The organism is Bradyrhizobium sp. (genome assembly GCF_016219575.1).
Taxonomy (GTDB): Bacteria; Pseudomonadota; Alphaproteobacteria; order Rhizobiales; family Xanthobacteraceae; genus Bradyrhizobium.
The window spans coordinates 1-47,979 of sequence record NZ_JACRMG010000011.1; the positions used below are offsets into that span (position 1 = coordinate 1).

A 47,979-nucleotide genomic window follows, 5' to 3' on the forward strand; every position below is an offset into this window, starting at 1 on the left:
ATGCGCCGATGGGCGACAATCGCAGCATAAGCTTCACCCCGAACACAGCCACCTAGCCTTCAGCCCCAATCCGAAAGACGTCCCTCTTCCCTCTCACGGCCAATAAGTCCAATTACGCAACAGGCCCACAAGGGGAGAGGGAAACAAAAAGGCCCCGGTCGAAACCGGGGCCTCTGATTTGTGACAACGCAATACCCGCGCCGCTTACTTGTCGGTGCCGCGGTTCTTCAGCGCGGTGCCGAGAATGTCGCCCAGCGTCGCACCCGAATCGGAGGAGCCGTACTGCGCGATGGCTTCCTTCTCCTCGGCCACTTCCAGCGCCTTGATCGACACCTGGACCTTGCGGGCCTTCTTGTCGAACTGGATGACGCGGGCATCGACCTTCTCGCCGACGGCGAAGCGCTCGGGGCGCTGGTCGTTGCGGTCGCGCGCCAGTTCGGAGCGCTTGATGAAGGTGGTGAAGTCGGTGCCGGCGATCTTCACGTCGATGCCGCCTTCCTTCACGTCGGTGATTTCGCAGGTCACCACCGCGCCCTTCTTGACGTCGCCGGGTTCGGCGAAGGGATCGCCTTCGAGCTGCTTGATGCCGAGCGAGATACGCTCCTTCTCGACATCCACGTCGAGCACCACGGCCTTCACCATGTCGCCCTTCTTGTAGTTGTCGATGACCTGTTCGCCCGGAAGCTTCCAGTCGAGGTCGGACAGGTGCACCATGCCGTCGACGTCGCCGTCGAGACCCAGGAACAGGCCGAACTCGGTCTTGTTCTTGACCTCGCCCTCGACGGTCGAACCGACCGGGAACTTCTCGACGAAGACCTCCCAGGGGTTGCGCATGGTCTGCTTGAGACCGAGCGAGATGCGGCGCTTGACGGAATCCACTTCCAGCACCTGCACCTCGACTTCCTGCGAGGTCGAGACGATCTTGCCGGGGTGCATGTTCTTCTTGGTCCACGACATCTCCGAGACGTGGATCAGGCCTTCGATGCCCGGCTCCAGCTCGACGAAGGCGCCGTAGTCCGTGATGTTGGTGACGCGGCCGGTGAAGCGCGCGTTCAGCGGATACTTCGCCTCGATGCCCTGCCACGGATCGTCCAGCAGCTGCTTCATGCCGAGCGAGATGCGGTGGGTCTCGTGGTTGATCTTGATGATCTTGACCTTCACCGTCTGGCCGATGGTCAGCACCTCGGTCGGGTGGTTGACGCGGCGCCAGGCGATATCGGTGACGTGCAGCAGGCCGTCGATGCCGCCGAGGTCGACGAACGCACCGTAATCGGTGATGTTCTTCACGACGCCGTCGATCACCTGGCCCTCTTCGAGGTTCTGCACCAGCTCCTGGCGCTGCTCGGCGCGGGTCTCTTCCAGAACCGTGCGGCGCGACACCACGATGTTGCCGCGGCGGCGATCCATCTTGAGGATCTGGAACGGCTGCGTGTTGTTCATCAGGGGTGCCACATCCCGGATCGGACGGATGTCGACCTGCGAGCGCGGCAGGAAGGCCACGGCGCCGTCGAGGTCCACGGTGAAGCCGCCCTTGACCTGGTTGAAGATGACGCCGTTTACCTTCTCGTTGTTCTGGAAGGCCTTCTCCAGCTTGCCCCAGCTCTCTTCGCGGCGCGCCTTGTCGCGCGACAGCACGGCTTCGCCGAGGGCATTCTCGATGCGGTCGAGGAACACCTCGACTTCGTCGCCGACCTTGAGGTCGCTTTCGCGGCCGGGGCCGGAAAATTCGCGCAGCGCCACGCGGCCTTCGGTCTTCAGGCCGACATCGATGACGGCCATGTCCTTTTCAATTGCGACGACCTTGCCCTTGATGACGGAGCTTTCCTGCAAGCCGCCGCTGAAGGATTCGTCGAGCATCGCCGCGAAATCGTCGCGGGTCGGAGTGAGGGAAGTAGCGGTATTCGAAGCCATTTGTTCTCCAGTTGCGGGGTACTTGCCGGCCGTTCGGGTTGATGGGCGCATCGGATGGACAGTGACGGGCTCCGCAAAACCCGACGGCCGCTCGTTGCGGGAGGCGCAACAGCGGGCCGGCAGCACGGCTGCCCATTCGATACCTGATGTTTCCGGGGCCCTGGACGTGCCGGCCAAACATGCCGGCGTGCAAGACGGGGAGCGGGCTTCCTCCATTTGACGGCAGGGGTCGAATTCCCTTCACCGGCCCACTCGGACGGCCCTGATCGCATCGGGGGCAGCCCGGACGGCGCTGATATAGCCCCCGGGCCTTGTGGCGGCAAGCAAAAACGGCCCGTTTAGCGGCCTTTAACGCTCGCGATCCGCGAAAACCGGGACCCCGTACTTCAACGGGTTGTTGACCGAATCCCCAAATTGCCTGTCGGCCCGACCGCGGATGGAACCCGGCCTTAAGCACGCTCCCGCACAAAGGCACCGTCACAAAACAGGGGGAGTACCGCCATGAAAAGTCTGATCGCCGTGGCCGCCATTTTCGCCTTCACCGTCGCTGTCGGCGTCGCCGGCAAGCCGTCGGCATTTGCGACCGAGCAGGCCATCGCCAACGCCAAGGTCGGCAAACAGCCCATCGTCCTGGCCGAGCGCTCGAAGAGCTAAGTCTTATGGCGCCGGCTTCCTGCCGGCGCGGACAGCCTCGACGATGGCGATGGCGGCGCGAACGCCCGCCTCGATGTCGAGATCCGAATTATCCAGCGTGTGCGCGTCCGCGGCCGGCTTCAAGGGGGCGACCGGCCGGTTTCGATCGCGCTCGTCGCGCTTGAGAATATCCGCAAGCACGGCGGCTTCGTCCGCTTCCTCGCCCCGCGCGCGGGCTTCCAGCGTCCGCCGCCGCGCCCGCACCTGCGGGTCCGCCACCACGAAGATCTTCACATCGGCATGCGGGCAGATCACCGTCCCGATGTCGCGTCCGTCGAGCACGGCGCCAGGCGGATCGGCGGCGAACTGCCGCTGGAAATTGACCAGCGCCTCGCGCACCTTCGGGATAGCCGAGACCACCGAGGCGGCTTCGCCGACCTTCTGCGTCTTCAGGACAGGATTGCCGAATTTTTCGGGATCGAGCTCCAGCGCCGCGGCAACCGCCAGCAGCTCGTCGCCGGGATCGGCACCCGCCTCCATCAGCGACCAGGCCACCGCGCGATAGATTACGCCGGTGTCGAGATGGCGGTAGCCGTAATGATGGGCAAGCCGCTTGCCCAGCGTGCCCTTGCCCGAGGCCGCCGGTCCGTCGATGGCGATGATCATGTGCGCCATCTGCGCCGGAGCGGCCATGATGGTCAAGACGTGCAACTGCTTATTTCGTTTCCCGGAATGGCAGGAGCCGCGAAGATTTCGCGAGCCGCACCGATGCGTCCAAATGTCCGCGCAAAGGCTATCAAGCCCCTCTATTCTGGCGCCATAGATCCGCAGTCAGTCGGTTCGAATTTGCAAACGGGGGAGACACGATGAGCGCCATTTCACGACGTCACTTCATCGGCAGCGCCGCGGCCGCTTCTGCGCTTCCGCTGATCGGATCGCAGGCCTCCGCGCAGCAGACCGACTGGCCCAACAGGTCGATCAAGATCATCGCCGGCTATCCGGCCGGCGGGCAGACCGACCTGTTTTCGCGGACCTATGGCGAGTACATCCGGGCCGAGACGGGCCAGAGCGTGACGGTGGAAAACAAGGCCGGCGCCTCCGGTTCGGTGGCGGCGGCCGAAGCCAAACGTGCCGCGCCCGATGGCTACACGCTGATGTTCACGATCACGACGACCATGATCATGAACCGTGTCCTGATGAAGGACATCCCATACGACCCCGAAAAGGATTTCGTGATCGTCTCGATCATGCCGGCGGGCAGCCTGCCTTTCGTGGTCGGCGAGAAGACCGGCGCCAGGACGTTTGACGAATTCATCGCCTACGCGAGGAAGGCGGAGAAAGTGAACATCGGCACCTACGGCGCAGGCTCCTACGCGCACATGGCGATCGCCGAAATGAACAAGGCCTATGGCCTGAAGATGGAGGCGGTGCACTACCGCGGCGAGGCGCCGATGTGGACGGATCTCGCCGGTGGTTTCATCGACGGCGCCCATGGCAGCTATGGCGCGGCACAGTCCGTGTTGCAGAGCGGCCGCGGCACGGCGGTCGCCGTCTCGCGCAAGCGCATGTCGACCTTGCCGGACGTTCCCTCTTTCGCGTAGGTTGGCGCCAAGCCGCGCCTGTTCCAGCTGACCGGTTTCCAGTGCTGCGCCGTGCCCGCCGGTACGACGCCGGAAATTATACAGAAACTGTCAAAGCTCCTCGTTGCCGGCGGCAAGTCCGAAAAGATCAAGCAGCTGATGAAATCATTCGGTGTCGACGACACCGCAATGACGTTCGAGGAGACGCAGAAGCTCTACAGGGAAGAAGCGCCGGTCTGGCTCGAGGCCGTGGCGAGCCTCGGGCTGACGCCGTCGTAACGCACCCGAACCGGATTATGATTGAACCGGCCGGGGACCGCGCGCCCGCCGCAGCGGCCGTTCCTCGGTAAAGATGTTGCGCGAGGCGAATTCGGCCGGGCTTGAGAACGTCAGGTATTCGCGCATCGCGTCGGTTGGCGACGTCGTCGTGAACCATGGCATGGCGAGCCGGCGCGCTGGATTGCCGGTCCACGGCGGCACGCGACCAAGTCGGCGTTGCTTTGCGAGATATTCGGCGATGGCACCCACCAGCGCGTCGAGTCGATCGTCGCCCGTCAGCCGCGGCTCATGCTCGATCGACGCATAGCGTTCCTCGCTGGTCTTGGCGAGATCGAAGGTGTCGACGAATTCTGCAAGCGCCGCATCCCGCGGCGAGCCGGCGCAAATCCGCTCGACGGCTTCAGCGAGGGTATTTGGGCGCATCCGACGCTCCCTCGAGGTTCATGTTCCTCAGCAGGAACCGCTGCTTCTCCGAGGACGCAGCACTGATCGGGAAGTATCGACCCAGCAAGACCATCGCCTCCTCTGTACTCGATATGCCGACTACCCGCATCAAATTGAGGATATCAAGGCGCTCCGCCTCTCCACGGGTCGCATCGAGGATTCGAAACGCCTTCAACTTGAGCGCCAGCAGATATTCCGCCGTTGGTACTGAAACGACAAGGCCCACCGCATCGCCATCGCGCGGAAAGGTCGCAAATTCCAGATGATCGGCCGCGTGGTCCGCAAGGGCGCTTAGATGGAAGGCCACGCCGTCGTTGAACCAATCTTCCTTCCAGCCGTTTTTCTGCGCGATTTCACCCACGATCTTCGCCAGCCACATCGGCAGGGGTTGTTCGAGCCTCGATACGTCGACATCCTCCGTGGCGAACCGGAAATTGCTCGCCAGCATCAGGGCCGAGCCGCCATAAACCGCGATCTGCAGCTTCGTTCCCGCCCCGACCGCCGCGCGTCCGATCTGGTCGAAAGCATCGAGCAGGGCCTCGCGGTCGAAGGCTGCAATCATGGCCCTGCCTCACGAAAACTCCGCGCCCAGCGAGCGCATCATCGGGATGAAGTCCGGAAAGCTCGTGGCGATGAAGGCGGTGTCGTCGACTTTGACCGGCTTGTCTGCGGCGCAGCCCATCACCAGCGCCGACATCGCGATGCGGTGATCCATGTGGGTGGCGACGAGGCCGCCGCCGGGCACATGGCCCCTGCCCTCGACAATCAGATCGTCGCCGGCAATCTCCACCTTGACGCCATTGACGCGCAGCATGTCCGCGGTCGCAGCCAGCCGATCGGACTCTTTCACGCGCAGCTCCTGCAGGCCGCGCATCACGGTGGTGCCTTCGGCGAAGGCGGCGGCGACCGCCAGCACCAGATATTCGTCGATCATCGACGGCGCGCGCTCCGGCGGCACCTCGACGCCGCGCAGTTTCGAGGCGCGCACCCGCAGGCGCGCCATCGGCTCGCCGGCATCGCCCCGCACCTCGCTTTCCTCAATCGAGGCGCCCATCTCGCGCAGCGTCGTAAACAGGCCGGTACGCAGCGGATTGGTCATGACGTCGGAGAGCACGATGTCGGAACCGGGGACGATCAGCGCCGCGACAACAGGGAATGCGGCCGAGGAGGGATCGGCGGGCACGATCACTTCGGCGCCGTGCAGTTCCGGCTCGCCGGTCAGCGAAATTCTGCGGCCGTGGCTGCCTTCCCTGGCGGAAACGATGTCGGCGCCAAAATGCTTCAGCATCAGCTCGGTATGGTCGCGGCTCGCCTCGCTCTCGATCACGGTGGTGACGCCGGGCGCGGCGAGGCCCGCCAGCAACACGGCCGATTTGATCTGAGCCGAGGCGACCGGCGTGCGGTAGGTGATCGGGACGGGATCGCGCGCGCCGTGCAGGGTCAACGGCAGCCGCCCGCCTTCGTTGGCTTTGCCGGCCTTGGCGCCCATCAGTTCCAGGGGATCGAGAATGCGCCGCATCGGCCGCGAGCGCAGCGAGGCGTCGCCGTCGAACACCGCCGTCACCGGGCAGCCGGCAACCGCGCCCATCACCAGGCGGCAGCCGGTGCCGGAATTGCCAAAATCGAGCGCCGCAGTCGGTTCCGCAAAGCCGCCGACGCCGACGCCGTTGACCTTCCAGGCAAACGGCCCGGTCCGCTCGACCTTCGCACCGAGCGCCCGCATGGATTTGGCGGTGTTGAGGACGTCCTCGCCCTCCAGGAGGCCCGAAATCCGGGTTTCCCCGACCGCCAGCGCCCCCAGGATCAGCGCCCGGTGCGAGATCGACTTGTCCCCGGGCACCCGGACCTGGCCCGCAAGGGGGCCGCTGACGCGGGCTTCAAGGGGGGTCGCGGGGCCGGAATGGGTCAAGTTTGTGTCCTTTCTCGCCGGCCCAGTAACACATGCGCCAGATGGCGTCACGCCGCCCAAAATTGCCTGCAAAGCGCTATTGACAGCGGCCCGTCAACTAGCCAAGTGAAGCACCGTTTTTCGAAAAATTCCCAGGACTCGCACGTGGCCAAATCCGACCTCGGAACCAAACGCATTTGCCCGACGACGGGTAAGAAGTTCTACGACCTGAACAAAACACCCGTGATTTCCCCGTACACGGGAGAAGTCGTGCCGATCGCGCCGGTGGCGCCGCCACGCATGACTCGCGGCGCGGCAGCAGCTGCGCCCGCCATGGCCCCCGACGCGCCGGAGCCCGCGGAGGCCGAAGAGTTGGTGTCGCTCGAGGAAGCCGACGCCGAGGAGAACACCGGCAAGGTCAAGGCCGTCGTGCCGGAATCCGAGGAGGACATCGAGGTCGATGAGACCATCGAAGGCGACGATGATGATGATTCGACCTTCATCGCCGACGAAGAGGAAGGCGACGAGGACGTCACCGACATCATCGGCGACGTCAGCACCGACGAAGATACTTGAGATAAACCCCGAACTGTGTTTCAGGGTTCTGCTCCGCACGTCGCCCAGACGCGTGGATTCGCTGAAGGGGCCATAGCTCAGCTGGGAGAGCGCTTGCATGGCATGCAAGAGGTCGGCGGTTCGATCCCGCCTGGCTCCACCAGCCTTCGCTCGCTTCGCGAGCTACGGCTCGGCAGGCCCGGGAAGTCTCTCGAAGCGAAGAGAGCGAAGGCTGCCGCGGCGTAGCCCGAAGGGCGACGGCGGACTTCGCTCACACGCCCGCCTTCTCCCCCAGCGCTGCATTCAGCTTGTCGCGCAGCGTCACGATCTCGCTCCGCAGTTCGGTCAGCTCCGCCACCGAACATTGCGACGCCGCCAGGATCGATAATGGCAGGCTGCGCGCTTTCTCTTTCAAATCCTCGCCCTGCGCCGTCAGCGCCACGATCACCTGGCGCTCGTCTTCGGTCGAGCGCGTGCGTTTCACCAGGCCCGCGGCCTCCAGCCGCTTCAGCAGCGGCGTCAGCGTGCCGGAATCGAGAAACAGCCGCTCGCCGATCTCCTTCACCGGCAAGCCGTCCTCCTCCCACAGCACCAGCATGACGAGGTACTGCGGATAGGTCAGGCCCAGCCGGTCCAGCAGCGGCTTGTAGAAGCGGTTGAAGGCATGCGCGGTGGAATAGACCGCAAAGCAGAGCTGGTTGCCGAGCAGGAGCGGCTGATCGCTACCGGATTTCCGGACCATCGGTGAACTTTCTCATCCATCTGGAATTGTTTGCACATTCTGGGGCGCGCCGCGCTGGCATTCAATTGCGCACAATTAAATGTGACCAGGTATTTTTCTATTGCACACAATTCGATTGTGTGCAATCTATATGACGTCAACACCGCCCCAACCACCAGGGAGACCACCATGTCCGTGAAAGTGCTCTACAAGACCAGCGCCAAGGCCACCGGTGGCCGCGACGGCTCTGCCGCCACCCTCGACGGCGCACTGAGCGTCAAGCTGTCGACCCCCAAGGAACTCGGCGGCGGCGGCGGTCCCGGCAACAACCCCGAACAGCTCTTTGCCGCCGGTTACGCGGCCTGCTTCATCGGCGCGATGAAGGCGGTGGCGGCCCAGGGCGGCGGCGTCAAGGTGCCGGCCGACGTTTCCGTGACCTCCACCGTCGGCATCGGCCCGCGCTCGGAAGGCGGCTTCGGTCTCGATATCGATCTCGCCGTCTCGCTGCCCGGCGTTCCCCGCGCCGAGGCCGAAGCGCTGGTGGCCAAGGCCCACCACGTTTGCCCCTATTCCAACGCGACGCGCGGCAATGTCGACGTCCGCCTGACCGTCGTCTGACACGCGCAATTCCGGATAAAGCGGCCCGTCGCATTTCCAGCGGCGGGCCGTTTTCGTGCACGGCATACGCCTGTGCGCCGGGAGGCATTGCTGCCGCCGGGGAAGCCCGCTAGCTCTTGGCATCATCCCATCTGAGCGAAGGTTGTTTCCATGAATGCCGAAGCCGCTTCCGGCGCGATGACGGGTCTGCGCGTGATCGATCTCACGCGCGTGCTCGGCGGCCCCTATTGCACGCAGATCCTCGCCGACCATGGCGCCGACGTGATCAAGGTCGAGCCGCCTGCAGGTGACGAGGTGCGTGACTGGGGCCCGCCCTTCCACGAGGAAGACGCGGCCTATTTCGTCGGCATCAACCGCAACAAGCGCTCGATCGGGCTCGACCTCGCTTCCGAGGGCGGACGCGAGGTGCTGATGAAGCTGCTGGAGACCGCCGACGTCCTGATCGAGAATTTCAAGCCGGGCACGCTCGACAAATGGGGCATCGGCAACGACGTGCTGCGCGCGAAATTTCCGCGGCTCGTGCATGCTCGCATCTCCGGCTTCGGCGCCGACGGCCCGCGCGGCGGCAATCCGGGCTATGACGCCATCATCCAGGCCATGACCGGCATGATCGCGGCCACCGGCTCGCCCGAGAGCGGCCCGATGCGCATCGGCGTGCCGCTGGTGGACATCACCACCGGTCTCTATGCCGCGATCGGCATCCTGATGGCATTGTCCGAGCGGCAACGCTCGGGCCTCGGCCAGTTCCTGGAGACGACGCTGTACGAGACGGGCCTCGCCATCATGCATCCGCACACGGCGAATTATTTCATGCACGGCAAGCCACCGTCGCTGACCGGCAACGAGCATCCGAATCTCGTGCCCTACGCGATCTTCCCGACCAAGACCGACAACATCTTCATCGGCGTCGGCAATGACGGCACCTTCCGCAAGCTCGCGAAGGAAATCGGCAAGCCCGAGCTCGGCACGGATCCGCGCTTTGCCCGCAACAAGGACCGCATCGCCAACCGCGAGGCGCTGCGTGCCGAGCTTGCCGCCGTGTTCAGCCAGCATGAGGCCGAGCCGCTCTGCAACCGCCTGCTTGCCGCCGGCCTGCCGGCAGGCCCGGTGCAGAAGATCGACCAGGCGCTGACCAATCCCCACACCATCCACCGCGGCGATATCGTCGCCAGGGACTGGTACAAGGGCGTCGCCTCGCCGATCCGGCTGGAGCGGACAAAACCCAGCCTGCGCCGTACCCCGCCAAAATTCTCCCAGCATTCGGCCGAGGTGCTCGGCGAATTCGGCTACTCGAAAGCTGAGATCGAGGCGCTGGTCGCCAAGGGCGTGGTCTGCGGGACCGAGCGGAAGCGGTAGGCGAAAGCAACGCCTCCCTCCACGAGTCGTCCCGGCGATCGATGATGCGCTGCGGTGAGTTGCCGTTCCACAACCGACTGCGGGGGTTATGGGCCCCGGCCTGCGCCGGGGCGACGCGGAAAGATAATGCCGCGTCGAATTTTCGCTTCCCCAAACGTTCACTTCCCCCCTACGATTGGCTCGCTTATACGGTCATTTGCACGTCATCCGCTGCTGTTAGCGCAAACAAAGTGATGACGGTTCCAACCGGGAGGAATTTGATGGCTCTTCGACAATTCGGCACGGCCGCGGCCGTTGCGGTCTCGCTGGCATTCGCTGCCTCGCCCGCGTCTGCGGCGATCGAGATCCAGTGGTGGCACGCCATGACCGGCGCCAACAACGACGTGGTCAACAGGCTCGCCGAGGAATTCAACGCCAGCCAGTCCGACTACAAGGTCGTGCCGTCCTACAAGGGCAATTATCCGGACACGATGAACGCCGGCATCGCCGCGTTCCGCGCCGGCAACGCGCCGCATATCATGCAGGTGTTCGAGGTCGGCACCGCCACCATGATGGGCGCCACCGGCGCCATCAAGCCGGTCTACCAGCTGATGAAGGATGCCGGCGAGCCGTTCGACCCCAAGGCCTACCTGCCGACCATCACCGGCTATTACTCGACCTCGAAGGGCGAGATGCTGTCGTTCCCCTTCAACTCGTCCTCGATGGTGATGTGGATCAACAAGGACGAACTGAAGAAGGCCGGCGTCAACGACATCCCGAAGACCTGGCCGGAAGTGTTCGAGGCCGCCAAGAAGCTCAAGGCGGCGGGCCACGCCACCTGCGGCTTCTCCAATGCCTGGGCCAGCTGGGCGCATATCGAGCAGTTCTCCGCCTGGCACAACGTTCCGATCGGCACCAAGGCCAACGGCCTCGACGGCTTCGACACCGTGCTGAAGTTCAATTCGCCGCTGCACGTCAAGCACCTGCAGAACCTCGTCGACCTGCAGAAGGACAAGACCTACGATTATGGCGGGCGCACCTCTACCAACGAGGCCCGCTTCGGCTCCGGCGAGTGCGCGATCTTCCTGACCTCGTCGGGCTACTACGGCACCGCAAAGGCCACCGCCAAGTTCGACTTCGCCTCGGCGCCGATGCCGTATTACCCGGACGTCGCCGGCGCGCCGCAGAACTCGATCATCGGCGGCGCTTCGCTGTGGGTGATGGGCGGCAAGAAGGCGGAAGAGTACAAGGGCATCGCCAAATTCTTCACCTTCCTGTCCGACACCGGCCGCCAGGCCCGGCTGCATCAGGAATCCGGCTACCTGCCGATCACCAAGGCGGCCTATGAGAAGTCGATCAAGGACGGCTTCTACGAGAAGAATCCCGTCCTGCAGACGCCCCTGAAGGAACTCACCAACAAGGAGCCGACCGAGAATTCGCGCGGCCTGCGCTTCGGCAACATGGTGCAGATGCGCGACGTCTGGTCCGAGGAGATCGAGGCGGCGCTGGCGGGCAAGAAGACCGCCAAGGAAGCCCTTGATACGGCCGTGGAGCGTGGCAACGCCATGTTGCGCACGTTCGAGAAGACGGCAAAGTAAGCTGGCAGAACCAGGGGGTTCGTCATTGCGAGCGAATCGAAGCAATCCATGGCACCGCATGACCGGTAGCAATGGATTGCTTCGTCGCTCCAGCGCAAAATTGCTCTGCAATTTTGTCGCGGGCTCCTCGCAATGACGAGAGCGAGTGAATGGAAAAATCCACCGTCTTCAACAACCGCCTGCTGCCGTACCTGCTGCTCTTCCCGCAGCTCGTCATCACCGTTGTCTTCTTCTACTGGCCGGCCAGCCAGGCGATCTGGCAGTCCTTCCTGCGCGAGGACGCGTTCGGCCTCGTCTCCGAATTCGTCGGCTTCGAGAATTACACCGGGCTGTTCGCCCAGCCCGAATACTACAAGTCGATGCTCACGACGGCGATCTTCTCGACCTTGGTCGCCCTGCTCTCGCTCTCGATCGCGTTGTTGTTCGCAAGCCAGGCCGACAAGAACCTCAAGGCCGCCGGCGCCTACAAGACGCTGATGATCTGGCCCTATGCGGTCGCCCCAGCCGTGGCCGGCGTGCTCTGGTTCTTCATGTTCCAACCCTCGCTCGGCATGCTGTCGCGCCCGCTGCGCGGCATGGGCATCGACTGGAATCCGCTGCTCAACGCCAACCACGCCATGATCCTGGTGGTGATGGCCTCGGTGTGGAAGCAGATCTCCTACAATTTCCTGTTCTTCCTCGCCGGCCTGCAATCGATCCCGAAAAGCGTGATCGAGGCCAGCGCCATCGACGGCGCCCGCCCGATGCGCCGCTTCTGGACCATCGTCTTCCCGCTGCTGTCGCCGACGACGTTCTTCCTCCTGGTGGTCAACATCGTCTACGTCTTCTTCGATACTTTCGGCATCATCGACGCCGTCACCGGCGGCGGACCTGCGGGCGCCACCACCACCATGGTCTACAAGGTCTATGCCGACGGCCGCCTCGGCGGCGATCTCGGCGGCTCGGCGGCGCAATCCGTCGTGCTGATGGTCATCGTGATCGCGCTGACCGCGATCCAGTTCCGCTATGTCGAACGCAAGGTGCAGTACTGATGGTCGAGCACCGCCCGCTCAGCGACTTCATCGCCTACGCCATCCTGACGCTGGGCGTATTCATCGTCGTCTTCCCGGTCTATCTCGCGTTCATCGCCTCGACCCACGACGCCGCCACCGTGGTCGGCGGCCACATGCCGGCTACTCCCGGCACGCATACGCTGGAAAACTACTACCGCGCCATCTTCATCGGCGGCTCCCGCACCAGCCGCGAGCCGGTCGCCAACATGCTGATCAATTCCTTCGTCTCGGCGATCGGCATTGCGCTCGGCAAGATCTTCATCTCGATCCTGTCTGCCTATGCGGTGGTCTATTTCCGCTTTCCCTTCCGCAAGACCGCGTTCTGGATCATCTTCGTCACCCTGATGCTGCCGGTCGAGGTGCGCATCTACCCGACCTACAAGGTGGTCGCCGACTTGAAGTTGCTCGACACCTATGCGGGCCTCATCCTGCCTCTGATTGCGTCCGCCACCGGCACGCTGCTGTTCCGCCAGTTCTTCATGACCGTGCCCGACGAGCTGTTGGAAGCCTCGCGCATCGACGGCGCCGGGCCGTTCCGCTTCTTCTGGGATACCTTGCTGCCGCTGTCGGTCACGACCATGGCGGCGCTGTTCGTGATTCAGTTCATCTATGGCTGGAACCAGTATCTCTGGCCGCTGCTGATCACGACCAAGGATTCGATGCAGACCATCGTGATCGGCATCAAGAAGATGCTGGTGGCGACCGACGAGCTCGCCGAATGGCAGCTCGCGATGGCGACCGAGGTGCTCGCCATGCTGCCGCCGGTCGCAGTCGTCATCTTCATGCAGCGGCTGTTCGTGCGCGGCCTGGTCCAGACGGAAAAATGAACATGGCGAATGGCGAATGGCGAGTAGCGAATGGGGTTTTCATTCCCCTCGCCGGCACGCTCTTCCCTATTCGCTACTCCCTATTCGCTATTCGCCGAGTATCCTCCGATGGCTAATGTAACGCTCCGCAACGTCCGCAAAACCTACCCTGGCGGCTTCGAAGCCATCAAGGGCATCGATTTCGAGGTCGGCGACGGCCAGTTCTGCGTGCTGGTCGGCCCCTCCGGCTGCGGCAAGTCCACGCTGCTGCGCATGGTGGCGGGGCTCGAGACCATCACCGGTGGTGAGATCGACATCGGCGGCCGCGTCGTCAACGACGTCGAGCCGGCCGACCGCGACATCGCGATGGTGTTCCAGAACTACGCGCTCTACCCGCATATGAGCGTCTACAACAACATGGCCTATGGCCTGCGCAACCGCGGCATGGCCGAAGCCGAGATCAAGACGCGCGTCACCGAAGCTGCGCGCATCCTCGAACTCTCCACCATGCTGGATCGCAAGCCGCGGCAGCTCTCCGGAGGCCAGCGCCAGCGCGTCGCCATGGGCCGCGCCATCGTGCGCCAGCCAAAAGCGTTTTTGTTCGACGAGCCCTTGTCGAACCTCGACGCCAAGCTGCGCATCGCCATGCGCGTCGAAATCCGCAAGCTGCAGCGCCGGCTCTCTACGACGTCGATCTACGTCACCCACGACCAGCTCGAGGCGATGACGCTCGCCGACATTCTCGTGGTGATGAATGCCGGCCGCGTCGAGCAGATCGGCAATCCCCTCGACATCTACCAGAAGCCTTCGACGACCTTCGTCGCCTCCTTCATCGGCGCTCCACCGATGAACCTGATGCCGCTGCAATCGGACGAGCTGAAATCGCAACTACCCGCGAGCGAAGCCGGCATTTTGGGAATCCGCCCGGAGGATTTCGTCATCACCAGCGAGAGCATTGCAGGCGGCGTAGCACTCGGCCTCACCGTGGAAGCGATCGAAAAGGTCGGCGCCGAAACCTTCATCTACGGCTCGCGCCAGGACGTGACGCACGGCGTCGCCGCCAATCCCGGCGACCTGCCGCCGGGCGAGGTGATCGTCCGCATCCCCGGCGCCGACGGCCCCGCCATCGGCGAGCGCATCCGGGCGGTCGCCGCGCGGGACAAGCTGCATCTGTTCAGCGCGGACGGCCGGAAACGGGTGGGAGTCTGATCCGAACGTCGTCGAGGTCTGCCGAGGCCGATCAATTTCGGGTAGTACTGCGGGCTCGGACGAAATATAGTCCAGGCGATGACCAAACTTCCTGATCAGACTGTAATCCGAATCGCGAAGGAAATCGCAACAGCAAACAGCGTGAGTTTTTCCGCTGTGTCGACAGCACCTGTGTTGGATTCGTCCGGCGAGACGGCAATCGAAATAAAATTCGAACTAACGCCGGGATCGTCTGCCGCCATTCTTGGAGAACGCTCGGCTCGAACCGTCTCTCAATTGATCCAGAAGCTTGCGGACCAAGGCGACGATCGTTTTCCGATTGTGCGCTATGAGGAGAAGGCGGGTGCCGCCGGACCCGAATGAGTTGCTTCGGCAGGCTGACCTGTTGGCAGGCCAGACGGCCCCCACCCAGGCCGACCTACGGCGGGCCATTTCCTCGGCCTACTACGCTGTGTTTCACTTCTGTCTGACAGCGGCGGCCGAAATGGTCACCGGGTCAAGTGCCCCGTCGACAGAACGCTATACCCACGTTTACCGAAGCATCGATCACAAGGTCTTGCGAGGTTTGTGCGGGCAACTTGGGCAGTCTCAGCCGCAAAACGTCGCCATTACTCCCAGCAGCGGTTTTGGCCGCCTTCAAGATTTCGCGCGTCTGACCGCCAGCCTCTACGAACAGAGAATTTTCGCAGACTATGACCCATCCCGAACCTACTCTGACACAGAGAGTGGTGATTTCGGACGCCCGGCAGGCGATCACCTGGTTCAGCTCCTCCGACGATGAGCAGAAAAATGCGTTCTTGACGATGCTGTTGTTCAGACAACGTTGACGCGAACTACCACTCTTCTGACCAGTATTGGCTCCGATTTCCTGTTCATCGACTATCACGGGGCCCCCTTGCGGCCGAATCGAAGCTTCCCAGCCCGATTCGCCTGTTCCCAGAGCCACTTGAACCCCCACCCCACCATCGCCATATTGTGGCTGTCCGGCGGCGAATGAGTCGCTTCCGGGCAACGCGCCGGGGGTGCCGCAAGGGCCCGAGGCGTCAAAGTCGCTTCGAGAGGACTTTGTAATGTCACGTGTTCCTTCGCTCTCCAGCCCGTTTCTGCTTGGATTCGACGAAATCGAGCGTGCGCTCGATCGCGTCGTGAAGGGCGCCGACGGCTATCCTCCGTACAACATCGAGCGGTTTGACCGGTCCAACGGCCAGCCCGAGCGCCTGCGCATCACGCTGGCGGTAGCGGGATTTACCCGCGACCAACTCGATGTGACCATTGAGGAAAACCAGCTCGTTATCCGCGGCCGCCAGCAGGACGACAAGACCCGGCAATACATCCATCGCGGCATCGCCGCGCGCCACTTCCAGCGCACCTTCGTGCTGGCGGAGGGGATGCATGTGCTGGGTGCGGACCTGAAGAACGGGCTGTTGTCCATCGACCTCGCCCGGCCGGAGCCGGAAAGGGTCGTTAAGACAATCGCTATCAATGAACACGAATAATGGAACGAGGAGCGGACTCGACCGCTTGTCTCCTAAGGAGTCGAGACCATGAGTGACGTGAGTGTGACGACCGAAAGGGTGTCATTGGAGGCGCTGGCCCATCTTGGTGAAGGCCATATCGCCTATGTGAAGCAGGTTCGTTCCGAGGACGTGCCGGGGCTCTTCCCCCAGGCGCCGAAGATCGCGCCGGGCCTCAAGCTCTTTGCGCTGCATGCCGCCGACGGCACGCCGATCATGCTGACCGATAGCCGGGAAGCAGCGGTGGCAAATGCGTGGAGCAACGAGCTGCAGGCCGTCAGCGTTCACTGACGCGCAGTTGCGCTGTCACTGACGCCGGCTGGCTGAAGCTCGAGCCAAGCAGGTTTCTCGCGGCAGAAAGTCGCCGCTGGATCTATTCAACCATACGCGGGTGGGTTTTCCGGATGCGGAAAACCGCCCGCGTATTCGTTTGAGCGGCCACGAAGCGGCGAAGTAAGGATTCATTAACCATGATCCGCCCCTAATGCCCCGCACGGGCATGATCCGGAAAAGTGTGAAGCGGTTTTCCGGCCTGATCATGCCCAAGCAGGGAATCGAAGCGTGATGACGTCATCGCGTTTCGGGAGCAGTGTCATGAATCGCGCGCAGCGCCGCAACGTCGCCAAGAGCCAGAACCCGCGGGACCTCGCCGCCCTCGCCGAGCACTATCAGCGCAACGGACAGACCAGGAAGGCCGAGCAGACCTATCGCGAGGCGATCGCGCGCGATCCGCAATGCCTCGAGGCGCTGAACAATCTCGGCATGATCCTGCAGGAGCGCGGCCGCATCTCGGAGGCGACTGCGCAATTCCTCCGCGCGCGCGAACTTCGCCCCGACGATGCGCGCATCGTGGTCAATCTGGCGCGGGCGTTCGCCGCGCAGAACCGGCTTCACGACGCCGTCGCCCTGTTCCGGCAGGCCACAGCGCTCGCCCCGCGCTTTGCCGATGCCCAATTCGGGCTTGCGCTCGCGCTGTCCGATCTCGGCGAGCACGCCGAGGCCGAGCCGCACTACCTGCAAGCCCTGCAACTCGATCCCCTGAACTGGCAGGCCCGCATCCATCTTGGCCTCGCGCTCGCCGCGCAGGGCAGGATCGCGGAAGCCTATGCGCAGGCCGAAATACTCGTGCGCGCCGAGACCGCGCCGCGCTTTCCGCTCAAGAGCTTCGGCATCCTGCTGGCGCGGATCAACTGCTCCGATGGCGCGCGGGCATGTTTCGAAACCCATCTGCTGCACAATCCCGGCGACGAGGACGAGATCGCGATGCTGCTCGCAACCGTCGGCGGCGCCCTGCCGGAGCGCGCCTCCGACGGGCAGCTCACGCAGATCTACGCCTCGCGCGCGGACCAATGGGACCGCGGTGCCGCCGGCGCGGCCGGCTATCAGGGCCATCGGTTGGTTGCGACCGCACTCGACGAGCTCGGCACGACGGCCGCCGGCACCGTCATCGATCTCGGCTGCGGCACCGGTCTTGTCGGCGAACTGCTGCGCGCCAGGACCGATCGCATGATCGGTGTCGATCTGTCGGAGCCTATGCTGGCGCAAGCACGGCAGAAGAAAATCTATGACGAGCTGCATCGTGCCGATCTGCTCGACTGGCTCGGCCGCCACAACGGCGACTGCGACGTCATCGCGAGCGCCGCGACGCTGATTCATTTCGGCGATCTGAACGCGATCCTGGCAGCCGCGGCAAAATGCCTCCGGCGGGGCGGCCGTTTCGTCTTCACGCTATTTCCCAATGACGATGACACCGACGCCGTGGCCGTCGCCGCGCTCAACGGTCTCGGCCAGGCCGGATGCTTTCGCCACGGCAGCGGCCACGTGACGCAGGCCGCCGCCCGCAACGGATTCGATGTCGCGCTGATGCGCCGCGCCCACCATGAATATGTCAACGGCGCGCCGATCGAGGGGCTGGTCGTGGTGCTCAGGCGCGAAGGTTGAATCAGGCCGCGCTCGCCGGCGGCAGCGCCAGTACCGAATAGATCGCCTGCGCATCGCGCGAGGCACGCAGCTTCTTGGCGACGTCCTGGTCGCGCAACAGGCGCGCGATCCGCGCCAGCGCCTTGAGGTGATCGGCGCCGGCGCCTTCGGGCGCCAGCAGCAGGAAGATCAGGTCGACCGGCTGGCTGTCCATCGCCTCGAAATCGATCGGGCGCTCCAGGCGGGCGAACAGGCCGAACAGCTTTTCCAGCTTTGGCAGCTTGCCGTGCGGGATGGCGACGCCATAGCCGACCGCCGTGGTGCCGAGCTTCTCGCGCTGCAGCAGCACCTCGAACACCGAACGCTCGTTCTGCCCGGTCAGGCTGGCAGCCTTGGCCGCCAGTTCCTGCAACGCCTGCTTCTTGCTGCTGACCTTCAACGCCGGGAGAATCGCCTCCGGCGCGACCAGATCGGTAATCGTCATAGGGGCGTCCGGGGGTGCTTTGAACCGTCAGGTTGCGAGATAGTCTTCAGGCGAGTTGCGTCAAGAAGATGAGACGGGAGGCGGGGTTAGCCTGGTGTCCCGAATTTGGGGGCTTCTACTCCAAAGCATATCCGGTGCCAACTCTTAACGCCCGGTTCCGTAGTCCTACCCTTGGTCCTAACTTTGGGGCGGCGGACCATATGGGCGGCCCCCGGGGGCGTCAATGTGTCCCGTCGTATAAGTCAGGGGGTAACCGCGGGCGGATCGACCCAGCCGACATTGCCGTCGGCGCGACGGTAGATCACGTTTACCCGGCCGCTGGAGCCGTGCTGGAACACCAGGCAAGTGGCGCCGGTGAGGTCGAGCTCCTGGACGGCCTCGCTGACCGAGAGCCGTTTCAGCGATTTGGTGGTCTCGGCAATGATGACCGGATTATAGCCGGCGCTCTCGTCCTCATGGGCCGGCGCCTCGATCACATAGCTCGGCGCGTCCAGCACGGGCGCTTCCATCTCGGCAAAGGCGGCGTTGACGGCGTGCGCCTTGCGCGCCGAACGGTCCTTCAGCCGGCTCTTGTAGCGGCGCAGGCGCTTTTCGATCATCAAGAGCGCCTGGTCGGCGCTGGCATAGGCATCGGCCGCGGTCGAATCGGCCTCCAGCGCCACTCCGGAATCCAGATGCAGCGTGCAGTCGGTGCGGAAGCCGAAGCCGTCTTTGCTCAGCGTGATGTGGCCGGAATAATTGCCGTCGAAATACTTGCGCAGGACTTCATCGGTTCGTTCGCTGACGCGACTGCGCAGCGCCTCGCCGACGCTGATGCTTTTGCCCGAGATCCGAAGAGTCATGGATGATGCCTCGATAGTGTCAGGGGGAATTGAGCCTAATCCGATTTGGCGCTGATGCAATCAGGCCGGCGCGGTATCGCGGGAGCGGTCGGAGGCGGTAAGGGCATGGCCGATCATGCTCTGCTTGTCGCGGCGCCGCTGCACCGAGGAGGGAATCCGCATCGCCTCGCGGTATTTCGCGACGGTGCGGCGCGCGATATCAATGCCCGAAGCGCGCAAGCGTTCCACGATGGTGTCGTCGGAGAGGATCGCGGTCGGGCTTTCGGCGTCGATCAGCTGCTTGATGTGATGGCGTACCGCTTCCGCCGAATGCGCCTCGCCGCCGTCAGCCGAGGCGATCGAGGCGGTGAAGAAATATTTCAATTCGAACACACCGCGATTGGTCGCCATGTATTTGTTGGCGGTGACGCGCGACACCGTGGATTCATGCATCTGGATCGCATCCGCCACGGCCTTCAGGTTGAGAGGCCGCAAATGCGCCACGCCATGGGTGAAGAAGCCGTCCTGCTGGCGCACGATTTCGGTCGCGACCTTCAGGATGGTGCGGGCGCGCTGGTCGAGCGCACGCACCAGCCAGGTCGCATTTTGCAGGCAATCGGTGAAATAGGATTTGTCGCCGTCCTTGCGGATCGTCTTCGACAGCTCCGTATAATAGGTCTGGTTCACCAGCACCTTCGGCAGCGTGTCGCTGTTGAGCTCGACGTGCCAGCCGCCGTCGGGGCCGGGCCGCACATAGACGTCGGGCACCACGGTCTGCGTGCGCGCGGAGCCGAATTTCAGGCCGGGCTTGGGATCGAGATGGCGGATCTCGCCGATCATGTCGGTGATGTCTTCGTCGTCGACGCCGCAGAGCTTGCGAAGTGCCGATATGTCGCGCTTGGCCAGCAGGTCGAGATTCTCCACCAGCGCCTGCATCGCGGGGTCGTATCGGTTGAGCTCGCGCAGCTGGATTGCCAGGCACTCGCTGAGATTCCGCGCGCACACGCCGGGCGGATCGAATTTCTGCAGGACCGCCAGCACTTCCGCGACGGCTTCGTCGGTTGCGCCGAGACGCTCGGCGGCCTGTCCGAGATCCTGCGGCAAATAGCCCGCCTCGTCGACGAGGTCGATCAGGTACTGGCCGATCATGCGTTGCGCCGGCGCTGCGATGGCGACCGCCATCTGCTCGGCGAGGTGATCCGACAGGGTCACTTCGGCGGCGACGAAGGCCTCGAGATTGTAATCCTCGTCACTGGAGGCGCCGCCGCCCCATTCGGTATAGGCGGTGGGCGCGGCATCCTGCGCCGCGCGCGCGGCAGCTTCGGCAGGCTCCTCCGTGAAGACGTTGTCGAGGCGGGTATCCAGCGTCTGCTCGATCTCGGCGCGGCTGCCGAGGTCGCGGTTCATCCATTCTTCCTGGCCGGGTTCGAACCCCTCGGCCGAGCCCGTCGCATAGTCGCCGCCGGAATCCTCGCCCCCGCCTGCCTCGCCTGCATCGGAAAACGGGGAGGACTCGATGGCCTCGCCCGCCACCGGGGGCTCGGGGCCGTCATTGGCGCGCTCCAGCAGCGGATTGCGCTCCAGCTCTTCCTCGACAAAGGCCGACAGGTCGAGATTGGACAGCTGCAGCAGCTTGATGGCCTGCATCAGCTGCGGCGTCATCACCAGCGACTGGGACTGGCGGAACTCTAATCTCTGCGTCAGCGCCATGGGGGCAAGAAACCGTCCAAAAACTTGGTCCGATTCTTGCTTAAACTAGTCCATAGTCCTTGTACACGGCTTGACGTAAGCAAAATTTGGGCTAAAGGCGCTTTCCCCACAAGGTGGTTACCGCAGCGCAACAGACTACAGCCGGAATTCCTCGCCCAGGTACAGCCGGCGCACGTCCGGGTTGCTGACGATCTCGTCCGGGCTGCCTTCGGTCAGAATCTCACCGGCATAGACGATATAGGCGCGGTCGGTCAGGCCCAGCGTTTCCCGCACATTGTGGTCGGTGATGAGCACGCCGATGCCTCGGTTGGTGAGGTGGCGCACGAGATCCTGGATGTCCCCCACCGCGATCGGATCGATGCCCGCGAAGGGCTCGTCGAGCAGCATGTAGTTCGGACGCGTGGCAAGCGCGCGGGCGATCTCGACGCGGCGGCGCTCGCCGCCGGACAGCGCAATCGACGGCGATTTGCGCAGCCGCGCGATGTTGAACTCGTCGAGCAGCGCGTTCAGTTCGCGCTCGCGTTTCTTGCGGCTGGGCTCGACCACCTCGAGCACGGCGCGGATGTTTTGCTCCACCGTGAGGCCGCGGAAGATCGAGGCTTCCTGCGGCAGGTAGCCGATGCCGAGCCGCGCGCGCTGATACATCGGCAGCTTCGTCACGTCGTGGCCGTCGAGCTCGATGGCGCCGCGATCGGCCTTGATCAGGCCGGTGATCATGTAGAACACCGTGGTCTTGCCGGCGCCGTTCGGTCCCAGCAGACCGACGGCTTCGCCGCGGCGGACATAGATCGAAACGCCGCGCACCACCTGGCGGGTGCCGAAACTCTTTTCCACGCTATGCACAGCCAGAAAGCCCGGCCGGCGCAGCAATTGCGGGCCGCTGCCATTGGCCTTCCTGGACTTGGCCGCCGGCTTGGACTTGGCGGGCGCCAGCGGATGCGGCGTGCGCGCGGGCTCCGGCGGCGGCAGGTCGACGGCAGGCGCCACGCCGTCGCGGGCAATCGGCGGAGCATCGCGCAGGGGGTTCGAGAGCATGTCACCGAAGGAATCGCCGAGCGCGGTGATGTCCTCGCGCGAACGGGCAAAGCCCGCCGGCTTCCCCTTGGCCGGGCGACGCCGGAACATGCCGAGTAAATCCACCATCCCGCTTCGCTCAGCCTTTCACGGTGACGCCGGCGCAGACGCCCGCGGCGAGATTCGATTCGCCCTCATGCGAACCATGAATGAACGGATGCCCCTTGCCCAGCGGAACACCTTCGAAACGGCGCTTCCCCATCCGCCTGCCGCCCGCGAGGTTAGATACAGGCTCCCACCTCCGGCTTCAACCTCGCCGGTCGCGGCCAATTCACAAGCGATTGATTTTACTTCTGTTTACCAGGGAACAGCGCAGTCGGCGGGGCAGCAGGGGCCGGGGTCCCGCCCTTCGATCCGCAGCCTTCCGAGCCCTGCATGAACAGGGCCTGCACCCGGCCGGAGTCGGATTCGACGCGCGACACGCCGGTGGTCATGTCCACCATCAGCCGGTCGCCGCGCAGCACGTTCTGGCATTGCGTCAGCACCACGCCGCCGGACATGGTGATGAGGTTGGCCTTGGTGTCGAACACGGCCTTGTCACCGGTGACGACCTGGTCCTTTTGCTTCACCACCACGCCGCCGCGCGCTTCCAGCCGCTTGATCGAGGAGCTGCCGCCGGGGCCGGGCGTCGCCGACTGGATCGGAGCGCCTGCTGCCGCCTTGGCGCCCTTCTGCTTGGGTTGCGCGGGCTGTTCCGGCCCCGGACTCTGATCGTAGAACACGACCAGCGATTTCGAGCTCATGGTGGTGTCGCCCTGCGACACTTTCACGTTGCCGGCAAAAGTCGCTTCCTTTGTCTTGTCACGCACTTCCAGCGAAGCCGCCTCGATCTGGATCGGCTTGTCGCGGTTCTGCGAGAAGCCCTGCATCGCGTTGGGTACGCCCTGCATCGAATTCTGCGCATACGCGTCGCCGAAGACGGCGGCCAGCATGAATGCGGCGGCGCATGCGATGCGCGCGATCCGGCGATCAAGACAGCACGGGAAAAATTGCATCGCAGGGATCACTTCGCGCCGGCCGGCTTGCCGTTGCCGCTGATCGAGCGCGTCTTCGGCTGCTCCGCGGCATCGATCGGCGTCGCCGCCGCGTCCGGCTGATCCAGTGTCAGGTTCATCACGACGTTGCCTTCGAAGCGCACGATCTCGCCGCTGTTGATGATCTTCAACCCGTCGGCCACCAGCGTGCCGTTCAGCAGCTTGACGTCGACACGCTCATTCGACGTCACCAAGCCCTTGTTGATGTCCATCATCGCCTGCGAAAGTTTCGCCTCATAACCGGTGGAGGACTGCAGGAAGATGTCCTTTTTCAGCTCGAGCAGCTGCTGCTTGCTGTCAAAGAAGCCGGTGCGCGCATCGAGCGTCACCGTCGAACGGTCTTCCATCATCACCTTGGCGCGCAGCGTGCGCAGCTCGACATGGTCGGGGTTGGCGAGATCCTGGATGGCAGCCTTGGCCCTGAGTTCATAGGGCCGCCGGTCGGCGGAGAAGCCGGCCATGTGCGGATTTTCCATGGTGATCTTGGTGCCCGACACCACGAGATTGTCGATGGAGACCGGCAGCTTCGGCAGCAGCATGCGGAACGGGTTCACGACCGACACGAAGATCACGCCGGCCATCGCCAGACCCACCGCCGCCGGCACCGCGATGCGCAGGATGCGCACCACGCGGCTGTGGCGCGCTGCAGCCCGAAAGCGCGCCTCGAGCGTCGCATCGTAGGTCTGGTTCTGGACGAAATTCACCGCGGCTCCGGGCAGCGGGACCGTTCCCGCTCAGCTCATTGTACCCCGTATTACCTTGCATTGCAGCCCGGGCATGATCCGGAAAAATCCTGCCCCGCACATACTCCGACCAAATCGGTTCGTTCATCACTGTGACCGAAACAGGGCCGATTCGGCCCTGCGACGCAGCACCTCACGAATGGGCAAAGATGTCCTCGGCCTCCCAGCCCTGCAGATCCAGGATGGCGCGAGCCGGCAGGAAGCCGAAACAGGCTTTGGCGATCTCGCTGCGACCCTCGCGTGCCAGCATCACATCGAGCTTTTCGCGCAACGCATGCAGGTGCAGCACGTCGGAGGCGGCATAGGCGAGCTGCGCCTCGCTCAGGTTCTCCGAGCCCCAGTCGCTCGACTGCTGCTGCTTCGACAGGTCGACGTTCAATACCTCGCGCACGAGGTCCTTCAGGCCGTGGCGGTCGGTATAGGTGCGCGACAGCCGCGAGGCGATCTTGGTGCAATAGACCGGCTGCGGCATCACGCCGAAGGTGTTGTAGAGCGCGGCGAGATCGAAGCGCGCGAAGTGGAAGATCTTCACGATGTTCGGGTCGGCCAGCAGCTTCTTCAAATGCGGCGCATCGCGATGGCCCTTCGGCACCTGCACGACATCGGCCGAGCCGTCGCCGTTCGACATCTGCACCACGCAGAGCCGGTCGCGATGCGGATTGAGTCCCATGGTCTCGGTGTCGATCGCCACCGAACTGGTGTAGCGCGAAAGATCGGGCAGGTCGCCGCGATGCAGGCGGATGGTCATGATTTCAGGAACCTCTCGAATCGCTCGCCTAAGCTATCGTCCAAAGCCGCCCCGGGCGAGCACCCAAGTTTGGCGGATGACCGCCACAGCCCCATCCTTCATGGCGCTCGCGACTGGGGCCGTCGCTATTCCCCGAGCAGCAATCTGCGGATGGTTGGGCCAGTTACCCTCCCGGCGCGGCCGGATCGGCAATCTCGCGGCTGCTCGCAAATAGGGGGCTTGGGCAAGGGCAATGGTGCCCAGGAAAGGACTCGAACCTTCACGGCCGTGAAGCCACTGGCACCTGAAGCCAGCGCGTCTACCAATTCCGCCACCTGGGCCCGGGCGGGTTACTAAGGACCGGTCGCACGATTGTCAAATCGGCTGATTGCGGTCCAAATGCGCTGTACAGGATTGACGCGATGGCGTATCGCGAATCCGCTAAATCCCCGCCATCGCGCGCCTTTTGCAGGATATTTCCCCATGGCATCGAACCAGGAAACGCTCGTCACCGTATTCGGCGGATCTGGCTTCCTGGGGCGGCATGTGGTCCGCGCGCTGGCCAAGCGGGAATACCGCATCCGGGTCGCGGTGCGCCGGCCGGAACTGGCGGGCCACCTGCAGCCGCTGGGCCGGGTCGGCCAGATCCATGCCGTCCAGGCCAATCTGCGCTATCCGGCTTCGGTTCAGGCCGCCATGCGCGATGCCGAATTGGCCATCAACCTGGTGGGTATCCTCGCCGAGAGCGGCGATCAGACGTTTGAGGCCGTCCAGGCCAAGGGCGCGGAGACCGTCGCGCAGGCGGCCGCCGAAGCAGGCGCGCGGATGGTGCATGTCTCCGCGATCGGCGCCGACGCCCACGCCATCTCGCAATATGCCCGTGCCAAGGCGGCCGGCGAGCAGGCGGTGCTCTCGGCTGTCCCCTCGGCCACCATCCTGCGCCCCTCCGTGGTGTTCGGTCCGGAGGACGCGTTCACCAACCGCTTTGCCGCGCTGGCGCAGATGTCGCCGGTGCTTCCCCTGATCGGCGGCGGCGCGACCAGGCTGCAGCCGGTCTATGTCGGCGACGTCGCCACCGCCGTGGCCGACGCCGTGGACGGCAAGACCAAGGCCGGCGCCACCTACGAGCTAGGCGGGCCGGAAGTGCTGACCATGCGCGAGATCATGCAGATGATCTGCGAGATCACCGACCGCAAGCGAATGCTGGTGCCGCTGCCGTTCGGCCTTGCAAAATTTCAGGCGTTCTTCCTGCAGTTCGCGCCGGGCGGGCTGAAGCTGACCCCCGACCAGGTCGAGCTCCTGAAGACCGACAATGTGGTGTCCGACGCCGCCAGGGCATCCGGCCTCACGCTGGAAGGCCTCGGCATCGCGGCGGATTCGATGGAAGCGATCTGCCCGCAATATCTCTGGCGCTTCCGCCCGATGGGCCAGTTCCAGCGCAAGAGCGTGTGAGAATGTTGTCGTCCCTGCGAACGCAGGGACGACAAGCTCACTTTCCCAGCGCCAGCGCAATCAGGCCGATTGTGCCGACGATCACGCGCCACCAGGCGAACAGCACGAATCCGTGACGCTGTACATAGGTGAGGAACGTCTTCACCACGACCATCGCCGTGATGAACGACACCACGAAGCCGATGGCGACGATGCCGAGATTGTTCATCGTCATGTCGCCATGGCTCTTGTAGAAATCGTAGGCGAAGGCGCCGACCATAGTGGGGATGGCGAGGAAGAAGGAGAATTCCGCCGCCGAGCGCTTGTCGGCGCCGAGCAGCATCGCCGCCACGATCGAGGCGCCCGAGCGCGACACGCCGGGGATCATCGCCAGGCACTGCGCAACGCCGATCCAGAGATACATCGGCAGCGGAAAGCGCATGGCGTCGTCTTCGCGCACCTCGAGTTCGAGCTGGTCGACCCAGAGCAGGATCGCGCCGCCGACGATCAGCGTGAAGCAAACCACCCACGGATTGAACAAATAGCCCTTGATGAACTTGCCCGCGATCAGCCCCAGCACCACCGCCGGCAGGAACGCGATCAGCACGCCGATCACGAAGCGCCGCGCATCGGGATCGCTGAACATGTTGATGGCGACACGCCACAGCTTGAAGAAATACAGCGCCACGATCGCAAGAATCGCGCCGAGCTGGATCAGGATGGTGAAGCTCTTCCAGAACTCGCCCTCTCCGAGATCGAAGAAGCGTTCCGCCAGCAGCATGTGGCCGGTCGAGGAAACCGGCAGGAACTCGGTGACCCCCTCGATGATGCCGAGAATGATCGCCCTTATCGCATCAGACATCATGCCAAGGCCCGCTTTCGTGTTATGATCCGCAATCGATTCCGTTCGGAAAAAACCGTGTTCTTCTCGCCTATTCGTTCCCGTGCCGCAATCGCAAAAAGCGTAAAATCACCGGTTGCCTCCCAGGTTTGCTCAGGTACCCTCCCCGGTCTCTTTGCATCCCGCTGCGATTGAGGAATTGTTAAATCACTTCCGCATAGTCCAAGAGCTGCATGTTCACGCTGTTTCACCACGCTTTCTGTCCGCATTCGCGCTTCGTCCGACTGATCCTCGGCGAATACGGCTTTGACGTGCGGCTGGTCGAGGAGCGGGTGTGGGAGCGACGCGAGGCATTCCTGGCGCTCAATCCCGCTTGCGTCACGCCGGTGCTGTTCGCCGAGGGCATGCCGGCCATTCCGGGGGCCGGGATCATCGCCGAGTTCATCGATGAGGCCTATGGCGCCGAGATGGAGCAGAAGCGGCTGATGCCGGCTTCGATGGGCGAGCGCATCGAGGTGCGCCGGCTGATGGCGTGGTTCAACGAGAAGTTCTTCGAGGAAGCTTCCAGTCCCCTCGTCACCGAGCGCATCTACAAGCGCTTCATGAACGAGCAGGACGGCGGCGGCGCCCCGGCCACGGACGTGATCCGCGCCGCCAAGACCAATGTGCGCTATCATCTGACCTATATCGGCTGGCTGGCGCGGACGCGAAACTTTCTCGCCGGCGACCGGCCCACTTACGCGGATCTCGCCGCCGCGGCGCATCTTTCGGCGATCGACTATCTGGGCGACGTGCCATGGTCCGAGGACGACGCGGCAAAGGCGTGGTACGCGCGGGTGAAGTCCCGCCCGTCGTTCCGTCCGCTGCTCAGCGAGTGGCTGGCGGGCGTGCCGGCGTCGCGCACCTACGTGGACCTCGACTTCTGAACGCGACCGAACAACTCTCCCCTGCCGGAGTGAAGACGGCGCTGGCGCGCGAGGCAAGAGCGCTCGGTTTCGATTGCATCGGCGTGACCGATCCGGATGCAATCGGCGATGCCGGACTTCGCTTCCGCGAATTCCTCGAAGCAGGCGGCCATGGCGACATGGATTGGCTGGCGGCCAAACCCGAGCGGCGGATGCATCCGCGCGCGCTGTGGCCGGGCGTGCGCTCCGTCGTGATGCTCGGCTTCAATTACGGGCCGGACGAGGATCCGCTGGCCGTTTTGCAGAAGCGCACGCGCGGCGCGATCTCCGCCTATGCGCAGGGCGACGATTATCACGACGTCATCAAGAAGCGGCTGAAGACCCTGGCGCGATGGCTCGCGGCCGCCACCGGCGACGAGGTGAAAGTCTTCATCGACACGGCCGCCGTGATGGAAAAGCCGCTTGCGCAGGCCGCCGGTCTCGGCTGGCAGGGAAAGCACACCAACCTGGTGTCGCGCGAGTTCGGCTCATGGCTGTTCCTTGGTGCGATCTTCAGCGCATCGGAGCTACCGCGCGACGAAGCCGACATCGATCGCTGCGGTTCCTGCATCGCCTGCCAGGAGATCTGCCCGACCGCGGCCTTCCCCGCGCCCTACAAGCTCGATGCGCGGCGCTGCATCTCCTATCTCACCATCGAGAACAAGGGCCCGATACCCAGCGAATTCCGCAAAGCCATGGGCAACCGCATCTATGGCTGCGACGATTGTCTTGCGGTGTGCCCCTGGAACAAGTTCGCGCAAGCTGGCCGCGAGGCAAAGCTTGCCGCCCGCACCCAGTTGCGCGAACCCGCGCTTGCGGATCTGGTCCGCCTCGATGACACCGCCTTCCGCGCACTGTTTTCGAAATCGCCGGTGAAACGCATCGGCCGCGACCGCTTCGTGCGCAACGTGCTGATCGCCGTCGGCAACTCCGGCAATGCGGCGCTGGCGATCGAGGCGGAGAGACTGCTCGATGATGCGAGCCCCTTGGTACGGGGCGCGGCCGTGTGGGCGCTGTCGCAGCTGCTCTCGTCCGAAGCGTTCGCTGCACTCGCTGCAAAGGCAATCAACGAAGCTGATCGCTCGGTGCGAGCCGAATGGGAAGCATCAGACCCTCATCCTGAGGACCGCGCTCGCGCGCGTCTCGAAGGATGATGGCCGCAGTCGGGCCTCATGGTTCGCCTGGCGATGCGACGCTTCGTCCGGAGCGCGCGTACTGCGCCTCCTCTCCATGAGGGAAAGCACCTTGATTTCATCCGGAAATTTCCCCCACATTCGCCGGCCATGAAAAAAGAACCCTTTTTCGCCAAGCAAGGCGACGCCTTCATCCCCAACCCCATCTCCAACGGCCCCTGGAATCCGGACTCGATGCACGGCCGCGTCGTGATCGGCCTGCTCGCCCATGCCATCGAGGAGCGGCACGGCTCGCCCGATTTCGTGCCGGCGCGCCTGACCGTCGACATGTTCCGGCTGCCGGACATCCACACGCCGATCACAGTCGCGACCAAACGCATCCGCGACGGCCTGCGCATCAGGCTGATGGAAGCGGAATTTTTCTCCGGCGAGACCAGCATGGCGCGCGCCTCCTGCCAGCTGTTGCGCCGGACGGAAAATGCGCCGGGCAATGTGTGGTCGCCGGCCAATTGGGATTCGCCGCTGCCCGACGCCATTCCCGCGCCGACCGATCCGCGGCTCGGCATGAACGGCAAATGGACCACGCGGCCGATCGTCGGCCAGATGGGCTCGCTCGGCCCACGCCGCGTGTGGATCAGCGAAGTGCGCGAACTGGTCGACGGCGTTCCGATGTCACCGTTCGTGCATGTGGCGACTGGAGCGGATTTCGCCAGCCCCTTTGCCAATGCCGGCGATCAGGGTCTCGGCTACATCAACAGCGACGTCACGCTCTATCTGCACCGCCTGCCGGTGACGCGCTGGATCGGGTTCGAGGTGGTCAACCATCACGCCAGCGAAGGCGTCGCGATCGGCGAATGCTGGCTCTATGACGAGAAGGGCCCGATCGGTACCTCGACGGTCGCCGCGCTCGCCCAGCGCAAACCGATGACGAATGTTCCGCCGCCGTGAGCAATTGGGCCGTCATTCCGGGGCGCGCGCAGCGCGAACACGGAATCCAGAGGTAATGGATCGAGATTCCGGGTTCATGCTTCGCACGCCCCGGAATGACAAGGCAGAGAGGCCCTACGCCAGATGCCTTCTCATCTCCGGCCGTGCCTTCAGCGCGGCGCCCTGCTTGGCGAAGATCTTCGCAATCCGCTCCGGCGCGAAGTTCATGTCCACGAACGCCGGCGCCGTATTCGCAACCTCGTGATATTCGAGAATCTTCCCGTCGCGCAGCTTCATCATGGCCACGCCTTCGAACATCACCCGCGCGCCTTTCGCCTCGGGCAGCGTCGAACGGTAGCTGAAGGTGTAATGCGCGTAGAGCGTCCTGCCGTCGCTGACCGGCGAATGCATGTCCCAACGGAAATCGGTCGCGGTGCGATAGAAGACCTCGTCGATCATTTCCGCGATTTTCGCCCGCCCCTTGAACGCGCCATAGAACACGTCGTGATAGACGCCGTCCTCGGTAAAGAGCTCGGCAAACGCCTTGCCATTGTGCTTCTCGACCGCATCGCAAAAGGCGCGCAGCAATTGTTCCGTGTTCATCGGCGTCTCCCCGACTTGTTCTTGTCATGCCCCGCGCAGGCGGGGCATTCAGTATTCCAGAGGCGGTGCGAAAAATCGATAGGCCGCGGCGTACTGGATCGGCGGTCGGGCCGGGCGATGACACCTCATGCGAGTGTCGAGCGCTACCCGATCTCCGCCACCGCAGCCATGATGCGCGCGATGTCCTGCGGGCGGGACAGGCGGTGGTCGCCGTCCTGGATCATGGTCAGCACGACGTCCTCGGCCGGCAGCCGCTCGGCAAGCGCGAACGCATGTTGCCAGGGCACATCGGGATCCTGCGCGCCCTGCAGGATGCGGACGGGGCAGCCGACCTCGATTGCGGCGCCGAGCAGCAGATGGTTGCGGCCTTCCTCGATCAGCGCGCGGGTGATCGGATAGGGATCGCCATATTGCGAGGGCCGGTGCCAGACACCCTTCGTCATGATCTCCTCGCGCACCTCGGGCGCAAAGCTCTTCCACATCAGCGCTTCCGTGAAATCCGGCGCCGGCGCAATCAGCACGAGGCCTGCCAGCGACGCGCTCTCGATACGCCGCTTTGCGATCTCGCGCGCGAGCAGCAGCGCCATCCAGCCGCCCATCGACGAGCCGATCACCACCTGCGGACCGCGGCAGAACCGCTCGAACACCGCGACGCTCTCCTCCAGCCAGCGGCCGATCGTCCCCTCGGCAAAGGAGCCGCCGGACTCGCCATGACCGGAATAGTCGAAGCGCACGCAGGCTCGGCCGTGTTCCGCCGCCCAGGCATCCAGCCCCAGCGCCTTGGTGCCGCGCATGTCGGAATTGAAGCCGCCGAGCCAGAACAGGCCGGGCGGTCGCCCATCGCGGGCGCGCACCGCGATCCGGCGATGGGTCGCGCCCTCGCCGACGTCGATGAAGGCGGGTTCCTGGGCGGCGGCGGTCTGCGTCATCGGTCTGTCACTCGAATTCGCACCCCTTTTCGGGGAGCGGAAATGATCCGTCAACGATACCGGTTTGAAGCCGGAAACCGCTGCAAAAGCGCTTGCGGAGCAAGACGTGGGTCTCTATGTGCCGTGCGTGGCCAAAATGCCGCGCATTTGGCGGTTTTGGCAGACCAATGCAGCGAGTTCGCTTGCCCGTGGCCGCGTCTTGCTTCAAAATGGCAGCTTCCCTTTCACAACCTCGGAGAACTACCCATTCGCCGTCCCAACAGAGCCCCGCCCGCAGTCGCCAAAGACGGGCCGCGCATCAATGACGATATCCGCAATGCACAGATCCAGCTGATCGACGCAGAAGGCGTCAACCATGGCACCGTCGAAACCGTGACGGCCGTCAAGATGGCCATGGAAGCGGGCATGGATCTGGTCGAGATTTCGCCGAACAACAATCCTCCCGTCTGCAAGATCATGGACTACGGGAAGTACAAGTATTCGGCGCAGAAGAAAGCTGCGGAAGCCCGCAAGAAACAGAAGGTCGTGGAGATCAAGGAGATCAAGCTGCGGCCGATGATCGACGATCACGACTATGACGTGAAGATGCGCGCGATGCAGCGCTTCTTCGAGGAAGGCGACAAGGTGAAGATCACCCTGCGCTACCGTGGCCGTGAAATGGCGCACCAGGAGATCGGCACCAAGCTGCTCGACAAGGTGAAGGCCGACGTGGCCGAGATCGCCAAGGTCGAGCAGGACGCGAAGTTCGAGGGCCGCCAGGTCGTCATGGTGCTGGCGCCGCGCTGATTCGCCGCCGGTATCGATCCCGTGAATGCAAACGGCCCGCCGGATGATCCGGCGGGCCGTTCGATTTTCAAAGGGAAGGCTCTTTGCCGGCCGATCTTTCAGCTCCGCGTCGCCTGCCAGGTGCCGCTGCAGCGGTCGCCGGTGATGATGCCGCTCCAGCGGCCGTAACCGGCATTGCCGACCAGCCGGCCGCCGCCATTGGCGCGGGAGGCGCCGACCGACACCGCCACGGCGACGTTGCCGGCGCGGGTGACCGAGCCGGAAACGCGGCCGCCACCGGCCGAGGACACCCGGCTGCCGATCACCAGGAAGGGCACGCTGTAGCCCGACGAGCAGTTGCCGCGGGTGGTGGCGAACACCGTGTTCCAGGTGCCGTCATAGCGGCCCGCGGCCCCGGCGGGCGTTGCGTCGGAGGCGGTGAAGGCAGCCAAAGCGGCGGTAGCGACGAGGGAAGCGCGAACGCGCGGGAGAGAGACGAAATATCGGGAAATAATGGGAAATAAGGTCATTTTCTTCCTGCCCTGGGAATTTGCCATCAAATGATGACGTCCTTTCGTTATAGCAGCCAGCCCGTTGGTTCATCGTTGCAAATTGGCCTTTCGTCTGCCATAAGCCCGACCTTCATCGCCCGGCTGATCAAGGGCTGCCGTGGCGATGTCCATGCGAGGTTATCCCATTTGGAAAAACCTTAGCATTTCCAACGCTCTAACGAGCATTTCAGTCGGCCAGACGCCCCTCGCGGGCGGCTTCGTGCTGGCGCAACAGGAGAGCCAAATGCCCAAGCTGAAGACCAAGTCCGGCGCCAAAAAGCGCTTCAAGGTGACTGCCACCGGCAAAGTGATGCACGCCCAGCGCGGCAAGCGTCACGGCATGATCAAGCGGACCAAGAAGCAGATTCGTCAGCTCCGCGGCACCCGCGTGCTGTTCAAGACCGACGGCGACAACATCAAGAAATACTTCCTGCCGAACGCCTGATCGCTTCCCGCTTAGCCGACGCCGCGTCCGCGCGGCCAATCGTCATCTCTGAACAAGGATTTCCGTCATGTCTCGCGTCAAACGCGGTGTGACCTCTCACGCCAAGCACAAGAAAGTCTACAAGGCCGCCAAGGGTTATTACGGCCGCCGCAAGAACACGATCCGCGCCGCCAAGCAGGCGGTGGAGAAGGCCGGCCAGTACGCCTTCCGCGACCGCAAGCGCAAGAAGCGCACCTTCCGCGCGCTCTGGATCCAGCGCCTCAATGCCGCGGTGCGCCCGTTCGGCATGACCTACAGCCGCTTTATCGACGGCCTGTCGAAGTCGGGCATCGTGGTGGACCGCAAGGTTCTGTCGGATCTCGCGATCAACGAACCGGCGGCGTTCCAGGCGATTGCCGAGAAGGCGAAGGCTGCGCTGGCGGCGTAACCCGCCTCGCCAGGCTCCTGTGCGAAGTCTCGCGGTCGTCACGGCCGGGCCCGTTCCGGCCATCGACTGCTTCCCTTTCGCGAACGCTTCAAGACGCCGATGCCCGGGACAACTCCCGGGCGCAAGGGCCAGGAGCAACGGCGCAGCGTCCTGGAGCATGATCCGGAAGAGCGTGAAGCGGTTTTCCGAAAGGATCATGCTCAGGCAACAACCTGAAGCGCGATGACGATTCATCCCGATCTCATCGCGCTTTAGTCAAGAGGGATTGCCATGACCGACCTTGCCCAACTCGAATCCCGGATCATTGCCGACATCGCCGCGGCCGGCGACGAGGCGGCGCTGGAAGCCGTCCGCGTCGCCTCGCTCGGCAAGAAAGGCTCGATCTCCGCGCTGCTCGCCACCCTCGGCAAGATGTCGCCGGATGAGCGCAAGACGCAAGGCGCGGCCATCAACCTCGCCAAGGACAAGGTGACCGAGGCGCTGGCGGCACGGCGCGAAATCCTGAAATCCGCCGCGCTCGATGCGCGGCTGGCCTCGGAGACGATCGACGTCACGCTGCCGCTGCGCGACGCGCCGGCCGAGACCGGCCGCATCCATCCGCTCAGCCAGGTCTGGGACGAATTGACCGCCATCTTCGCCGACATGGGATTTTCCGTCGCCGAAGGCCCGGATATCGAGACCGACGACTACAACTTCACCAAGCTGAATTTCCCGGAAGGCCACCCGGCGCGGGAGATGCACGACACCTTCTTCTTCAATCCGAAGGACGACGGTTCGCGCATGCTGCTGCGGACCCACACCTCGCCGGTGCAGGTGCGCACGATGCTCTCGCAGAAGCCGCCGATCCGCGTGATCTGCCCCGGCCGCACCTACCGCATCGATTCGGACGCGACCCACACGCCGCAATTCCACCAGGTCGAGGGCCTCGTCATCGACAAGGAATCGCATCTCGGCCACCTCAAATGGATCCTGCACGAGTTCTGCAAGGCGTTCTTCGAGGTCGACCACATCAACATGCGCTTCCGCCCGTCGTTCTTCCCGTTCACCGAGCCTTCGCTGGAAGTCGATATTCAGTGCCGGCGCGACAAGGGCGAGATTCGTTTCGGCGAGGGTGAGGATTGGCTGGAGATCCTCGGCTGCGGCATGGTGCATCCGAACGTGCTGCGCGCCTGCGGCATCGATCCCGACGTCTATCAGGGTTTTGCCTGGGGCATGGGCATCGATCGCATCGCGATGCTGAAATACGGCATGAGCGACCTGCGCCAGCTGTTCGACAGTGACGTACGCTGGCTGTCGCATTACGGCTTCAAGCCGCTCGACGTGCCCACCCTTGCGGGAGGCCTCAGCTCGTGAACCTGAGCGCCGTCCCGCAACAATATCGCTGCTTGCGGTCGTTCGCGTTCGGCGACGGGCCGGAGCTCGCCGACGAGCTGCTCGACCTCGTCGTCCGGGGCGTCAAGACCGCGACCTGCTCGACCGAGGACGAACCCAACACGTCGACGCCTAGCGAACGCTGGATCGTGCTCGACGGACGCGGTGAGCCGCGTTGCGTCATCGAAACCACCGAGGTGACCTATCGCCGCTTCGGCGAGGTGGACGCGGCCTTTGCGCACGACGAGGGCGAAGGCGACCGCAGCCTCGACTACTGGCGCAACGCGCATCGCAATTATTTCGGCCGGCAGGGCAAGTTTCGCGAAGACATGATGCTGATGTGCGAACGCTTCCGCCTGGTCGAGGTTTTCTAGGAACGGCAAAATGAAGTTCACGCTCTCCTGGCTGAAGGAACATCTCGACACCGACGAGCCCCTGGAAAAGCTCGCCGACAAGCTCACCATGATCGGGCTGGAGGTCGAGAACATCGAGGACAAGACCAAGGCGCTGGCGCCGTTTTCCATCGCGCGCGTCATCTCGGCCGAGCAGCACCCGAACGCCGATCGCCTGCGCGTCTGCATGGTCGATACCGGCGACGGCGGCGCGCCGGTGCAGGTGGTCTGCGGCGCGCCGAACGCGCGCGCCGGCCTGGTCAGCGTGTTCTCGCCGCCCGGCACCTATATTCCCGGCAAGAACATTACGCTCGGCGTCGGCACGATCCGCGGTGTCGAGAGCCGCGGCATGCTGTGCTCGGCAGCCGAGCTGCAGATTTCCGAGGACCATGACGGCATCATGGAGCTGCCGGCGGATGCGCCGGTCGGCAAGGGCTATGCCGAATGGGCGGGCCTCGGCGATCCCGTGATCGAGATCAACCTGACGCCGAACCGGCAGGACTGCACCGGCGTGCACGGCATCGCACGCGACCTGTTCGCCGCCGACATGGGCAAGTTCAACGATCCCGCGATCAAGCCGGTCAAGGGCGAATTTCCCTGCCCGGTGCAGGTGACGGTCGAGGACGCGGCGCTTTGTCCGGGCTTTGCGCTGCGGCTGGTGCGCGGCGTCAGGAACGGCCCGTCGCCGGAATGGCTGCAGAAGCGCCTGACCTCGATCGGGCTGCGTCCGATCAACGCGCTGGTCGACATCACCAACTTCATGACGTTTGACCGCGGCCGCCCGCTGCATGTGTTCGACGCCAAGAAGGTGAAGGGAAATCTCACCATACGCCGGGCCCGCGCGGGCGAGAGCCTGCTCGCGCTCGACGGCCGCACCTACAATCTCGATCCCTCGATCTGCATCATCGCCGACGAGCACGGCGTTGAATCTCTTGCCGGCATCATGGGCGGCGAGACCTCGGGCTGCGACGAGAATACGTCGGACGTGCTGATCGAATCGGCGCTGTGGAACGAGATCAACATCGCGCAGACCGGCCGCAAGCTCGGCATCAATTCGGATGCGCGCTACCGCTTCGAGCGCGGCGTCGATCCGGCCTTCATGGTGCCGGGGCTCGAGCTCGCCACACAGCTGGTGCTCGAGATGTGCGGCGGCACGCCCTCGGAGAACGTTGTGGTCGGCAGCCGCTTCGGCGAGGATCGCGTGATCGATTTCCCCGTCGGCGAGGTCAAGCGCCTTGCCGGGATCGATGTGCCGCTGGTCGAAATGAAGCGCATCCTCGCCCGGCTCGGCTTCATGGTGGCCGGCAGCGGGCCGGTGGTGAAAATTGCCGTACCCTCCTGGCGCAGCGATGCGCACGGCAAAGCCGACATCGTCGAGGAGATCGTCCGCATCTTCGGCATCGACAAGGTGCCGGAGACGCCGTTCGGCCGCGGCGAGGAACCGCGCAAGGCCGTGCTCACGCCGATGCAGCTGCGCACCCGCCGTGCCCGCCGCGCGCTGGCGGCGCGCGGCATGGTGGAAGCCGTGACGTGGTCGTTCATCGCCAAGCCCGCGGCGGAACTGTTCGGCGGCGGGCAGGCCGAGCTTGCGCTCGCCAATCCCATTGCCTCCGACCTCAGCGACATGCGGCCGAGCCTGCTGCCCGGCCTGATCGCAGCCTCGCAAGCCAACATCAATCGCGGTTCGTCCGACGTGGCACTGTTCGAAGTCGGGCAGATATTTGGGGGCGACAAGCCCAACGACCAGTTGATGGCTGCTTCCGGCGTGCGTCACGGCTTTGCTTCGTCGAAGGGCCTGGGCCGGCACTGGTCGGGCACCGCTGCCGCCGACGCGCTGGATGCCAAGGCCGACGCATTCGCCGTGCTCTCGGCTGCGGGCGCGCCGATGCAGGCACTGCAGATCGTGCCCGGCGGCGCAAGCTGGCTGCATCCGGGCCGCTCCGGCACCATCCAGATCGGCCCTCAGAACGTGCTCGGCTATTTCGGCGAGCTCCACCCGCGCGCGCTGGAAGCACTCGGCGCCGATGGTCCCTTGATGGCCTTCGAGGTGATCCTCGACCGCATTCCCGAAGCCAAGCAGAGGGCCACCCGCGCCAAGCCGGTGCTGGAGCTCTCCGCGTTCCAGCCGGTGTCGCGCGACTTCGCCTTCATTGTCGATCGCAAGGTGAAGGCCGCCGACCTCGTGCGCGCGGCCCAGGGCGTGGACAAGAGGCTGATCACCGGCGTGAGCGTGTTCGACCTCTATGAGGGCAAGGGCATCGACCCCGACAAGAAGTCGCTGGCGATTGCCGTGACGATCCAGCCGCGCGAGAAGACGATGACCGATCAGGAAATCGACGCGGTCGCGGCCAAGATCGTCGCCGAGGTCACGAAGAAGACTGGTGGAACCTTGCGCGGATGAGTCTTTCCGGGCTCATCCCGACTGATCTCACCACCTTCGCGGCGATCGCTATCTGCCTCATCGCCTTCGTCTCCGGCACGGCGCGCGGATTTTCCGGCTTCGGCTCCGCGCTGATCTTCATGCCGCTCGCGAGCAGCATGGCCGCGCCAACACTCGTCGCGGCACTGCTGCTCATCATCGATTTCGTGGCGGCGCTGCCGCTGCTGCCCAATGCGTGGAAGCAGGCGGACCGCAAGGCCACCGCCGTGATGGCGGCAGGCGCACTGATCGGCGTGCCCATCGGCACCTACTTCCTGACCCGGCTCGATCCCGTGACCACGCGATGGATCATCTCGGGCTTCGTTGCCGCGCTGCTGGTGCTCTTGCTGTCCGGCTGGCGCTACCGCGGCGGCGAGCATGCCTCGATTTCCATCGGTGTCGGCGGCCTTGCCGGCTTCTGCAGCGGCCTCGCGCAGACCGGCGGCCCGCCGATCGTCGGCTACTGGCTGGGGCGACCGATCCCGTCCGTGATTGCGCGCGCCAACATCGTGCTGTTCTTCGGCGCCTCGGACTTCTTCTCCGCCGCCGCCTATGCGGCAAGCGGCCTGATCAACGCCGATGCGATCAAGTTCGCCCTGGTGGTCGGGCCGGTCTACGCGATCGGCGTGTGGTTCGGGGCCTCGCTGTTCGGCCGCGCCAGCGAGACCGTCTTCCGCACGATCTGCTACGCGCTGATCGCAGCCGCCGTCATCATCGGGCTGCCTGCGCTCGATGGCGTGCTGCGCTCGTCGTAAGCAGGAGATCGCAATAGGCATAGCCGTCGCGGATGACGCGCTCGCCGGTCTCGACGGGCAGTTGCCGCGAGAATATCGGCCCCGCCACTACGCAGGTGTGGAATTCGCCATTTTCCCCGCAGGGGTCGACGCCATCGGGGAGATCGGCAAGCAGCTGCGCGTCGAACCTGCGGCCGGCGAAATCCGCCGGCAGTTTCTTCAGATCGACGGTCGCAAGATACGCCTCCAGCCCGCTGGCGATCATGGCCTGCGCCAGCGCCGGCGTCGGACGATCCCACAACGGAAAGACGGGCGTGATCCCGGTGCCGGCCAGCTTCTGCTCGCGGTAGGCGCGGATGTCGGCGAGGTACAGATCGCCGAAGATCATGTGGGTGATGCCGTCGCGCACTGCGTTTGCGACCGCCTCGCCCATCCGCGCCTCGTAGATTTCATTCGGGCATGGGTAGGGAATCGACACGATCCGTGGTGGCAGGCCCGCCGCCTCGCACTGCGCCCGCAGGATTTCCTGGCGCACGCCATGAATCGAAACGCGCTCGAACGTTTCGGTCACGGTGGTCAGCGCGCCCACCACGTCGAACTCGCCGGCACGGCTTACCTCATGAAGCGAGAATGCACTGTCCTTGCCGCTGGACCAGGAGATCAGCGCCTTGGGCCTGGCCTTGGACTCGGACCTTGGCATCAGTTGAGCGAGGCCCCCGGCATTCCGGCGCGCGGCGGCCCGGCCGGCTGCCGCCGCTTCACGGCCGGCGCCTGCCTTGCGGGATCCTCGCGCAGGGCGCCGATCCGGCGCAACGCGGCCTCGGCGGCGCGCTCGCCGCTTTCCCAGGCACCGTCGACCGTGCCCCACAGCGTTTCATGCGTGGCTTCGCCCGCGAAATACATGCAGCCGACCGGCTCGCTCAGTGCCTTGCGCGACGCCTGCGCGGCGGGAGGCGCCACCGACATCGCGCCCTGTACATAGGGCGCGGCGTTCCAGCGGGTGGCACTGGATTTTTTCACGACCTTCGCGAGGTCGCTGCCGAACATCTTCGTCAGCCATTCGATGGCAAATGCAACCATCGCGGCCTCGCCTTGCGCGGAGAGATCGCGGCCGAAGGAGCCGCCGACATCGATCGAGCACAGCGAGGACGAGCCCATATTGGCGTAGAGCAGCGCCGTCCGCGTCGAATTGCTCTGCTCGATCAGAATGTCGTCGCGCGCCAGCCCGAGCGGATTGCCGGGCATCTGCAGCGCGATGTGGTCGTAACTGCCGAGACCGAGCTTCGCAGCGGCGTCGAGCGTGCGCTTGGGGATATCGGGCGCAAACCTGATGGTGCCGCTCGCCAGCACGTTGCTCGACACCGTGATGATGGCGGCGCGCGCCGTGATCTTGCCGGCCGGTGTCTGCACGATCGCGTCGCGGTTGCCCCACTCGATGCGGCTGACCGGCGTCGACAGCGACAGCGGCAGCGGCTCGGAAAGCTTGGCGATCAGCGCACCCAGCCCCTGCCGGCAGGCAATGGCGGAGTTGCGATCCAGCGCGCGGACCTTGTCGATGACGGAGATGTCCTTGAGATCCTTGCCGGCAAAGCCGGCCCCCAGCACGAACTCGGCCGTACCGGCCCAGTCGCCGAGCTCCTTTGGCATCACCGACGCGCAGGAGACGTCGAATTTGCGCGAGGCCTCATCGATGGCGCGGTTGGCCTTGACCAGCGCGGCCAGAAAATCCTCCGTCTCGCTGGCGCGTGCGTTGCGGCGGCCGATACGGATCTTCTGCCCCGAAGGCGCCGGCATGATCTCGAGCCCGGCGGCGCGGCCGAGCTTGATCATCGGGTTGGTCTCGGGATTGTGGATCCAGCGGGCGCCGCGGTCGAACGGCACGTCGAAGGTCGAGATATCCGTGATGCAGCGGCCGCCGACCTGGCTTGCCGCCTCCACCACGATCACCTTGCGGTTGGCGGCGGCGATCCGCCGCGCTGCAGCGATGCCGGCCGCACCGGCGCCGATCACGACAATATCGGCATCGCGCGGCAGCGGCGCCCCCCAGGCCGGCCGGCCAAGGACGGGCATGGCCGCCACGACCGCGGACGCCGACAGGAAGTTGCGGCGCGTCATTGTCATGTCATGGTTTCCGGGCGCTTGAGACCGCTGAGAACATGTGGCGAACCTTGCCGCAATCGTACGGAAGCAGCAACACTCTTGGTGAATCAATCATGATTGATCCCCGCAGGCGATGAACTGAATTGCAACGGCTTTCGACCATGATAAGGAGGGAAAACGGCGGTTCCAAAACCGCTGGGGGGAAGTTTATGGGAGTGATGCTCGATACGGTTGGTCAGTGGATCGCGAGCTACCTGCAGAAGGAAGTTCCGGGCTACGAGCCGTTCACGCCGAGCGATCCGGATCATCTTCGCGGCATCATCCAGCCGGGTGACGTGCTGCTGGTCGAAGGCAACAACCGGATTTCCGGCATCATCAAGTACCTGACGCAGTCGACCTGGTCGCATGCCGCGCTGTATGTCGGCCCGGTTGACGGCGCCTTCGAGCCCGATGGCGAGCCGCATGTGCTGATCGAGGCCAACATCGGCGAGGGCGTCACCTCGGCGCCGCTGTCGAAGTACTTCTCCTACCACACCCGCGTCAGCCGCCCGGTCGGTCTTTCATGGGAAGACCGCCATACGGTCTGCCGCTATGCCATCAACCGGATCGGCTTCGGCTACGACACCAAGAACATCGTCGATCTGATGCGGTTCCTGATTCCGCTACCGGTGCCGCAACGCTGGCGCCGCCGCATGATCGCGTTCGGGTCGGGCGATCCCACCAAGATCATCTGCTCGGCACTGATCGCACAGGCCTTCGACGCAGTACGCTATCCGATCCTGCCCAAGATCACGAAGGCCGGCTCGCGGCGCGCGCGCAAGGAAATCCTGCACATCCGCGACTCCTCGCTCTACATGCCGCGCGACTTCGATATCTCGCCCTATTTCGAAATCGTCAAACCCACCATCGTGAACGGCTTCGACTATCTCAGCCTTCACTGGGCCGACAAGCAGAAGCCGCTCGAGGAGGTAGCGGGCGAATTCGGTGTGTTTCAGGAAGAGGTCTGGTCGCCGCCGCTTGTTCCTGAAGAGATTGACGAAGAGGCGCCGGTTTCTATGGCGGTTGCGGAAGTGACCATGGTCGCGATCGAGGAGACCCGGGTCGAAGAAATCGTGGTCGAAGAAGCGGTAGTAGAGCGCGTCAGGGTCACCGAGCACTTCCTGGCCGTCGAATATATTCCGGTGCGCGTACCCGACCGCCGCTCCCGACCGCGCTGCGCGAGAGCCGAACTGACGGCCTGAAGCCTGGCCGAACCGGCCGCGGCCGGATTCTCATGCCCCTTGACGATGCTCAAGGACAATGCCCGCCCCGCTGCTATTTGCAAAAAAGGGGTTGGCGGCCTACCGGTCCGACCGGCCGATGACTTCCATCAATTCCGTTATCTTCTGGCGCTGATCGGCCTTGTTGCCGCTGGCGATTGCATGCTCGACGCAATGGGCGACGTGGTCCCGCAACACCTCCTCTTCGACGCGCCGCAGCGCAGCGCGCACCGCCGATATCTGCGTGACGATGTCGATGCAGTAGCGGTCCTCGTCGACCATCTTCGAGAGGCCGCGGACCTGGCCCTCGATCCGGCTCAGGCGTTTCTGACAGGAAGCCTTGATGTCTCTTCGCATGGAGCCTATATACCCCTACAGGGTATAGGTTTCAAGGCCGGAGATTTTCGAGATGACCGGGATGGATGACGGCGCGGCAGAAGGTGGAAAGTGCGGTTGCGGGGCTAAGGCGGCGGCAACGGAAGCGAAGGCCGGCTGTTGCGGCGGACATGGCGACCACGCCGGGCACGGTCATCATCACCATCACGCTGGCCACGCTGCGGGCGTGCTCGATCCCGTCTGCGGCATGACGGTCGATCCGGCGACGTCAAAGCACCGCTTTGACCACGAGGGCACGACGTATCACTTCTGCTCCGCCGGCTGCCGCACCAAATTTGCCGCCGACCCCGCGAAGTATCTGGAAAAGTCCGCGGCGCCGCCGGCCGACCTGCCGGAAGGCACGATCTACACCTGCCCGATGCATCCCGAGATTCGCCAGGTCGGGCCGGGCAGCTGCCCGATCTGCGGCATGGCGCTGGAGCCGGAAGTGGCGAGCCTCGATGCAGGGCCCAACCCCGAGCTTGCCGACATGACGCGGCGCTTCTGGATCGGCGCGGCTCTTTCGGCGCCGGCGGTGGTGCTGGAAATGGGCGGACATCTCGCCGGATCCCATGGCTGGGTCGACCAGACCCTGTCGAACTGGATCCAGTTCGTGTTCGCCACGCCGGTGGTGCTGTGGGCTGGCTGGCCATTCTTCGTGCGCGGCTGGCAATCCCTGCAGACGCGCAATCTCAACATGTTCACGCTGATCGCGATGGGAACGGGCGTGGCCTGGCTCTACAGCGTGATCGGCACGATTGCGCCGCAGGTCTTCCCCGCGACGTTTCGCGGCCATGGCGGCGCCGTGGCCGTGTATTTCGAGGCGGCCGCCGTCATCACCGTGCTGGTGCTGCTCGGCCAGGTACTGGAGCTGCGGGCGCGCGAAGCAACCTCCGGCGCGATCAAGGCATTGCTGCAGCTTGCACCCAAGACCGCACGCCGGATCGGCGACGAAGGCCATGAGCATGAGGTGGAGATCGAAAGCCTCGCCGTCGGCGACAGGCTGCGGGTGAGGCCAGGCGAGAAGGTGCCGGTGGATGGCGTCATCCTGGAGGGACGCTCGTCGCTGGATGAATCGCTGGTCACGGGCGAATCCATGCCGGTGACCAAGGAAGCGGGCACACGGGTGATCGCGGGCACGCTCAATCAATCCGGCGGCTTCGTGATGCGCGCCGACAAGGTCGGGCGCGACACGCTGCTCTCGCAGATCGTGCAGATGGTGGCGGACGCGCAGCGTTCGCGCGCGCCGATCCAGCGGCTGGCCGATCAGGTGGCCGGCTGGTTCGTACCGACCGTGATCGCCGTTGCCATTGCCGCCTTCGCCGCCTGGGCGTGGTTCGGCCCGGAGCCGCGCATGGCCTTTGGCCTCGTCGCCGCAGTGAGCGTGCTCATCATCGCCTGCCCCTGCGCGCTGGGACTGGCGACGCCGATGTCGATCATGGTCGGCGTCGGGCGCGGCGCGCAGGCCGGCGTGCTCATCAAGAACGCCGAGGCGCTGGAGCGCATGGAGAAGATCGACACGCTGGTAGTCGACAAGACGGGCACGTTGACCGAGGGCAAGCCGAAGGCGGTTGCTATCGTGCCGGCCGTTGGATTTGAGGAAGGCGACATCCTGCGCCTTGCCGCCAGCGTCGAGCAGGCGAGCGAGCATCCGCTGGCGGACGCAGTCGTGCGGGCCGCGAAGGAACGCGGATTTGCATTGAGCAAGGTGGAAGAATTCGATTCGCCGACCGGCAAAGGTGCGATCGGCAGGGTCGACGGCAAGATCATCGCGCTCGGCAACGCCAGATATCTCGCGTCGATCGGTGTCGCCACGACGGCGCTCGACGCCGAGAGCGAACGGCTGCGCGGCGACGGTGCGACCGTCATCAACCTGGCCGTCGACGGCAAGCTCGCCGGCCTCTTTGCCATTGCCGATCCCGTGAAGGCATCCACGCCGGCTGCGCTGACGGCGCTCGCCGCCGAAGGCATCAAGGTAATCATGCTGACCGGCGACAACCGCACGACGGCTCAGGCCGTTGCGCGCAAGCTTGGCATTGCCGACGTCGAGGCGGAAGTGCTGCCTGACCAGAAGAGCGCAGTCGTCGCCAGGCTGAAAAAGGCCGGGCGGATCGTCGCCATGGCCGGCGACGGCGTCAACGACGCGCCGGCCCTTGCCGCGGCCGAAGTCGGCATCGCCATGGGAACCGGCACCGACGTGGCGATGGAAAGCGCCGGCGTCACCCTGCTGAAGGGCGATCTCGGCGGCATCGTGCGCGCGCGAAAGCTGTCGCAGGCGACGATGCGCAATATCCGGCAGAACCTGTTCTTTGCCTTCATCTACAATGCGGCGGGAATTCCCATCGCCGCGGGCATTCTCTATCCGGCGTTCGGTCTCCTGCTGTCGCCGATCATCGCAGCCGCCGCGATGGCGCTGTCGTCGGTGAGCGTGGTCGGCAATGCGCTGCGGCTGCGCGTGACGCGGCTGGATTAGCAGGCGGCGAAGGTCACGCCGCCCTCGCCGCCGTGCCGCAGGGAAGGCCGGCGCGCGCGAGCCCGCCATAGAGCGCCTCGTCCGGCATTTCCGCGCGCAGGATTTTGCGCACCGCAATCAGTTTTCCCAGATCGATGCCGGTCGGAAATCCCTTGCTCTCGCACAGGAACACCAGATCCTCGAACACGACATTGCCGGTGGCGCCCGGCGCGAACGTACAGCCGCCGAGGCCGCCGAGCGAGCCGTCCAGCACCCGCGCACCGGCATCGAGCGCGGCGGATGCATTGGCAATGCCCATGCCGCGGGTGTCGTGCAGATGCACGCAGACCGGCTTGGAGCCTGCGATCTTCACCACGGCCCGGGTGAGGTCGCCGACTTGCCTGGGTCCGGCATAGCCGACGGTGTCGGCAACCACGACCATGTCGACGCCTGCCTCATAGAGTTTTTCGGCGATCCGGATCACCTCGCCGGGATCGACATCGCCGACGATCGAGCAACCCAGCGCCATCGAAATCGCGGCGTTGACGACCGGCTTGTGCGCGCTGGCGTTGCGCAGCTCGACCATTCGCCTGACGTTGGCAATGGCGGATTCGCGGGAGCGGTTGGCATTGGCCTGGCTGTGCTCCTCGGTGGCGGACACGACGGAGGCAATTTCGGCAACGCCGCTCTCCAGCGCCTCGTTGACTCCGCGCTCGTTCAGCGCCAGCGCGATGCCATGGGCGCCCGGCAACGAGGCAATCGTCGCGACGACCTCGCGGACATCGACGAACTGCGGAAAGGTCTTTGCCGGCAGGAACGAGCCGACCTCGAAATGCCGGACACCGGCGGCATATTCTTCGCGGATCCATTGCTGCTTGGCGGCCGTAGAGGGGAATTTCTTCACCAGCTGCAGGCCGTCGCGCAGGCCCACTTCACGCAGGACGACACGGTTGCTCGGGTAGACATCCTGATAGCGGGTCATGAAAACCTCACGCGGCGTTGTCGGTTGATTTCTGCTGGTTCAGTTCGGTGCGTACGGAAGCGGTGTCGGCGCCGAGCACCGGCACCTTCAGCCCCTCGCCGATATTGCCGCCGTTCCATTCCACCGGCAGCGCGGGAACGCGGAACGGTTTGCCGTCGGCGTTGAAATTGTTGACCAGCCCGCCCGGCCGCAGCACATGCGGATCCCTCAGCAAATCCTCGGGCCGGTTGATCGGCGAGAAGCAGATGTTGAGGAGATCGAGCCGCTCGGAGAGTTCGGCCACATTCCAGCGTTTGATCTCGGCCGCGACGCGCGGAAGGATGCGCGAGCGCGCGAGAATGCGGTCGGTGGTGGTGCGCAAGTCGGGATCGTCGAGAAATTCCTGCAGACCGAACTCCTTGCAGAAGCTTTGCCAATGGCCCTCGGTGACGACGCCGATGAAGATGCGCTCCTCGCCCGCGGTATCGAAAATGTCGTAGATCGGCCAGGCGTGCTCGCGCTCCGGCATCGAGCGCGGCTTGTTGCCCGTCATTTCATATTCGACCATGTGCTGCGCGACCAGGAACAGGCAGTTCTCGAACAGGCCGATGCGGATGTCGGCGCCGTCTTTGGCGCCGCCGCGCTTCTGGTAGAGCGCGGCCAGGATCGAGATCGCGCCGAACATACCGCCCATGATGTCGTTGGCGGAGGAGCCGACGCGCTGCGGCTTCTCGCGGGTGCCGGTCATGGCGGCCAGCCCCGACATCATCTGCACGACCTCGTCGAGCGCCGGACGGTGTTCGTAGGGACCGGACAGGAATCCCTTGTGACCGCAGACGATAAGACCCGGGTACCGCTGGCGCAGCTCATCCGGACCGAGCCCCTGCTTCTCCAGCTGCCCGTCGCGGAAATTCTCGACGAACACGTCGGCACTGGCGAGCAGGGCGTGCATGGTGTCGCGGTCTTCGGCCTTGGCGAAATCCAGCACCACGCTGCGCTTGCCGCGGTTGAACAGCGGAAAGAAGGAGACGCCCATGCCGCCGAGGCTGCGGGTCTTGTCGCCGGACGGCGGCTCGACCTTGATCACCTCGGCGCCGAGCTGCGCCAGGATCATACCGCAGGTCGGGCCCATCACCATGTGGGTCATCTCGATGACCCTCACGCCCGCAAGCGGCAATTCCGTCCCGGCCATGCGTTTCTCCCTGTTCAGCGCAGGTTCATTGAAGCCCAGAATACGCCGATGAGGCAGGCCCTGAAAACATATTCAGCCCGCACAAACGCATGGGGAACGGCGCCCTTGCCGAAGAGCCCCGCCATATCTACTTCTCGCCGGGTGTTTTTGACCTGAGAGGTTGGACTGCCATGTTGGATGCCGCCGTCAAGGCGCTTTCGCAAATCCTGTCGCCGCCGATGCGCTCGATCCTGTGGCGCTCGATCGGGCTCGCGCTGGTGCTGATCACGGTGCTCGCCGTCGGCCTGCAGCGGCTGCTCAGCTGGTTCGCCGTCAATGGCGAGGCCTGGCTGGAGGCGCTGCTCGGCCCCAGCTTTCACGCCTCGATCAATATCCTGGCCTGGATCGTCTCGATCGCAGCCGGCCTCGGCATCGTGCTGGGCGGCATCTTCCTGATGCCGGCGATCACGTCGCTGGTGGCGAGCGTGTTCGTCGACGAGGTCGCCGAGCATGTCGAGCGCGAGCATTATCCGGCGGAACAGCCCGGCACAGCGCTGCCGCTCGGCGTCGCCATTCCCGACGGCATCAAGACGGCGCTGCTCACGGTGCTGGTCTATCTGATCGCGCTGCCCTTCGTGCTGTTCCTGGGCGCGGGCTTCCTGATCTTCTTCATTGCGACCGCCTGGCTGCTCGGCCGCGAGTATTTCCAGCTGGCGGCGATGCGGTTCCGCTCGCCCGCGGAAGCCAGGGCTATGCGCAAGCATCATGCGGCAACCGTGTTCACCGCGGGTCTCTTCATCGCGGCGTTCGTCTCGATCCCGATCGTCAACCTCGCCACACCGGTGTTCGGCATGGCATTCATGGTCCACATGCACAAGCGCCTCTCCGGCCCGCGGCCCGAGTTGATCGAGCCGGCGCGGAAGGCAGGCGTGCCGGTGTGAATTCCCCCTCTCCCCGCTCTTGCGCAGGGCTGTCCGGGGAAGTTTAGCCATAGCAGAACTCGATTTGATTGGGTTGGGCTCTGGGTTTTGCCCGGCTTGGATTTACGGGTGGAGGTTTGTCGATGGTGGCAATGGAGCGCCGGGTGAAGAGG

50 protein-coding genes and 2 tRNA genes are annotated in these 47,979 nt (G+C 64.5%); 29 read left to right on the plus strand and 23 right to left on the minus strand.

Annotation, left to right across the window (positions count from 1 at the left end; genetic code table 11):
- Positions 1-204: 204 nt before the first annotated feature.
- Positions 205-1,911 (minus strand): 30S ribosomal protein S1, encoded by a 1,707-nt coding sequence (rpsA, locus tag HZB49_RS11950; RefSeq protein WP_291611495.1) that lies wholly within the window; start codon positions 1,909-1,911, stop codon positions 205-207.
- A gap of 501 nt (positions 1,912-2,412) precedes the next feature.
- On the opposite strand from rpsA, the gene HZB49_RS11955 reads away from it, so the two are divergent.
- A complete protein-coding gene (locus HZB49_RS11955; RefSeq protein WP_291611496.1) occupies positions 2,413-2,565 on the plus strand; it encodes a hypothetical protein in 153 nt (50 codons plus the stop codon).
- A 3-nt stretch (positions 2,566-2,568) separates the two neighbouring features.
- Here the strand turns inward: HZB49_RS11955 and cmk are convergent, their stop codons facing one another.
- Entirely contained in the window at positions 2,569-3,210 is a 642-nt protein-coding gene (gene cmk, locus HZB49_RS11960; protein ID WP_291611577.1) for a (d)CMP kinase, read from the minus strand.
- A 200-nt stretch (positions 3,211-3,410) separates the two neighbouring features.
- On the opposite strand from cmk, the gene HZB49_RS11965 reads away from it, so the two are divergent.
- Both HZB49_RS11965 and HZB49_RS30045 read left to right on the plus strand, forming a co-directional pair.
- Positions 3,411-4,145, plus strand: a complete 735-nt coding sequence (locus tag HZB49_RS11965; RefSeq protein WP_365857582.1) for a tripartite tricarboxylate transporter substrate binding protein — start codon at positions 3,411-3,413, stop codon at positions 4,143-4,145.
- Positions 4,146-4,196: 51 nt separating this feature from the next.
- Positions 4,197-4,403 (plus strand): hypothetical protein, encoded by a 207-nt coding sequence (locus tag HZB49_RS30045; protein WP_365857585.1) that lies wholly within the window; start codon positions 4,197-4,199, stop codon positions 4,401-4,403.
- 15 nt (positions 4,404-4,418) lie between these two features.
- Here HZB49_RS30045 and HZB49_RS11970 read toward each other — a convergent pair whose 3' ends face one another.
- The 3 genes from HZB49_RS11970 to aroA are packed head-to-tail and all read right to left on the minus strand — an operon-like array spanning position 4,419 to position 6,756.
- Positions 4,419-4,826: a hypothetical protein gene (locus HZB49_RS11970; protein WP_291611497.1), complete on the minus strand. Its 408-nt coding sequence runs from the start codon at positions 4,824-4,826 to the stop codon at positions 4,419-4,421.
- The gene (locus HZB49_RS11975; protein ID WP_291611498.1) at positions 4,804-5,409 is read right to left on the minus strand and encodes a hypothetical protein; all 606 of its coding nucleotides are present in this window, start codon (positions 5,407-5,409) and stop codon (positions 4,804-4,806) included. The genes HZB49_RS11970 and HZB49_RS11975 overlap by 23 nt, the downstream gene beginning before the upstream one ends.
- 9 nt (positions 5,410-5,418) lie before the next feature.
- Entirely contained in the window at positions 5,419-6,756 is a 1,338-nt protein-coding gene (aroA, locus tag HZB49_RS11980) for a 3-phosphoshikimate 1-carboxyvinyltransferase (protein WP_291611500.1), read from the minus strand.
- A 144-nt stretch (positions 6,757-6,900) separates the two neighbouring features.
- Between aroA and HZB49_RS11985 the strand changes: the two genes are divergently transcribed.
- Both HZB49_RS11985 and HZB49_RS11990 read left to right on the plus strand, forming a co-directional pair.
- Entirely contained in the window at positions 6,901-7,311 is a 411-nt protein-coding gene (locus HZB49_RS11985; protein ID WP_291611502.1) for a TIGR02300 family protein, read from the plus strand.
- 66 nt (positions 7,312-7,377) lie between these two features.
- Positions 7,378-7,453: transfer RNA gene (locus HZB49_RS11990), tRNA-Ala, on the plus strand.
- A 108-nt stretch (positions 7,454-7,561) separates the two neighbouring features.
- Here HZB49_RS11990 and HZB49_RS11995 read toward each other — a convergent pair.
- Positions 7,562-8,032 (minus strand): MarR family transcriptional regulator, encoded by a 471-nt coding sequence (locus HZB49_RS11995; RefSeq protein ID WP_291611504.1) that lies wholly within the window; start codon positions 8,030-8,032, stop codon positions 7,562-7,564.
- A gap of 168 nt (positions 8,033-8,200) precedes the next feature.
- Here HZB49_RS11995 and HZB49_RS12000 point away from each other — a divergent pair, with 168 nt between their 5' ends.
- The 10 genes from HZB49_RS12000 (at position 8,201) to HZB49_RS12045 (ending at position 18,084) form a co-directional block, all read left to right on the plus strand.
- The gene (locus HZB49_RS12000) at positions 8,201-8,629 is read left to right on the plus strand and encodes an organic hydroperoxide resistance protein (protein ID WP_291611506.1); all 429 of its coding nucleotides are present in this window, start codon (positions 8,201-8,203) and stop codon (positions 8,627-8,629) included.
- A 150-nt stretch (positions 8,630-8,779) separates the two neighbouring features.
- A complete protein-coding gene (locus HZB49_RS12005; RefSeq protein ID WP_291611508.1) occupies positions 8,780-9,985 on the plus strand; it encodes a CaiB/BaiF CoA-transferase family protein in 1,206 nt (401 codons plus the stop codon).
- A 260-nt stretch (positions 9,986-10,245) separates the two neighbouring features.
- Entirely contained in the window at positions 10,246-11,562 is a 1,317-nt protein-coding gene (gene ugpB / locus HZB49_RS12010; protein WP_291611510.1) for a sn-glycerol-3-phosphate ABC transporter substrate-binding protein UgpB, read from the plus strand.
- A gap of 149 nt (positions 11,563-11,711) precedes the next feature.
- Positions 11,712-12,593, plus strand: a complete 882-nt coding sequence (gene ugpA, locus HZB49_RS12015; RefSeq protein WP_291611512.1) for a sn-glycerol-3-phosphate ABC transporter permease UgpA — start codon at positions 11,712-11,714, stop codon at positions 12,591-12,593.
- Complete coding sequence (gene ugpE, locus HZB49_RS12020) at positions 12,593-13,441, plus strand: sn-glycerol-3-phosphate ABC transporter permease UgpE (RefSeq protein WP_291611514.1); 849 nt, start codon at positions 12,593-12,595, stop codon at positions 13,439-13,441. The genes ugpA and ugpE overlap by 1 nt, the downstream gene beginning before the upstream one ends.
- A 108-nt stretch (positions 13,442-13,549) precedes the next feature.
- Complete coding sequence (locus tag HZB49_RS12025; protein ID WP_291611517.1) at positions 13,550-14,629, plus strand: sn-glycerol-3-phosphate import ATP-binding protein UgpC; 1,080 nt, start codon at positions 13,550-13,552, stop codon at positions 14,627-14,629.
- A gap of 78 nt (positions 14,630-14,707) precedes the next feature.
- Positions 14,708-14,992, plus strand: a complete 285-nt coding sequence (locus tag HZB49_RS12030; protein ID WP_291611519.1) for a hypothetical protein — start codon at positions 14,708-14,710, stop codon at positions 14,990-14,992.
- Positions 14,993-15,699: 707 nt separating this feature from the next.
- The gene (locus HZB49_RS12035) at positions 15,700-16,125 is read left to right on the plus strand and encodes an Hsp20 family protein (RefSeq protein WP_291611521.1); all 426 of its coding nucleotides are present in this window, start codon (positions 15,700-15,702) and stop codon (positions 16,123-16,125) included.
- 48 nt (positions 16,126-16,173) lie between these two features.
- A complete protein-coding gene (locus tag HZB49_RS12040; protein WP_291611523.1) occupies positions 16,174-16,434 on the plus strand; it encodes a DUF1150 domain-containing protein in 261 nt (86 codons plus the stop codon).
- Positions 16,435-16,737: 303 nt separating this feature from the next.
- Positions 16,738-18,084, plus strand: a complete 1,347-nt coding sequence (locus tag HZB49_RS12045) for a tetratricopeptide repeat protein (protein WP_291611525.1) — start codon at positions 16,738-16,740, stop codon at positions 18,082-18,084.
- A gap of 1 nt (position 18,085) precedes the next feature.
- On the opposite strand, the gene ptsN is transcribed toward HZB49_RS12045, so the two are convergent.
- The 8 genes from ptsN to HZB49_RS12085 all read right to left on the minus strand — a co-directional run bounded on the left by ptsN (position 18,086) and on the right by HZB49_RS12085 (position 24,997).
- Positions 18,086-18,547 carry a PTS IIA-like nitrogen regulatory protein PtsN gene (ptsN, locus tag HZB49_RS12050; RefSeq protein WP_291611527.1) on the minus strand — a complete coding sequence of 154 codons (462 nt, stop codon included), beginning with the start codon at positions 18,545-18,547 and terminating at the stop codon, positions 18,086-18,088.
- Positions 18,548-18,789: 242 nt separating this feature from the next.
- Positions 18,790-19,389 carry a ribosome-associated translation inhibitor RaiA gene (gene raiA, locus HZB49_RS12055; RefSeq protein ID WP_291611529.1) on the minus strand — a complete coding sequence of 200 codons (600 nt, stop codon included), beginning with the start codon at positions 19,387-19,389 and terminating at the stop codon, positions 18,790-18,792.
- A gap of 60 nt (positions 19,390-19,449) precedes the next feature.
- Positions 19,450-21,078: an RNA polymerase factor sigma-54 gene (gene rpoN / locus HZB49_RS12060; RefSeq protein WP_291611531.1), complete on the minus strand. Its 1,629-nt coding sequence runs from the start codon at positions 21,076-21,078 to the stop codon at positions 19,450-19,452.
- Between the two features lie 135 nt (positions 21,079-21,213).
- Positions 21,214-22,221, minus strand: coding sequence for an LPS export ABC transporter ATP-binding protein (lptB, locus tag HZB49_RS12065; RefSeq protein WP_291611533.1), 1,008 nt, complete (start codon positions 22,219-22,221; stop codon positions 21,214-21,216).
- 218 nt (positions 22,222-22,439) lie between these two features.
- Positions 22,440-23,084, minus strand: coding sequence for an LptA/OstA family protein (locus HZB49_RS12070; protein WP_291611579.1), 645 nt, complete (start codon positions 23,082-23,084; stop codon positions 22,440-22,442).
- 71 nt (positions 23,085-23,155) lie between these two features.
- On the minus strand, positions 23,156-23,890 hold the full coding sequence (gene lptC / locus HZB49_RS12075) for an LPS export ABC transporter periplasmic protein LptC (protein WP_291611534.1): 735 nt from the start codon (positions 23,888-23,890) through the stop codon (positions 23,156-23,158).
- A gap of 172 nt (positions 23,891-24,062) precedes the next feature.
- The gene (locus HZB49_RS12080) at positions 24,063-24,677 is read right to left on the minus strand and encodes a ribonuclease D (protein ID WP_291611535.1); all 615 of its coding nucleotides are present in this window, start codon (positions 24,675-24,677) and stop codon (positions 24,063-24,065) included.
- A 233-nt stretch (positions 24,678-24,910) separates the two neighbouring features.
- Positions 24,911-24,997 (minus strand) — tRNA-Leu (locus tag HZB49_RS12085).
- Between the two features lie 142 nt (positions 24,998-25,139).
- Between HZB49_RS12085 and HZB49_RS12090 the strand changes: the two genes are divergently transcribed.
- The gene (locus HZB49_RS12090; protein ID WP_291611536.1) at positions 25,140-26,108 is read left to right on the plus strand and encodes a complex I NDUFA9 subunit family protein; all 969 of its coding nucleotides are present in this window, start codon (positions 25,140-25,142) and stop codon (positions 26,106-26,108) included.
- A gap of 37 nt (positions 26,109-26,145) precedes the next feature.
- On the opposite strand, the gene HZB49_RS12095 is transcribed toward HZB49_RS12090, so the two are convergent.
- Positions 26,146-26,952 carry an undecaprenyl-diphosphate phosphatase gene (locus HZB49_RS12095; RefSeq protein ID WP_291611537.1) on the minus strand — a complete coding sequence of 269 codons (807 nt, stop codon included), beginning with the start codon at positions 26,950-26,952 and terminating at the stop codon, positions 26,146-26,148.
- 209 nt (positions 26,953-27,161) lie between these two features.
- Between HZB49_RS12095 and HZB49_RS12100 the strand changes: the two genes are divergently transcribed.
- From HZB49_RS12100 to HZB49_RS12110, 3 genes are all read left to right on the plus strand, one after another.
- A complete protein-coding gene (locus tag HZB49_RS12100) occupies positions 27,162-27,854 on the plus strand; it encodes a glutathione S-transferase family protein (protein ID WP_291611539.1) in 693 nt (230 codons plus the stop codon).
- Complete coding sequence (gene queG / locus HZB49_RS12105; RefSeq protein WP_291611542.1) at positions 27,803-29,026, plus strand: tRNA epoxyqueuosine(34) reductase QueG; 1,224 nt, start codon at positions 27,803-27,805, stop codon at positions 29,024-29,026. Before HZB49_RS12100 ends, queG begins: the two co-directional genes overlap by 52 nt.
- A 129-nt stretch (positions 29,027-29,155) precedes the next feature.
- Positions 29,156-29,953 carry an acyl-CoA thioesterase domain-containing protein gene (locus tag HZB49_RS12110; protein WP_291611544.1) on the plus strand — a complete coding sequence of 266 codons (798 nt, stop codon included), beginning with the start codon at positions 29,156-29,158 and terminating at the stop codon, positions 29,951-29,953.
- 114 nt (positions 29,954-30,067) lie between these two features.
- On the opposite strand, the gene HZB49_RS12115 is transcribed toward HZB49_RS12110, so the two are convergent.
- Both HZB49_RS12115 and HZB49_RS12120 read right to left on the minus strand, forming a co-directional pair.
- Positions 30,068-30,535, minus strand: a complete 468-nt coding sequence (locus tag HZB49_RS12115) for a nuclear transport factor 2 family protein (protein ID WP_291611547.1) — start codon at positions 30,533-30,535, stop codon at positions 30,068-30,070.
- 143 nt (positions 30,536-30,678) lie between these two features.
- Positions 30,679-31,464: an alpha/beta hydrolase gene (locus tag HZB49_RS12120; protein ID WP_291611549.1), complete on the minus strand. Its 786-nt coding sequence runs from the start codon at positions 31,462-31,464 to the stop codon at positions 30,679-30,681.
- A gap of 246 nt (positions 31,465-31,710) precedes the next feature.
- Between HZB49_RS12120 and infC the strand changes: the two genes are divergently transcribed.
- A complete protein-coding gene (gene infC / locus HZB49_RS12125; RefSeq protein WP_291611581.1) occupies positions 31,711-32,250 on the plus strand; it encodes a translation initiation factor IF-3 in 540 nt (179 codons plus the stop codon).
- Positions 32,251-32,348: 98 nt separating this feature from the next.
- Here infC and HZB49_RS12130 read toward each other — a convergent pair whose 3' ends face one another.
- Positions 32,349-32,759, minus strand: coding sequence for a hypothetical protein (locus HZB49_RS12130; protein ID WP_291611551.1), 411 nt, complete (start codon positions 32,757-32,759; stop codon positions 32,349-32,351).
- A 265-nt stretch (positions 32,760-33,024) separates the two neighbouring features.
- On the opposite strand from HZB49_RS12130, the gene rpmI reads away from it, so the two are divergent.
- The 6 genes from rpmI to HZB49_RS12160 all read left to right on the plus strand — a co-directional run bounded on the left by rpmI (position 33,025) and on the right by HZB49_RS12160 (position 38,589).
- Positions 33,025-33,225 (plus strand): 50S ribosomal protein L35, encoded by a 201-nt coding sequence (rpmI, locus tag HZB49_RS12135; RefSeq protein ID WP_029585522.1) that lies wholly within the window; start codon positions 33,025-33,027, stop codon positions 33,223-33,225.
- Between the two features lie 67 nt (positions 33,226-33,292).
- Complete coding sequence (gene rplT / locus HZB49_RS12140) at positions 33,293-33,652, plus strand: 50S ribosomal protein L20 (protein ID WP_291611553.1); 360 nt, start codon at positions 33,293-33,295, stop codon at positions 33,650-33,652.
- Positions 33,653-33,922: 270 nt separating this feature from the next.
- Positions 33,923-35,005, plus strand: a complete 1,083-nt coding sequence (pheS, locus tag HZB49_RS12145; RefSeq protein ID WP_291611555.1) for a phenylalanine--tRNA ligase subunit alpha — start codon at positions 33,923-33,925, stop codon at positions 35,003-35,005.
- Positions 35,006-35,007: 2 nt separating this feature from the next.
- On the plus strand, positions 35,008-35,397 hold the full coding sequence (locus tag HZB49_RS12150) for an ASCH domain-containing protein (RefSeq protein WP_291611583.1): 390 nt from the start codon (positions 35,008-35,010) through the stop codon (positions 35,395-35,397).
- Between the two features lie 10 nt (positions 35,398-35,407).
- Positions 35,408-37,816 (plus strand): phenylalanine--tRNA ligase subunit beta, encoded by a 2,409-nt coding sequence (gene pheT / locus HZB49_RS12155; protein ID WP_291611557.1) that lies wholly within the window; start codon positions 35,408-35,410, stop codon positions 37,814-37,816.
- On the plus strand, positions 37,813-38,589 hold the full coding sequence (locus HZB49_RS12160; RefSeq protein ID WP_291611559.1) for a sulfite exporter TauE/SafE family protein: 777 nt from the start codon (positions 37,813-37,815) through the stop codon (positions 38,587-38,589). Before pheT ends, HZB49_RS12160 begins: the two co-directional genes overlap by 4 nt.
- Here HZB49_RS12160 and HZB49_RS12165 read toward each other — a convergent pair.
- Complete coding sequence (locus HZB49_RS12165) at positions 38,546-39,268, minus strand: adenine nucleotide alpha hydrolase (protein ID WP_291611561.1); 723 nt, start codon at positions 39,266-39,268, stop codon at positions 38,546-38,548. The two genes, HZB49_RS12160 and HZB49_RS12165, sit on opposite strands and share 44 nt — an antisense overlap.
- Positions 39,268-40,689, minus strand: a complete 1,422-nt coding sequence (locus HZB49_RS12170) for an NAD(P)/FAD-dependent oxidoreductase (protein ID WP_291611563.1) — start codon at positions 40,687-40,689, stop codon at positions 39,268-39,270. The genes HZB49_RS12165 and HZB49_RS12170 overlap by 1 nt, the downstream gene beginning before the upstream one ends.
- A gap of 188 nt (positions 40,690-40,877) precedes the next feature.
- On the opposite strand from HZB49_RS12170, the gene HZB49_RS12175 reads away from it, so the two are divergent.
- A complete protein-coding gene (locus HZB49_RS12175; RefSeq protein WP_291611564.1) occupies positions 40,878-41,909 on the plus strand; it encodes a YiiX/YebB-like N1pC/P60 family cysteine hydrolase in 1,032 nt (343 codons plus the stop codon).
- 99 nt (positions 41,910-42,008) lie between these two features.
- Here the strand turns inward: HZB49_RS12175 and HZB49_RS12180 are convergent, their stop codons facing one another.
- Complete coding sequence (locus HZB49_RS12180; protein ID WP_291611566.1) at positions 42,009-42,284, minus strand: metal-sensitive transcriptional regulator; 276 nt, start codon at positions 42,282-42,284, stop codon at positions 42,009-42,011.
- Between the two features lie 52 nt (positions 42,285-42,336).
- Here HZB49_RS12180 and HZB49_RS12185 point away from each other — a divergent pair, with 52 nt between their 5' ends.
- Positions 42,337-44,775 carry a heavy metal translocating P-type ATPase gene (locus HZB49_RS12185; RefSeq protein WP_291611568.1) on the plus strand — a complete coding sequence of 813 codons (2,439 nt, stop codon included), beginning with the start codon at positions 42,337-42,339 and terminating at the stop codon, positions 44,773-44,775.
- A gap of 13 nt (positions 44,776-44,788) precedes the next feature.
- On the opposite strand, the gene HZB49_RS12190 is transcribed toward HZB49_RS12185, so the two are convergent.
- Positions 44,789-45,736, minus strand: coding sequence for a hydroxymethylglutaryl-CoA lyase (locus HZB49_RS12190; RefSeq protein ID WP_291611570.1), 948 nt, complete (start codon positions 45,734-45,736; stop codon positions 44,789-44,791).
- A 7-nt stretch (positions 45,737-45,743) separates the two neighbouring features.
- On the minus strand, positions 45,744-46,907 hold the full coding sequence (locus HZB49_RS12195) for a CoA transferase (RefSeq protein WP_291611572.1): 1,164 nt from the start codon (positions 46,905-46,907) through the stop codon (positions 45,744-45,746).
- A gap of 170 nt (positions 46,908-47,077) precedes the next feature.
- Here HZB49_RS12195 and HZB49_RS12200 point away from each other — a divergent pair, with 170 nt between their 5' ends.
- Positions 47,078-47,827: a sulfate transporter family protein gene (locus HZB49_RS12200; RefSeq protein ID WP_291611575.1), complete on the plus strand. Its 750-nt coding sequence runs from the start codon at positions 47,078-47,080 to the stop codon at positions 47,825-47,827.
- Positions 47,828-47,979: the final 152 nt, after the last annotated feature.

Excerpts from the sequence above, each read along its gene's own strand:
- rpsA (WP_291611495.1), bottom strand. The coding sequence starts at position 1,911 with ATGGCTTCGAATACCGCTACTTCCCTCACTCCGACCCGCGACGATTTC.
- HZB49_RS11955 (WP_291611496.1), top strand. The coding sequence starts at position 2,413 with ATGAAAAGTCTGATCGCCGTGGCCGCCATTTTCGCCTTCACCGTCGCT.
- cmk (WP_291611577.1), bottom strand. The coding sequence starts at position 3,210 with ATGATCATCGCCATCGACGGACCGGCGGCCTCGGGCAAGGGCACGCTG.
- HZB49_RS11965 (WP_365857582.1), top strand. The coding sequence starts at position 3,411 with ATGAGCGCCATTTCACGACGTCACTTCATCGGCAGCGCCGCGGCCGCT.
- HZB49_RS11970 (WP_291611497.1), bottom strand. The coding sequence starts at position 4,826 with ATGCGCCCAAATACCCTCGCTGAAGCCGTCGAGCGGATTTGCGCCGGC.
- HZB49_RS11975 (WP_291611498.1), bottom strand. The coding sequence starts at position 5,409 with ATGATTGCAGCCTTCGACCGCGAGGCCCTGCTCGATGCTTTCGACCAG.
- HZB49_RS11995 (WP_291611504.1), bottom strand. The coding sequence starts at position 8,032 with ATGGTCCGGAAATCCGGTAGCGATCAGCCGCTCCTGCTCGGCAACCAG.
- HZB49_RS12000 (WP_291611506.1), top strand. The coding sequence starts at position 8,201 with ATGTCCGTGAAAGTGCTCTACAAGACCAGCGCCAAGGCCACCGGTGGC.
- HZB49_RS12005 (WP_291611508.1), top strand. The coding sequence starts at position 8,780 with ATGAATGCCGAAGCCGCTTCCGGCGCGATGACGGGTCTGCGCGTGATC.
- ugpB (WP_291611510.1), top strand. The coding sequence starts at position 10,246 with ATGGCTCTTCGACAATTCGGCACGGCCGCGGCCGTTGCGGTCTCGCTG.
- ugpA (WP_291611512.1), top strand. The coding sequence starts at position 11,712 with ATGGAAAAATCCACCGTCTTCAACAACCGCCTGCTGCCGTACCTGCTG.
- ugpE (WP_291611514.1), top strand. The coding sequence starts at position 12,593 with ATGGTCGAGCACCGCCCGCTCAGCGACTTCATCGCCTACGCCATCCTG.
- HZB49_RS12025 (WP_291611517.1), top strand. The coding sequence starts at position 13,550 with ATGGCTAATGTAACGCTCCGCAACGTCCGCAAAACCTACCCTGGCGGC.
- HZB49_RS12030 (WP_291611519.1), top strand. The coding sequence starts at position 14,708 with ATGACCAAACTTCCTGATCAGACTGTAATCCGAATCGCGAAGGAAATC.
- HZB49_RS12035 (WP_291611521.1), top strand. The coding sequence starts at position 15,700 with ATGTCACGTGTTCCTTCGCTCTCCAGCCCGTTTCTGCTTGGATTCGAC.
- HZB49_RS12040 (WP_291611523.1), top strand. The coding sequence starts at position 16,174 with ATGAGTGACGTGAGTGTGACGACCGAAAGGGTGTCATTGGAGGCGCTG.
- HZB49_RS12045 (WP_291611525.1), top strand. The coding sequence starts at position 16,738 with ATGAATCGCGCGCAGCGCCGCAACGTCGCCAAGAGCCAGAACCCGCGG.
- ptsN (WP_291611527.1), bottom strand. The coding sequence starts at position 18,547 with ATGACGATTACCGATCTGGTCGCGCCGGAGGCGATTCTCCCGGCGTTG.
- raiA (WP_291611529.1), bottom strand. The coding sequence starts at position 19,389 with ATGACTCTTCGGATCTCGGGCAAAAGCATCAGCGTCGGCGAGGCGCTG.
- rpoN (WP_291611531.1), bottom strand. The coding sequence starts at position 21,078 with ATGGCGCTGACGCAGAGATTAGAGTTCCGCCAGTCCCAGTCGCTGGTG.
- lptB (WP_291611533.1), bottom strand. The coding sequence starts at position 22,221 with ATGGTGGATTTACTCGGCATGTTCCGGCGTCGCCCGGCCAAGGGGAAG.
- HZB49_RS12070 (WP_291611579.1), bottom strand. The coding sequence starts at position 23,084 with ATGCTGGCCGCCGTCTTCGGCGACGCGTATGCGCAGAATTCGATGCAG.
- HZB49_RS12080 (WP_291611535.1), bottom strand. The coding sequence starts at position 24,677 with ATGACCATCCGCCTGCATCGCGGCGACCTGCCCGATCTTTCGCGCTAC.
- HZB49_RS12090 (WP_291611536.1), top strand. The coding sequence starts at position 25,140 with ATGGCATCGAACCAGGAAACGCTCGTCACCGTATTCGGCGGATCTGGC.
- HZB49_RS12095 (WP_291611537.1), bottom strand. The coding sequence starts at position 26,952 with ATGATGTCTGATGCGATAAGGGCGATCATTCTCGGCATCATCGAGGGG.
- HZB49_RS12100 (WP_291611539.1), top strand. The coding sequence starts at position 27,162 with ATGTTCACGCTGTTTCACCACGCTTTCTGTCCGCATTCGCGCTTCGTC.
- HZB49_RS12110 (WP_291611544.1), top strand. The coding sequence starts at position 29,156 with ATGAAAAAAGAACCCTTTTTCGCCAAGCAAGGCGACGCCTTCATCCCC.
- HZB49_RS12115 (WP_291611547.1), bottom strand. The coding sequence starts at position 30,535 with ATGAACACGGAACAATTGCTGCGCGCCTTTTGCGATGCGGTCGAGAAG.
- HZB49_RS12120 (WP_291611549.1), bottom strand. The coding sequence starts at position 31,464 with ATGACGCAGACCGCCGCCGCCCAGGAACCCGCCTTCATCGACGTCGGC.
- HZB49_RS12130 (WP_291611551.1), bottom strand. The coding sequence starts at position 32,759 with ATGACCTTATTTCCCATTATTTCCCGATATTTCGTCTCTCTCCCGCGC.
- rpmI (WP_029585522.1), top strand. The coding sequence starts at position 33,025 with ATGCCCAAGCTGAAGACCAAGTCCGGCGCCAAAAAGCGCTTCAAGGTG.
- rplT (WP_291611553.1), top strand. The coding sequence starts at position 33,293 with ATGTCTCGCGTCAAACGCGGTGTGACCTCTCACGCCAAGCACAAGAAA.
- pheS (WP_291611555.1), top strand. The coding sequence starts at position 33,923 with ATGACCGACCTTGCCCAACTCGAATCCCGGATCATTGCCGACATCGCC.
- pheT (WP_291611557.1), top strand. The coding sequence starts at position 35,408 with ATGAAGTTCACGCTCTCCTGGCTGAAGGAACATCTCGACACCGACGAG.
- HZB49_RS12160 (WP_291611559.1), top strand. The coding sequence starts at position 37,813 with ATGAGTCTTTCCGGGCTCATCCCGACTGATCTCACCACCTTCGCGGCG.
- HZB49_RS12165 (WP_291611561.1), bottom strand. The coding sequence starts at position 39,268 with ATGCCAAGGTCCGAGTCCAAGGCCAGGCCCAAGGCGCTGATCTCCTGG.
- HZB49_RS12170 (WP_291611563.1), bottom strand. The coding sequence starts at position 40,689 with ATGACAATGACGCGCCGCAACTTCCTGTCGGCGTCCGCGGTCGTGGCG.
- HZB49_RS12175 (WP_291611564.1), top strand. The coding sequence starts at position 40,878 with ATGGGAGTGATGCTCGATACGGTTGGTCAGTGGATCGCGAGCTACCTG.
- HZB49_RS12180 (WP_291611566.1), bottom strand. The coding sequence starts at position 42,284 with ATGCGAAGAGACATCAAGGCTTCCTGTCAGAAACGCCTGAGCCGGATC.
- HZB49_RS12185 (WP_291611568.1), top strand. The coding sequence starts at position 42,337 with ATGACCGGGATGGATGACGGCGCGGCAGAAGGTGGAAAGTGCGGTTGC.
- HZB49_RS12190 (WP_291611570.1), bottom strand. The coding sequence starts at position 45,736 with ATGACCCGCTATCAGGATGTCTACCCGAGCAACCGTGTCGTCCTGCGT.
- HZB49_RS12195 (WP_291611572.1), bottom strand. The coding sequence starts at position 46,907 with ATGGCCGGGACGGAATTGCCGCTTGCGGGCGTGAGGGTCATCGAGATG.
- HZB49_RS12200 (WP_291611575.1), top strand. The coding sequence starts at position 47,078 with ATGTTGGATGCCGCCGTCAAGGCGCTTTCGCAAATCCTGTCGCCGCCG.